Origin of the sequence: Paraburkholderia piptadeniae, assembly GCF_900007165.1 — a bacterium.
GTDB classification, from domain to species: domain Bacteria; phylum Pseudomonadota; class Gammaproteobacteria; order Burkholderiales; family Burkholderiaceae; genus Paraburkholderia; species Paraburkholderia piptadeniae.
This window is the reverse complement of sequence record NZ_CYGY02000095.1, coordinates 1-45,650: the sequence shown is the minus strand read 5'-3', so window position 1 is coordinate 45,650 and position 45,650 is coordinate 1. Positions and strand designations below refer to the sequence as shown.

Here is a 45,650-nt window from a genome sequence, read left to right as displayed (position 1 = left end):
ACTGGAACTTCGGGTTAGCGGCGCCGAGCCTTCGGCCTTGTTGTTCGCGGCGATCAGCACCGGCTGGCCGGCGATTGCGTAGCGGGCGGCGAGTTCGGCGAGCGCCATACGCGTTTGCGGGTCTTCGTCGACGAGCTTGTCGAACGGCTCGTATTTCGCTTTCGCCTGTTCGTACTTGAAGCCGCCATGCAGGCTCCAGCGCACGATTAGCGGACCCGACGGCGCTTCGTCGAGCATCGCGAGAGCCGCCGCCTGGCGCGAAGGATCGGGCATCCGCGCATGAATGCCGACGCAGTAGCGCACGCCCGTCGCCTTCAGCGCGCGGATGAGGCGCGGCGTCAAAAGGCACGCATCGCGGATCTCAACGGCATAGCAGGTGTCGCCTTCGAGCGAGGGCAGCGCCGACAGGAACGCCGTCAACCGTTCGACGAAGAGCGCGGGCTGCGCGAGCATTTCATTCGGCAGCGGCGAGAACTGGAACACGAGCGCGCCCGCCTTCTTGCCAAGTCCGTCGATGCAAGGTTGCGCGAATTCGTCGATGGCCAGTTGCGCGTTCAGAAAGCAGGGGTTCTCCGACACCGGCTCGCCGCGCTCGGCGCGCACGGTTGCATCGGTGACGAGCGCGGGTGCCTTCACGATGAAGCGGAAGTCGTCCGGCACCTGCTGCGCGTAGCGCAGATAGTCGGTGAGCGTGAGCGGCGCATAGAACGAGCGGTCGATGCTCACCGTGCGCAGCAGCGGATGCGCGCCGTATGCCGCGAGGCCATCGCGCGACAGCTTGCTGTTGCTGTAATCGTCGCCGTAGACGATGCCTTTCCAGCCCGGAAACGACCACGTCGACGTGCCCAGATGCACGTGCGGCGGCAACTGGCTCGCGAGTTCGACGATATCGGCGGACGGCTGCGCGGCGAGGACATCGCGGGCGCGGCGCTTTTTCGGCGGCGCGCCCGTCTGCGCGGAAGGTGTATCCGATGCGGTATCGGATGCCGCCGTGGGTGGCGAAGCGTCGGCGGCAGGGGTCTCGCCGACGGGGTTGCCGAACATGTCGAGTTGCGCGGAGTGCTCCGGCGTTTCTTCTTTCATCGATGCATTGCAAGAGAGAGTGCGCTGATGTGAACCGCGCCTGCTCCGGGCCGGACCAGCGGGATGCTGATGCCGCGCTAGCCGGTCCGAAGCGGTATTCTGCGCGCGATTCTACAGCGCCTTCTCGTACATATAGCGGCGCGACCACGGCAGCGTCTTCGCGCTGTGTCCCGCCCTGCGGCACACGACCTGAAAGATCGACACGTCGTCGTGCTCGAACGCGTACGCGCAGCCGGCGAGGTACACACGCCAGATACGGAACTTCTCGTCGTCGACGAGCTTCTTCGCTGCTTCCGCGTTTGCCTCGAAGTTTTCCGTCCAGATTTCGAGCGTGTGCGCATAGTGGCGGCGCAAGCTTTCGACGTCGATCGCTTCGAGCCCGCCGCGCTGCATCGATTCGAGCGCGAGGCTGATATGCGGCAGCTCGCCGTCGGGGAACACGTACCTGTCGATGAATTCGCCGCCGCCGAGAGCCGTTTCGCCGCTGTCGTAGTCGGTCGACGTGATGCCGTGATTCATCGCGATGCCGTCGTCCGTGAGCAGATCGTGAATCTTCTGGAAGTACGTCGGCAGATTCTTGCGGCCCACGTGCTCGAACATCCCGACGCTCGTGACGCGGTCGAATTGGCCTTCGATATCGCGATAGTCCTGCAGGCGGATTTCGATCTGGCCTTCGAGGCCCGCGGCTTTCACGCGCTGCGTCGCGAGATCGAACTGGTTCTGCGAGAGCGTCACGCCCACGCACTTCGCGCCGAACTTCTGCGCCGCGCGCAGCACGAGTGCGCCCCAGCCGCAGCCGATATCGAGCAGGCTCTGGCCGGGCTGCACCTGGATCTTCGTGAGGATGTGATCGATCTTCTTGATCTGCGCGGTGGCGAGATCTTCGTCGCCGCTTTCGAAGTACGCGCACGAGTACACCATGTTCTCGTCGAGCCACAGCTTGTAGAACTCGTTCGAGACGTCATAGTGATACTGGATCGCTTTCTTGTCCGACGTTTTCGTGTGATTGAAATAGCGCCGCACGCGGGCGAGCTTGCTGGCGCTCGTCACCGTGCTGCGCGCAAGCGAATAGCCGATGTTGATGATGTCCGACAGCTTGCCTTCGATGTCGATCTTGCCCTTCACGTAGGCCTCGCCCAGATTGTCGAGGCTCGGTTCGAGCAGGAGGGGCAGCGCGGAAGCGCTATTCACTTTCAGCGTGACCCGCGGCGCCGCGAACGTGCCGAAGTCGTGTTGCTGGCCATCCCACAGCACGAGGCGCGCCGGAATGTTGGCCTTCGTTTTTACTTCTTCTACCCACTGCGCCAGCTTCTTCTCCCAGAACATGTGATCTCTCCGTGTCCAATGAATCAAAGCAAAGCTTGTCGGATCGCAGTGCGCCGTGCGTGTCTCCCTGGTCCGCGTGAGTCGCGCATTCGAACGTCGGGCAGCGCGCGATCCAGCCGTCCACGCATTGCGCCGCCGTCGCGCATCGGATGCACGATGCGGCGCGCGGGCCGGCCTATCGACGAGTCAGGGCGACAGGCGGACGATAGTCCAGTCGGCGCTGCCGTCGCTGCGCGTGTAGAGCAGCCGGTCGTGCAGGCGTGATGGCCGTCCTTGCCAGAATTCGATCGCGTCGGGAATCAGCCGGTAGCCGCCCCAGTGCGGCGGACGCGGAGGACTCTCTCCGTATTGTGCGCTGAATTCACGTTCGCGCGCTTCCAGAAGCGCACGGCTTTCAATTACCTTGCTCTGGTCCGACGCCCATGCGCCGATGCGCGAGCCGAGCGGCCGCGACGCGTAGTACGCGTCGCTTTCCGCATCGCTCGTCTTGACGACGGTGCCCTCGATGCGCACCTGGCGTTCGAGTTCGATCCAGTAGAAGAGAAGGCTTGCGTGCGGGTTCTCCGCGAGTTCGCGGCCCTTGCGGCTTTCGTAGTTCGTGAAGAAGACGAAGCCGCGTTCGTCGACACCCTTGATCAGCACGATGCGTGCCGAAGGCCGGCCGCGCGCGTCGACCGTCGCGAGTGTCATCGTATTCGGCTCGGGCAGTTGCGCATCGACTGCCTGCTTGAACCACTTGTCGAACTGATGGAACGGATTGGGATCGACATCGGCGATGTCGAGAGAACCGAGCGAATAGTTTTTGCGGAGGTCGGCAAGAGTGCTCATATTTTTATGCAAGCGCTACAGTGGGGCCAGTATAGCGAAGGACGCGAATTTCTGTCTTGAGTCGTGTCGTACCGATGGCTCGAGCGCGAAGAGGCGACGGCGCACGTCGGGCGCTTGCGCGTGCGATCAGGCAAAATACGGGCTTGGATGCATGCGGATATCCGCACGATATCGGCACGCGCACGCCTGAATTCGCCAAGCCACACATCATGTCCACGCCTCTCGTCACCGAGCAATCCGATCTTACTACCGACCACACCACGCATGAAACGCACCATGCGGCCGACCGCGCGCGCCGCTTCGGAGGTGTCGCGCGTCTGTACGGCGCGGATGCGCTGGCGGCGTTCGAGCGCGCGCATGTCGCCGTGATCGGCATTGGCGGCGTCGGTTCGTGGGCGGCGGAAGCGCTTGCGCGCACGGCGATCGGCAAGATCACGCTGATCGATCTCGACAACGTGGCCGAGAGCAACACGAACCGGCAGATTCACGCGCTCGACGGCAACTACGGCAAGCCGAAAGTCGACGCGATGGCCGAGCGCATCCGGCTGATCGATCCGCAGTGCGATGTGCGCGTGATCGAAGATTTCATCGAGCCGGATAACTTCGACGCGGTGCTGGGCAGCGGCTTCGACTATGTGATCGATGCGATCGACAGCGTGCGCACGAAGACGACGCTGATCGCGTGGTGCGTCGAGCACAAGCAGCCTCTGATCACCGTCGGCGGCGCGGGCGGGCAGCTCGACCCGACGCGCATTCGCATCGACGATCTCGCGCTTACCATTCAGGACCCGCTGCTGTCGAAAGTGCGCGGCCAGTTGCGCAAGCAGCATGGCTTTCCGCGCGGGCCGAAAGCGAAGTTCAAGGTGAGCGCCGTGTATTCGGACGAGCCGCTGATCTACCCGGAAGCGGCCGTCTGCGATATCGACGAAGAGGCTGAGCACATCACGACGTCGCCCGGTCATCATGGGCCCGTGGGCTTGAACTGCGCGGGCTTCGGATCGAGTGTGTGCGTGACGGCGAGCTTCGGATTTGCCGCCGTGTCGCATGTATTGCGAGCGCTCGCGAAGCAGGCGGCCTGAAGCGAATCTCTTGCATCAACGAAAAACGCGGCCACGTGGCCGCGTTTTTCATGCTGCATCGGAAGCGAACGATAAGGACCGTCAGTTCAGCGCCGCGCTCAGCCTGCGCCGCCACTTCGACACCAGTTCCGGCTGATGCGCGGCAAGGTCGAACACCGACAGCATCGTCTTGCGGCCGATGTCGTCGCGGAACGTGCGGTCGCGCTGCACGATCGCGAGCAGATGCTCGAGCGCCGGGTCGTACTTGCGCCGCGCGATGAGCGCGCTCGCGAGATCGAAACGCGCTTCGAGGTCGTCGGGATTTTCGCCGACGCGCGCTTCGAGCGCATCCGTGGGCGGCAGGTCGGCGGCGGCATCGACGGCATCGAGCCGCGTCTTGATGGCGTTGTAGCGCGCGTCGATGCCCTGCGTCGTTTTCGGCGACAGCAGATCGTTTTCCTTCTGCGCTTCCTCGACGCGATGATCTTCGAGCAGCAACTCCATCAGATCGAGCCGCGCTTCGTCGTAGCCCGGATCGAATGCAAGCGCGGCCTTCAGCGCGTCGTACGCATCTTCGCGGCGGCCTTCGGAAATGGCCACGGCCGCTTCGGCGCGCGCCGCTTCCGCGCTGTCGGGCACGAGGCGGTCGAGAAACTGGCGCAACTGGCCTTCCGGCAGCACGCCGATGAACTGATCGACAGGCCGTCCGTCCGCGAAGGCGACGACGTGCGGAATGCTGCGCACCTGGAAGTGCGCGGCCAGTTCCTGGTTCTCGTCGACGTTCACCTTCACGAGACGCCATTTGCCTTCGTACTCGGCTTCGAGCTTTTCGAGCATCGGGCCGAGCGTCTTGCACGGTCCGCACCACGGCGCCCAGAAGTCGACCAGTACGGGCGTGAGCATCGATGCGCTGATGACGTCCTTTTCGAAGGTGGCGAGAGTGGTGTCCATTGCAATCTCTTCCTTGAATCTGTACTTGAAGTAAATGGGGGCGGCCGGCGCGATTTCAACGCGCGTCTTCGATTCGTCTGGTTTCAGTGCGCTTCCGGCGTCGCCCCTGCCGATGCCTGCGAGTCTAGCGCGGCTTGCGCTCCGGCAGCGGAATCCATTCCGTCTCGCCCGGCACCTTGCCCATTTCCTGACTCGTCCAGGCGGCCTTCGCGCGCTCGATCTTCTCGCGCGAACTCGAAACGAAATTCCATTCGATGAAGCGCTCGCCGTCGAGTTTCTCGCCGCCGAGCAGCATCACCGTCGCGCCTTTCGCGCTTGCGAGCGTGACGGTTTCGCTGGGCGCGAGCACGGCCATCTGCTCGGCTTCGAGCGGCTGGCCGTCGAGCGACAGATCGCCGTCGACGAGGTACACGCCGCGCTCGTCGTGCTCCGGTTCGAGCGCAAGTGCGCTGCCGGGCGAAAAATGCGCTGCAGCATACAGCGTGCCCGAGAACGTGCGCGTGGGCGCCGTCTGGCCGAACGACGTACCCGCGATGATCCGCAAGACGACGCCGTTTCGTTCGATCTCGGGCAGCGTCGAGCCGGGATGGTGCTCGAACGATGGCTCGGCGTCCTCGTCGGCGAGCGGCAGCGCGACCCACGTCTGGATGCCGTGCACCGTCGAGCCGTTCGCGCGTTCCGGTTCGGGCGTGCGCTCAGAATGCACGATGCCGCGGCCGGCCGTCATCCAGTTGACGTCGCCCGGGACGATCCTTTGTTCGGAACCGAGGCTGTCGCGATGCATGATCGCGCCTTCGAACAGATAGGTGACGGTTGCAAGGCCGATATGCGGATGCGGGCGCACGTCGAGTCCTGTTCCTGCTGGCAGCGTCGCGGGGCCCATGTGGTCGAAGAAGATGAACGGGCCGATGAGGCGCGCGGCCATCGCGGGCAGCACGCGCCGCACGGCCAGATTGCCGATGTCGCGGACGTGGGGCTTGAGAACCGCTTTGATCGATGAGGGCATGACTTGCTCGATGGGTGGGGACAGGGCAGGTCATTCTACTGCCCATGCCGGCAGGCTGCGCGCGAGGGATTGCGTGACGGGGAGCACGCGTCTGGCAAAGCGGAAGATGCCTTTGCCGCCGCTCCGCTACACTCTTTTCTTTCAGAACAAGTAGAAGAGGAGTCCAGATGTCGCCGAAAGACCTGCTGCTGGCGCTGGTCGTCGTTCTCGCGTGGGGCGTGAATTTTGTGGTGATCAAGGTCGGCCTGCACGGCGTGCCGCCGATGCTGCTCGGCGGGCTGCGCTTCACGCTCGCCGCGATTCCCGCTGTGTTCTTCATCAGGCGGCCGAAGATGCCCTGGCGCTGGCTCATCGCGTATGGCACGACGATCTCGCTCGGCCAGTTCGCGTTCCTGTTCTCGGCGATGTACGTCGGCATGCCCGCCGGTCTCGCGTCGCTCGTGTTGCAGGCACAGGCGTTCTTCACGCTCGGTTTTGCCGCGCTGTTCCTGCACGAGCGCTTTCGCGCGCAGAACGTGCTCGGCCTCGTGATCGCGGCGATCGGGCTCGCGCTGATCGGCATGCAGGGCGGCCACGCGATGACGCTCACCGGCTTCATTCTCACGCTGTGCGCCGCCGTGATGTGGGCGCTCGGCAATATCGTCACGAAGAAGGTCGGCAAGGTCGATCTGGTCGGGCTCGTCGTGTGGGGCAGTCTCGTTCCGCCCGTGCCCTTCTTCGTGCTGTCGTATCTGCTCGAAGGGCCGCAGCGCATCGAGGCGGTGTTGACGGGCATCGGCATGTCGTCGGTGTTCGCGATCGTCTATCTCGCGTTCGTCGCGACGCTGCTCGGCTACGTGCTGTGGAGCCGTCTGTTGTCTCGCTATCCGGCGGGGCAGGTCGCACCGTTCTCGCTTCTCGTGCCGATCATCGGGCTTGCGTCGGCATCGGTGCTGCTCGGCGAGTCGCTGTCGGCCGCGCAGGTCGGCGGCGCGGCGCTCGTGATGGCGGGCCTTGCCGTCAACGTGTTCGGCGGCTGGGTCGTGCAAAGGCTCGCGCCCGCGCGCTGATCCGCGTTGGTCCGCATTGATCCGCGTTGAGCGTTGGCGACGCGTAAAACGGCAACGGCCGCGCTTCGCAGTGCGGCCGTTTTGCTTTTTGATTGCAGCGCAGGTTTAGCGGAAAGCCTGGGCTTCAGGTCATCCGGCTCTTCGCAAGCGGCGGGTTCGCGGCAAAGTAGCGTTTGATGCCGCTGAGGATCGCGTTTGCCATCTTCTCTCGATACGCGTCGTCGTTCAGACGGCGCTCCTCGTCCGGGTTGCTGATAAATGCGGTCTCGACGAGGATCGACGGAATATCGGGTGCCTTCAGCACGGCGAAGCCCGCCTGTTCGACGCTGCCCTTGTGCAGCTTGTTGATCCCGCCGATTTCCTTCAGCACGAACGTGCCGTAGCGCATCGAGTCGCGGATCTGCGCCGTCGTCGACATATCGAACAGCGCGCGGTTCACGCTCGCGTCGGCGGACTTGATGTTGATGCCGCCGATCTGGTCCGACGAGTTTTCCTTGTTCGCCATCCAGCGCGCGGCCGCGCTCGACGCGCCATGCTCCGACAGCGCGAACACCGACGAGCCGCTCGCTTCGGGCGTCGTGAACGCATCCGCGTGAATCGACACGAACAGGTCCGCGCCGACGCGCCGCGCCTTCTGCACGCGCACGTTGAGCGGCACGAAGAAGTCGGCGTCGCGCGTCATCATCGCCCGCATGTTCGGCTGCGCGTCGATCTTCGCGCGCAGCTTCTTCGCGATGTCGAGCGCGACGTGCTTCTCGTACGTGCCGCTGCCGCCGATCGCGCCGGGGTCTTCGCCGCCGTGGCCCGGATCGATCGCGACCGTCAGCAGGCGCACCGTCGTGCTGCCCTTCTTCGGCGTGGTGAACTTGTAGGTGTCGTCGCCGTTGTCGCCTTCGTTGTCCGTATCGTTGTCGTTGTTGCGCGCGATGACGGGCGGCGCGGGCGCCGGCGTTGGCTTCGACGGCGTGTGCGGCGCCGGCGCCGCATGCGCCGGCGGACGCGGCGCGGGCGCAGGAGCGGAAGGCGAAGGCGCGTTGTTCTGCGCGTACTTCTCGAAGAAGGCGTCGCTGTTGTCGGCGGGCGGCGTGGTCGGGCCGCTCAGCGTCGCGGCGGGCGGCGATGACTCTTCGTTGAGCTTGTCGAGTTGCTGCTGCTTGCGCTCGGTCTGCGCGAGCAGGTCCATCAGCGGATCGGGCGCGACGGCGGGGTACAGGTCGAACACGAGACGATACTTGTACGTGCCGACGGGCGGCAGCGTGAACACCTGCGGCTTCACCGAGCCCTTCAGGTCGAACACCATCCGCACCACATGCGGCTGATACTGCCCGACGCGCACCGATTGAATCTGCGGATCGTTCGGCGCGATCTTCGAGACGAGATCCTTGAGCGCCTGGTCGAGATCGAGACCGTTCAGATCGACCACCAGCCGATCGGGGCCTTGCAGCATCTGCTGCGTGTTCTGCAGCGGCTGATCGGACTCGATGGTCACACGCGTGTAGTCGCGCGCGGGCCACACGCGCACGCCGAGCACCGACGACGCCCACGCGAAACGAGGAGCGGCAAGCCCGAGGACGAGGGTGGAAGCGCCCGCGCGAAGAATCTGCCGGCGACGCCAGTTATGCGTCGCTGTGGCCGCCGATTCGATCGAACGGAACGGTTTGATCAACATCTTTCGAGACATGCCTTTCCTGATTCGCTATACGCCCGGGCGACCAGCCTGCGGCCATCGCCGTCGACGTCGAGCGAGAACACGAGATCCGGCACGCCTAGCAGACTGCCCGCGCGTTGCGGCCATTCGACGAGGCAGATAGCGCCGCTGTCGAAGTACTCGCGAAAGCCTGCATCGGCCCATTCGGCCGGATCGTTGAAACGGTAAAGATCGAAGTGATAAAGCTCGAGTTCCCCATCCGGCCTTTCGACCGCATAAGGCTCGACAAGCGTATAGGTCGGGCTGCGCACGCGGCCCGTGTGTCCGAGGGCGCGCAACGTGGCGCGCACGAGTGTCGTCTTGCCGGCGCCCAGGTCGCCGAGGAGCTGCACCTGAAGGCCGTTGAATGCAAGGCTGCCCGACACGCTGCTTGCGTTGCGCACGCCGTCGATTGCACGCGCGAAGCGTTCGCCGAATGCCATCGTGGCGGCTTCGTCCGCGAGCGCGAAATGGCGCTCCAGCAGGACGGCAGCGGACGGTTGATTCGCGAGACCGGATTGATCGGGCATTCTCGTAAAATGGCGTTATGAACCAAAGCCAGCAGCACCCCAACGCCTTGTCGGAGCAACATCGGGAGCGACGTCCCGACGCGCATTCGCCGCCCCGTGCAGCGAACGACGAAGCACCTGCCACGCCTCATTACGATGAAGCGCAACTGGCGGCGCTTGCTTCGCGTATCCGGAGCTGGGCACGCGAACTGGGTTTCGGCGCGGTCGGCATCAGCGATATCGACCTGTCGAACGCCGAAGCGGGCCTTGCTGCATGGCTCGACGCGGGTTGCCACGGCGAGATGGATTATATGGCCAAACATGGGATGAAACGTGCGCGGCCAGCCGAGCTTGTGGCCGGAACGCGACGCGTGATTTCCGTGCGCATGGACTATTTGCCCGCGCATTTGCCTCGTTCTTCGGATGCGCGAAAGGATGATGAAAGTGCGCACAGCGACGTTCAGCACGACTGGCGACTGGAAGAACGCGCGCGTCTGAACGATCCGTCGGCGGCTGTCGTGTCGATCTACGCGCGCGGCCGCGACTATCACAAGGTGATGCGTAACCGTCTGCAGCAACTGGCCGATCGGATCGAAGCGGAAGTCGGCCCGTATGGCCATCGCGTGTTCACCGATTCGGCGCCCGTGCTCGAAGTCGAGCTTGCGCAGAAGGCGGGCACGGGCTGGCGCGGCAAGCATACGTTGCTGCTGCAACGCGATGCGGGGTCGCTCTTTTTCCTCGGCGAGCTCTTCGTCGATCTGCCGTTGCCGACGGATGCCGAGACGGCCCCCGAGCGAGCGCCCGAAACGCCGGGCGCGCATTGCGGCAGTTGCGCGCGCTGCATCGGCGCATGTCCGACGGGGGCGATCGTCGGGCCGTATCAGGTCGATGCGCGGCGCTGCATTTCCTATCTGACGATCGAACTGAAGGGCAGTATTCCCCAGGACTTGCGGCCGCTGATCGGCAATCGTGTGTATGGCTGCGACGATTGCCAGCTTGTATGTCCATGGAACAAGTTCGCGCAGGCCGCGCCCGTCGATGATTTCGATGTGCGTCATGGACTCGATCGCGCGTCGCTCGTCGAGCTGTTCGGCTGGAGCGCCGAGGACTTCGACACGCGCATGCAGGGCAGCGCGATCCGCCGCATCGGTTATGAATGCTGGCTGCGCAATCTCGCCGTCGGCATGGGCAATGCGCTGCGGGCCGCGCCGCAGAGTATTTCGGCAGGCGCGCGCGAAGCCATCGTCGATGCGCTGCGCAAGCGTGCCGACGATCCGTCGCCGCTCGTGCGCGAGCATGTCGAATGGGCGCTGGAAGCGGCATGGCAACGTTGAATGGACCTTCCGAAAGGGGTGAGCACATCATGTTCGATGCAGTGATCGATGCGCCGTTCGGCAAGATCGGCTTGCGGGTGCAGGGCGGGGCCGATGGCGAGACCGTGCGCGAAATCGTTTATCTGCCCGATTCGGTGGCGAATGTCGAGCCGCAGTCGCCGCTCGCGAAGCAGGCCGTCGAGCAGATCGAGCACTATTTGCGGCGCGCGTCCGCGACCTTCGATCTGCCGCTCGCCGATATCGGCACGCCTTTCCAGCGGCGCGTGTGGCAAGCGATCTGCGAGATTCCGCCGGGGGCGGTGCGGACCTACGGGCAGCTTGCGAAGAGCATCGGCAGCGTGCCGCGCGCCGTCGGCCAGGCGTGCGGGTCGAACTTCTTTCCGATCGTGATTCCGTGTCATCGCGTGGTGGCGTCGGGCGGCATCGGCGGCTTTGCGCATACGGGCGGCGACGGCTACTATCGCAACGTCAAACGATGGCTGCTGAAACACGAGGGCGTACCGTACGCATGACCGATGTGCTGACCGAAGACGCGCGGCCCGCGTCGCCTCTGTTGCTGACGAGCGGCGCGTCGATCGACGCGTTCTGCGACGCGCTGTGGCTCGAGCATGGCCTCGCGCGCAACACACTCGATGCGTACCGGCGTGACTTGCGGCTCTTCTCCGAATGGCTCGCGGATACGCGCGACGTTTCGCTGGATACGGCGACGGAAGCCGATCTGACGGCCTATAGCGCCGCGCGCGCGAAGGACAAGTCGACGTCGGCGAACCGGCGCCTGTCCGTGTTTCGCCGCTACTACGCGTGGGCCGTGCGCGAGCATCGCGCGGCGGCCGACCCGACGCTGCGCATCCGCTCGGCGAAGCAGCCGCCGCGTTTTCCATCGACGCTGACGGAAGCGCAGGTCGAAGCGCTGCTCGGCGCGCCGGATGTGACGACGCCTTTGGGCTTGCGCGATCGCACGATGCTCGAGCTGATGTACGCGAGCGGCTTGCGTGTCAGCGAACTCGTGACGCTGAAGACGGTGGAAGTTGGCCTCAACGAAGGCGTCGTGCGCGTGATGGGCAAGGGCTCGAAGGAGCGGCTGATTCCGTTCGGCGAGGAGGCGCATGAGTGGATCGAGCGCTATCTGCGCGAGTCGCGGCCCGCGCTGCTCGGCCAGCGTTCCGCCGATGCGCTGTTCGTCACCGCGCGCGCCGAAGGCATGACGCGCCAGCAGTTCTGGAACATCGTCAAGCGTCACGCAATGACGGCGCATATTCACGCGCCGCTGTCGCCGCATACGCTGCGTCATGCGTTCGCGACGCATCTGCTGAACCACGGCGCGGATCTGCGCGTCGTGCAGCTGTTGCTCGGCCACACCGATATCTCGACGACGCAAATCTACACGCACGTCGCGCGCGAGCGCCTCAAGACGCTGCACGCGGCGCATCATCCGCGCGGGTGATCGCTTTCTCGCTGCTGAACTTTATCGCGCTGCTGACCTTTATCGCTCGATTCACGCGACATCGCGCAGCCGATGCTTGAGAATCTTGCCCGTCGATGCGGCGGGCAGCGCGGCCAGCACCCTGATTTCGGCGGGACGCTTGTACGGCGCGAGCCGCGTTTCGCACCATTCGGCGAGGTCGGCGGGCGTCGTGGTGGCACCGCCGATCAGCTCGACGAACGCCACCACTTCCTCGTTGCCTTCCACCGCGCGCCCGATCACCGCGGACTGCACGACATCGGGATGCGCGTTCAGAGCCTGTTCGACTTCCACTGGATAGACGTTGAAGCCCGAGCGGATGATCAGCTCCTTGCTGCGCCCGGCGATATGCAGCGCGCCGTCCGCATCCTGGCGCGCGAGATCGCCCGTCCTGAGCCAACTGTCTTCGGTGACGGCGGCTTGCGTCTGCTGCGGATTGCGGTAGTAGCCGAGCATCACGTTCGGTCCGCGCACCCACAGTTCGCCGACTTCGCCTTGCGCGACATCCGCGCCATTCACGCCGACGAAGCGCACCTCGATGCCCGGGATCGGCTGGCCGACGGAGCAATCGACGCGCGGTGCGTCGATCATCGTTTGCGAGACGGTCGGGCTGCTCTCGGTCATTCCATAGCCGTTGTGAAGCGTGACGCCATACGTGGTTTCGACGCGCGCCTTCAACGCGGCGTCGAGCGGCGAGCCGCCCGAGTACGCAAAACGCAGTCGCGGCGCGGACCACGGCAGCTCGTTCGCTTGCAGGTATTCGAGCAGCTTCGCGTGCATCGCGGGCACGCCCTGGAAAATCGACACGCGTTCTTCTGCGAGCGCGCGGCGCACGGCTTCAGGCGAAAAGCGCGGTGCGAGCCTGAGCGTCGCGCCCGCAAACAGGCTGCCGAGACACACGGACGCAAGCCCGTACACATGCGAGATCGGCAGCACGGCGTAGACGACGTCATCCGAATTGACGCGCCTCAGCGTGCTCGACATCGCCGCGATGAACAGCAGGTTGCGATGCGACAGCATCACGCCCTTCGGCGCGCCCGTTGTGCCCGTGGTGTAGATCAGCGCGGCGCATTGACGGTCGGAGGCGGCTTCGACGGGTTCCGCTTGCGCTGCGTCGTCGATCGCGCAGGACCACGCGCCGATGTCGATATCGATGCCGCGCGCGGGCTTCGCGCCGTGGCGTTCGGCGTGTTGCCGCGCATCCGGCGATGCGTCGACGGCATACGCGACGACGCGCGGCTTCGCGTGCGCGCGGATCGCATCGAGTTCGGCCATCGACAGCCGCGCGTTCGACATCAGCGCCCACGCGTCGAGCTTTGCGGCCGCGAACAGCAGCACGATCTGCACGATGCTGTTTTCCGCGACGATCATCACGCGGTCGCCGGCGCGCACGCCTTGCTCGCCCAGCAGCGCGGCGACGGCCTCCACGGCTAGCGCGAGTTGCGCGCGCGTGAGACGCCGTTCGTCTTCGATCAGCGCGGCATGCTGCGGATCGCGCGCTGCAATCAGCGCCGGAATATCGGCGATGCGTGCGGGGAGCGAGGCGAGCAGGGCGGCGGCATCAACGGACTGCGCCACGTCTCCTGCGACGGCGGACGATTGCGGGGCTGGCTTCAATGATGTCTCCTTCATGGACGATCCGTGCGCCTGAATCTGCTGCATGCCGCTGCGCCGGGAGATTTTTGAACGAGCGTGCCATAATCCGCGGGCGCGCACAATTGGCCATCCGGCAAATGGTCGTTGCGTCGCGCGGACATTACAATGCGCCGATGAGCAAATCCAGACACGTCTCCGAAACCCCCGCCACGCAGTTCTTGCGCCGTCATCAGGTCGAGTTCGGCGAGCATCCGTACGACTACGTCGACCACGGCGGCACGGGCGAATCGTCGCGGCAGCTTGGCGTCGACGAACATCACGTCGTCAAGACGCTGGTGATGGAAGACGACCAGGCCAAACCGCTGATTGTCTTGATGCACGGCGATCGCACCGTGTCGACGAAGAACCTCGCGCGGCAGATCGGCGCGAAACGTGTCGAGCCGTGCAAGCCGGAAGTCGCGAGCCGGCATTCGGGTTATCTGATCGGCGGCACGTCGCCGTTCGGCACGAAGAAAGCGATGCCCGTGTACGTCGAATCGACCATACTCGAACTGGACAGGATCTTGATCAACGGTGGGCGGCGCGGCTTTCTCGTCAGTATCGCGCCGGGCGTGCTGACGTCCCTGCTGTCCGCGAAGCCGGTGCAGTGCGCAAGCGTCGATTGAAGCACGCATCCGTATCTGTAAAAGCGGGCGAAGGCTTCGGTAGAATGTGCGCCGTTGCGCCTGCGCCGCCAGGAGACCCGCGCCGCTTGCTGCGCTTTCCAATACTGACAAGAGTTTCAACATGGAAAACCTGATTGTCGCCGTCGTGGCTTATCTGATCGGCTCGGTGTCGTTTGCCGTGATCGTCAGCGCCGCGATGGGACTCGCCGATCCGCGCTCATACGGCTCGAAGAACCCCGGCGCGACGAACGTGCTGCGTAGCGGCAACAAGAAGGCCGCGATTATCACGCTGATCGGCGACGCGTTCAAAGGCTGGTTCGCCGTGTGGCTCACCGGGCATTTCTCGGCGCGTTTCGGACTCGACGATACGTCCGTCGCCATTGCCGCGATCGCCGTTTTTCTCGGCCACCTGTACCCCGTCTACTTTCGCTTCAAGGGCGGCAAGGGCGTCGCGACGGCGGCGGGCGTGCTGCTCGCGATCAATCCCGTGCTTGGCATCGCGACGCTGCTGACCTGGCTGATCGTCGCGTTCTTCACGCGCTACTCGTCGCTTGCTGCGCTGTGCTCGGCTATTTTCGCGCCGCTGTTCGACGGCTTTCTGTTCGGCGCGAACGTGATTGCGCTGGCTATCGTCGCGATGAGCGCGCTGCTGATATGGCGTCACCGCGCGAACATCGCGAAGCTGGTGGCAGGGCAGGAAAGCCGCATCGGCGACAAGAAGAAAGCGGAAGCGGCTACGCGGCCGGCGTCGAACAAGCACTGAATTCGCGAATGCGGCGACGCCGTATCGCCGCTTTTTGCTCGAGCCGCATATCAAGCGATCATCATGCGCCGTCCGGCGAACGGCACCTGTCGGCACACATCAGTCGCGGAAGTTGTTGAAGTCGAGCGGCGTATCCGTCACGTCCTTGCGCAGCAGTGCGATCACGCTTTGCAGATCGTCGCGCTTCGTGCCCGACACGCGCACCGCATCGCCCTGAATGCTCGCCTGAACCTTGATCTTGCTGTCCTTCACGAGCTTGACGATTTTCTTCGCGAGATCGCCGGACACGCCCTTCTTCACTGTGACGACCTGCTTGACCTTGTCGCCGCCGATCTTCTCGATCTTGCCGTAGTCGAGGAAGCGCACGTCCACGCTGCGCTTCGCCATTTTCGACACGAGCACGTCCTTCACCTGGCCGAGCTTGAACTCGTCGTCGGCATACGCGGTGAGCTCGCGTTCCTTCTGCTCGACGCGGGCGTCCGAGCCCTTGAAGTCGAAGCGCGTCGAGATTTCCTTGTTGGACTGCTCGACGGCGTTCTTCACCTCGATCATGTTGGCTTCGCAGACGACGTCAAACGATGGCATTGCATTCTCCCATTTGTATCGAGCGGCGGCGCGGCTGGACGGCTGCGCGCGACGTACTCGCTATAATCACGAACCGGTGTCATTTTACCGACCCCTTTCCCTTTTGCCCAAGGCTCGCGAACCGATTGCGCCGTACGGTTCGCGCGCGTCGCAGGGCGCTTGCCAGAACACCTGATGTCCGAGTCCGATCTGCTCCCGTTCGTCGCCGGCTTCCCGCTGAAGTCGCGCAACACCTTTGGCTTCGATGTGCGCGCGCGTCTCGCATGCCATATCGAAAGCGAGGCGCAGCTGCTTGCGGCCGTGCGCGATACGCGCGTGGCCGGCTTGCGGCGCCTCGTGCTGGGCGGCGGCAGCAACGTCGTGTTGACGGGCGATTTCGACGGCCTCGTGCTGCTGATCGGGCTGCGCGGACGCAAGCTGGTCCGCGAAGACGCCGATGCGTGGTACGTCGAAGCCGCCGCGGGCGAGAACTGGCACGACTTCGTTTCATGGACGCTCGCAGAGGGCGTGCCAGGCCTTGAAAATCTCGCGCTGATTCCGGGCACGGTCGGCGCGGCGCCGATCCAGAACATCGGCGCGTACGGGCTCGAAATGTGCGAGCGCTTTGCGTCGCTGCGCGCAATCGAGCTTGCGACGGGCAAGACGGTCGAGCTCGATGCCGACAATTGCCGCTTCGGCTATCGCGACAGCTTTTTCAAGCAGGAAGGGCGCGACCGTTTCGTGATCACGTCGGTGACGTTCAGATTGCCGAAAGCATGGACCCCGCGCGCCGGTTATGCCGATATCGCGCGCGAGCTTGCCGCCGTCGGCCTCGGCGATGCGACGCCGACGCCGCAGGCGATCTTCGATGCCGTCGTTGCCGTGCGCCGCGCGAAGCTGCCCGATCCGCTCGCACTCGGCAACGCGGGGAGCTTCTTCAAGAATCCCGTAATCGACGCCGCGCAGTTCGACGCATTGGTCGCAAAGGAGCCAGAGATCGTCTCGTATCGGCAGACGGACGGCCGCGTGAAGCTCGCGGCGGGCTGGCTGATCGACCGCTGTGGCTGGAAGGGGCGCGCGATGGGCGCGGCGGGCGTGCATGAGCGTCAGGCGCTCGTGCTCGTGAATCGCGGCGGCGCGAGCGGGGCGCAAGTGCTGGCGCTCGCGAAAGCGATCCAGCAGGACGTGGCGCAGCGTTTCGGCGTCGAGCTGGAGGCCGAGCCGGTTTGTCTCTGAGTTTGAACGGCTTCGCTCGGACAAGAGCCCGAGAGCGAGCCTGAAATAAAAAAGCGCCGGGTTCAAGCCCGGCGCTTTGTCTTTACGACAGCGTTTTATCGCTTAGCCGCGCTGGCGGCGTGCGTTCTCGGCGATACGCATACGAAGCGCGTTCAGCTTGATGAAGCCGCCGGCATCGGCCTGGTTGTAGGCGCCGCCGTCGTCGTCGAACGTTGCGATGGTCTTGTCGAACAGCGTCTCCTTCGAGTCGCGCGCGACGACCGACACGCTGCCCTTGTACAGCTTCACGCGCACCCAGCCGTTGACCTTCTCCTGCGTGTGGTCGATCAGCACCTGAATCGCGCGGCGCTCCGGGCTCCACCAGTAGCCGTTGTAGATCAGCGAAGCGTAGCGGGCCATCAGGTCGTCCTTCAGGTGCGCGACTTCGCGGTCGAGCGTGATCGATTCGATGCCGCGGTGCGCCTTCAGCATGATCGTGCCGCCCGGCGTTTCATAGCAGCCGCGCGACTTCATGCCGACGTAGCGGTTCTCGACCAGATCCAGACGGCCGATGCCGTGCTTGCCGCCGAGGCGGTTCAGCTCGGTCAGCACTTCGGCGGGCGACATGCGCTTGCCGTTGAGCGCGACGGGGTCGCCGTGCTCGTACTCGACGTCGAGGTATTCCGGCTGATCCGGCGCTTCTTCCGGCGACACCGTCCAGCGCCACATTTCCGGTTCGGCTTCCGCCTTCGGGTCTTCGAGGTGACGGCCTTCGAACGAGATGTGCAGCAGGTTCGCGTCCATCGAATACGGTGCGCCGCCTTGCTTGTGCTTCATTTCGATGGGAATGCCGGCTTTTTCTGCATATGCGAGCAGCTTTTCGCGCGACAGCAGATCCCATTCGCGCCACGGGGCGATCACCTTGATGCCCGGCTCCAGCGCGTAATAGCCGAGCTCGAAGCGCACCTGGTCGTTGCCCTTGCCCGTCGCGCCATGCGACACGGCCTGTGCGCCGGTCGCGCGCGCGATTTCGATCTGGCGCTTCGCGATCAGCGGACGCGCGATCGATGTGCCGAGCAGATACTCGCCTTCGTAGATCGTGTTCGCGCGGAACATCGGGAACACGAAGTCGCGCACGAACTCTTCGCGCAGGTCTTCGATATAGACGTTTTCCGGCTTGATGCCGAGTTGCAGCGCTTTCTTGCGAGCCGGTTCCAGTTCTTCGCCCTGGCCGATATCGGCCGTGAAGGTGACGACTTCGGCGTCGTAGTTGTCCTGCAACCACTTCAGGATGACGGAGGTGTCGAGACCGCCCGAATAGGCGAGCACGACTTTGTTGATATCGCTCATGGTGAACTCGTAGCTGGGAGAACTGAGCGCGTCGGCCGGTCCGGCGCGCGGAAAAACCATATTTTGACACTAAACCGCCACATGTCCCGCGATTTCGGGTGCGACGGCCAGTGAGCCGAGGCATTCGCGCTGGGCGATGCGCCCCGCTGGACGATGCGGCGGGGGACATGATCGATGCCCCGTTTCTGCTTGCCGCCTGTCTGCTGCCGGTTTGCTGCCCGGCTTTTTATCTGCGTATCGAATTGAACCGCGTGTTGCTGTGAACTGCGTGCTGCTTTGAACCGCTTGCCGCCAGATTGCTCCGGCGGCTTTTGCCGCGTTTGGCCGGATGCCTAGTGATTCAGCTTGCCGAGTAGCAGAAATTCCATCAGCGCCTTCTGCACGTGCAGACGGTTTTCCGCTTCGTCCCACACGACACTCTGCGGCCCGTCGATCACTTCCGCGCTCACTTCCTCGCCGCGGTGTGCGGGCAGGCAGTGCATGAAGAGGGCATCCTTGTTCGCGCGCGACATCATGTCGGCATCGACGCACCAGTCGGCGAACGCCTTCTTGCGCGCTTCGTTCTCGGCTTCGAAGCCCATGCTGGTCCAGACGTCCGTTGTGACGAGATCGGCGCCCTTGCAGGCTTCGTTCGGATCGTCGAATTCTTCGTAGAACGGCGCGCTTTCAGGCGCGACCAGCCCACGGTCGAGCTTGTAGCCCGGCGGCGTGGACAGGCGCAGCTTGAAACCGAGGATCTGCGCCGCTTCGATCCACGTATAGAGCATGTTGTTCGCGTCGCCGACCCAGGCGACAGTCTTGCCGCGAATCGGACCGCGATGCTCGTAGTACGTGAAGATATCGGCGAGCACCTGACACGGGTGATATTCGTTCGTCAGGCCGTTGATGACGGGCACGCGCGAATTTTCCGCGAAGCGCTGGATGATGTCCTGGCCAAACGTGCGGATCATGATGATGTCGACCATCCGCGAGATGACCTGCGCTGCGTCTTCGATCGGCTCGCCGCGGCCAAGCTGCGTGTCGCGCGTGCTCATGAAGACGGCGTGACCGCCCAGCTGGAAGATGCCCGCTTCGAACGACAGGCGCGTGCGCGTCGAGTTCTTCTCGAAGATCATCGCGAGCGTGCGGTCGTGCAGCGGATGATACGTCTCATAGTTCTTGAACTTGCGCTTCAGGATGCGGGCGCGTTCGAGCACGTACTCGTAGTCTTCCAACGAGAAATCGTTGAACTGCAGATAGTGGCGGATTGTCTTGGAGGTCATGAAACAAATACGGCGGATTCACCCGGGCGAAATTGCCGGACTGGGCCGCCGTCGTTTGTGGTAACTCAATGCAGCATAAAGGATTTTGAATGTTTTGACGAGTCGGCCAAAAGGCATGGGCAATGTGCCGGAACGTGCAAAGGACTGTTCCAGAGGGCTTGTGTGCAGTGCGGAAAAACCCTGGCTGCGCTATAATCTCGGAGTTTTCTCAAAGCCCGGCAGGCAGGCTTAGCGCTTGCAGGACACGGCTTTCGCACATCCGGTATGCGCCGTACCGTGCGCCATCTGATCGCTGCCCGAAGCGCCCTCGCTGGCTCGCTGCGGCGGCCGGACTCCAAAGCTCGATGCAGGATTCACTGTGGGTTCGGGTGGTCGCAAGACGTGTTCGAACAGCGTTTTCAGGCAGCCATCTTTCGCCGGCTCGTCACGGGCAGTTCACCGGGCAGTCACACAGGGTTCCGTACATGGCCGATACACCCCCAACCGAGTATTTCATTCAAGGCATCACATCGTCTGGGCGAAAGTTTCGTCCGAGCGACTGGTCGGAGCGACTGGCGGGCGTGATGTCGTGTTTCGGTCCGGGCGCGAAAGGGCCAAATGCCCGTCTTCAGTATTCCCACTACGTGCGTCCGACGATGATCGGCGACCTGAAGTGCGTGATTCTCGATTCGCGGCTGCGGGACATCGAGCCGATGGCTTTCGACTTCGTGATGAATTTCGCCAAGGACAACGATCTGATCGTCACCGAGGCGTGCGAGCTTCCGCCGGAGCATGAGGCGCAAAAAGCGTCGTCGCGTTGAGTCGGGCGCCGCGTCCGGGCGGCATCGGCGACAGGCTGGATGAACAATGGAACCCGCATCGGCGGGTTTTTTTGTGTCCGCGTTTGGATCGGCCTCGAGCGGTCATCGTTCGAAGCGCGACGTACGGCGCGATGCGCACCCGGGCGAAAAACAAAAAAGCCCGCGATGGCGGGCTTTGATGACGCAGCGGAAACAGGAAGCAGCTCGCGCGAGCGAGCTGCCGGATTCGATAATTTACTGCGCTGCGGGCGCTTGCAGACCCTTGATGGCTGCAGCGAGGCGGCTCTTATGGCGAGCTGCCTTGTTCTTGTGAACGATTTTCTTGTCGGCAATGATGTCCAGCGTCTTTGCCGATGCCTTGAAGATTTCAGCGGCTTGTGCTGCGTCGCCGGCTTCGATTGCCTTGCGGACAGCCTTGACAGCCGTGCGGTACTTCGAGCGCAGCGCCGAGTTGTGCGAGTTTGCCTTGGCGGCTTGACGGGCGCGCTTGCGTGCTTGTGCGGAGTTAGCCATGACGGTTCCTTATCCTGTTCCTGTTTCCAGTGCCTGCCTTTGACGGCGGCGGGCGCTGCTTTTAGATCGAACCCCTGAGAGCGATTGCCCAAGGGCGCAAATAGACAAACAAACTGAGAACTACGTGAAATCCCGCTCGTTCCGACTCCGATGGAGTAGGGCAGAAAGGTGAGCGAGCTTCGAAACGGGCGATTATAGCAACAAAATCAGACACGTGGCAACCGCGTGCAGTCTCGGCTTCACTGGCCCACGAGCGCGGGCCGGCGGCGCGTGCGCCATCGAAGGCCATCCCGTGTGTCATGTGTGACTGGCCTGGCGAGCGGCACGACGGCTCGAAAGACGCCAATCTCCCCACAAATTCGCCGTCGACTCGAACGTATTTCGCGCAAAGCGGTCCCATTCGGTCCCGATTACGAGGAATCTTGCCCTGACATGCTGACCGCCCTGGACGCACCCGTATAATAAGCGCCCCATGAATCTATTCCGAGCCCTGCTGACGGTCAGCGGCTTCACGCTGCTTTCGCGCGTGACCGGACTGGCCCGCGAGACCCTGATCGCCCGCGCATTCGGCGCGAGCCAGTACACCGACGCGTTCTACGTCGCTTTCCGAATCCCGAATCTGCTGCGCCGGATTTCCGCCGAGGGTGCGTTCTCGCAAGCCTTCGTGCCGATTCTCGCCGAGTTCAAGAACCAGAAGGGCCACGACGCGACGAAGGCGCTCGTCGATGCGACCTCGACGGTGCTCGCGTGGGCGCTGGCGATTCTCTCGCTGCTCGGCGTAGTGGGCGCGACGTGGGTCGTGTTCGTGGTGGCGTCCGGCCTGCGCAGCGATGGTCAGGCGTTCACGCTGGCCGTGTCGATGACGCGGATCATGTTCCCTTACATCGTGTTCATTTCGCTGACGTCGCTGGCGTCGGGCGTGCTGAACACGTACAAGAACTTCTCGCTGCCCGCGTTCGCGCCCGTGCTGCTGAACGTGGCGTTCATCGTCGCGGCCGTGTTCGTCGCGCCGCACATGAAGGTTCCCGTTTTCGCGCTCGCGTGGGCGGTGATCGCGGGCGGCGTCGCGCAGTTCGTCGTGCAGCTGCCGGGCCTGAAGAAGATCGACATGATCCCGCGCATCGGGCTCGATCCGTTGAAGGCGATCGCGCATCGCGGCGTGAAGCGCGTGCTCGCGAAGATGGTGCCGGCGATGTTCGCGGTGTCGGTTGCGCAGATCAGCCTCATCATCAACACGAACATCGCGTCGCACATCGGGCCTGGCGCCGTGTCGTGGATCAACTACGCGGACCGCCTGATGGAGTTCCCGACAGCGCTGCTCGGTGTCGCGCTCGGTACGATCCTGCTGCCGAGCCTGTCGAAGGCGCACGTCGATGCCGACGCGCACGAGTACTCGTCGCTGCTCGACTGGGGCTTGCGCGTGACGTTCCTGCTCGCCGCGCCGAGCGCGATCGCGCTGTTCTTCTTCGCCGAGCCGCTCACGGCGACGCTCTTCCACTACGGCAAATTCGACGGCAACGCGGTCGTGATGGTGGGGCGCGCGCTGGCTGCGTACGGCATCGGCCTGATCGGTCTCATTCTGATCAAGATCCTCGCGCCCGGCTTCTATGCGAAGCAGGACATCAAGACGCCCGTGAAGATCGGCGTCTTCGTGCTGGTCATCACGCAGCTGAGCAACTACGTGTTCGTGCCGATCTTCGCGCATGCGGGGCTGACGCTGTCGGTCGGGCTTGGCGCTTGCGTCAACGCGCTGTGCCTTTTCATCGGCTTGCGGCGGCGCGGCATCTATATGCCGTCGTCGGGCTGGACGGCGTTCTTCGTGCAGATGATCGGCGCGTGTCTCGTGCTGGCGGGCGTCATGCACTGGTTCGCGATCAGCTTCGACTGGATCGGCATGCATGCCGATCCCGTGCGGCGCATGGTGCTGCTCGCGGCGTGCCTGGTGCTGTTCGCCGCGCTATATTTCGGTATGCTGTGGCTGATGGGCTTCAAGTACGCGTATTTCAAAAGGCGAGTGAAGTGATCACGATGACGCGGGTTCTCGATTATTTCAGCGCGCTCGTCGCCGAAGACGATGGGTTTCCGCTCACGGAAGTGGCGCTGTCGCTTGCGCAGGACGCCTATCCCGACCTCGATTTGCAAGCGGTGCTCGCGGAGATAGACGAACTCGCGCTGCGCATCAAACGCCGCATTCCCGACGACGCCGACATCCAGCAGCGCGTCGGCATTCTCAATCGCTACTTCTTCCGCGAGCTGGGCTTCGCGGCGAACGTCAACGACTACTACGATCCCGACAACAGCCACCTGAACATGGTGCTCAAGCGCCGGCGCGGCATTCCGATCTCGCTCGCGGTGCTGTATCTGGAGATGGCGTCGCAGGTCGACATTCCCGTACGCGGCGTGTCGTTTCCCGGACATTTCCTGCTGCGCGTCACGCTGCCCGAAGGCGACGCGATGATCGACCCGACCACGGGCCATCCGCTGACGGAACACGAGATGGTCGAGATGCTCGAGCCTTATGTCGCGAAGGCGGGCGAGTCGGTGAGCCGCGCGCTGCGCATGCTGCTGCAACCGGCGACGCGCCGCGAGATCGTCGCGCGCATGCTGCGCAACCTGAAGGCGACGTATCTGCAGACGGAACGCTGGCAGCGGCTGCTCGCCGTGCAGCAGCGTCTCGTGATCCTGTTGCCGGAGAACATCGAGGAAGTCCGCGATCGCGGCTTCGCGTATGCGCGGCTGGATTACCTGCGGCCGGCGCTCGAAGACCTCGAACGCTATCTCGACGACAGGCCGGATGCCGAAGACGCAACGGTCGTCGAATCGCAGCTGAGCGAATTGCGGCAGCGCACGCAGCACAACGATCGCGATTGATCGACTGACGCGCCGCTCCGTTCCAAACGAAAACGCCTGCACAGAATACGCGCAGGCGTTTTTCATTGCAGCGGTCGCCGTTCGTGTACGGCGCGCGCTGCGCTCACTTGGGCTGCATGCGGATCGCGCCGTCCAGGCGGATCACTTCGCCGTTCAACATCGGGTTGTCGAAGATCTGCTTGACGAGCATCGCGTACTCGTTCGGCTTGCCGAGGCGCGGCGGGAAGGGCACCATCGCGCCGAGCGCGTCCTGCACTTCCTGCGGCATGCCGAGCAGCATCGGCGTTTCGAAGATGCCGGGCGCGATCGTCATCACGCGGATCGCGTTGCGCGACAGATCGCGCGCGACCGGCAGCGTCATGCCCGCGACGCCCGCCTTCGACGCCGCATACGCAGCCTGTCCGATCTGTCCGTCGAACGCGGCCACGGATGCCGTGTTGACGATCACGCCCCGTTCGCCGAGCGCGTTCGGCGCGTGCTTCGACATTTCGGCGGCCGCGAGGCGAATCATGTTGAAGGTGCCGACGAGATTGATCGAGATCGTGCGCGCGAACGAGTGCAGCGGATGCGGGCCGTCCTTGCCGACCGTCTTCATCGCGGGCGCGACACCCGCGCAGTTGACGAGACCGCGCAATGTGCCGAGCTTCGTCGCCGCTTCGACGGCCTGCACGGCGTCGTCTTCGCGGCTCACGTCGCACTTGACGAAGACACCGCCCAGTTCCTGCGCGAGCGTCTCACCCGCTTCGTGATTCAGGTCCGCGAGCACGACCTTGCCGCCGTTTTCCGCGATCATGCGCGCCGTCGCGGCGCCGAGCCCCGACGCGCCGCCCGTGATCAGAAACACGTTGTCCTTGATGTCCATGTCTTCTCCTTGATTGGATGCGTTGATCGCGTGATTCGAATATTTATCGCTGAACGATTTTAACGGCTCGTCCCGACGCGTCAAACCGCGCAAAACGGCAACGGCTGTCACGCTTGCGTCGATATTTCCGGCGCCTGCGCTCAGTGCTCCGAATGAGCAGCGACTTCGCGAAGCAATGCGCAACGCGTCAAACAAAAAACCCGCCGTGAGAGGCGGGTTCTTCGTATCTTGCGTGGCGAAGCGTGGTGCTTACTTCAGCGCGTCGAACACGCGTGCGCGGATTTCATCGACGGAGCCGAGGCCCGAGATGCGGCGGTATTGCGGCGCCTTCAGCGAGGTCGACGCGTCGCCTTTCTGCGCCCAGTCGTTGTAGTAGTCGATCAGCGGCTTCGTCTGCGCGACATACACGTCGAGACGCTTCTTCACCGTCTCTTCCTTGTCGTCGTCGCGCTGGATCAGCGGCTCGCCCGTCACGTCGTCGATGCCTTCGACCTTCGGCGGATTGAACTTCACGTGATACGTGCGGCCCGACGCCGGGTGTGTGCGGCGGCCGCTCATGCGCGTGATGATCTCGCCGAACGGGACATCGATTTCGAGCACGTAGTCGATGGGCACGCCCGCCTGCTTCATCGCTTCCGCTTGCGGGATCGTGCGCGGGAAGCCGTCGAACAGATAGCCGTTCGCGCAGTCTGGCTGTTGCAGACGTTCCTTGACGAGGTTGATGATGAGTTCGTCGGTGACGAGCTCACCCGCATCCATATAGCGCTTCGCTTCGATGCCGAGCGGCGTGCCCGCTTTGACCGCGGCGCGCAGCATATCGCCCGTCGAGATTTGCGGAATGCCGAACTTCTCCTTGATGAAGTTCGCCTGGGTGCCCTTGCCCGCGCCAGGAGCGCCCAACAGGATCAAACGCATTTGATTATCTCCAGATCTATGTCAATTCTGTGTGGCGCGCTGCGCGCCATGTGCGGCAGCCTGCGCTCTTGATTCTTGGTGGCACGCTGGTTTCGTCGGGCAGGTCTTCGCTGCGGGCTTCGCGCAGCACGTCATAGACGGCGCTGCGAAACAAACGACAGAACAAGCGGCTTATAACTACGGGCGAATGGCGATATCGATTGATGCGCACCGATATCGGAGTGAATCGCATGAACGACCGATTATGCCATGGCTTTTTACACAGACGACCCAAAAAACGCCTGTACGCGGGCAAGATCTTCCGGTGTATCGACGCCTGGCAGCGGCGCGTCCTGCGTAACGAGCACGGCGATCCGCTCGCCGTGCCACATCGCGCGCAACTGTTCGAGGGCTTCCGCCTGCTCGATCGGTGAAATCGACAAGCTCGGGTAAGTACGGAGGAACTTCGCGCGATACGCATACAAGCCGATATGCCGATACACGGTGGCGGGCGCGGGCGGCGCGGGCATCTGCGCGACGTTCGGCCAGTGCGGCTGGTACGCGTCGCGGACCCATGGAATCGGCGCGCGCGAGAAATACAGCGCGACGCCGCGCGCGTCCAGCACCACTTTGACCACGTTCGGATTGAACACGTCCGCCGGCTCGTGGATCGGATGCGCGGCCGTTGCGATCGCGCAGCCGTCCGTGGACGCGAGATGCGAAGCCACGCCACGCACCAGCGCGGGATCGATCAGCGGCTCGTCGCCCTGCACGTTGACGACGATCGTGTCGTCGCTCCAGCCGTAGTACGACGCGACTTCCGCGAGACGGTCCGTGCCCGACGGATGATCAGCGCGCGTCATCATCGCGTCGATGCCGTGCGCGCGCGCAACGTCGAACACCGACTGCGCATCGGTGGCGACGAGCACTCGCTGCGCGCCCGATTCGAGCGCGCGCTCCGCGACACGCACGACCATCGGCTTGCCCCCGATATCGGCAAGCGGCTTGTTCGGCAGACGCGTGGACGCCAGCCGGGCCGGAACGACGGCGATGAAGGGCGGAGTGTGCTGGGTATCGGTCATCGGTGGAGCGGCCCTATGTTGGGCTCGACTTGAAGGAGGCTCGGAACGGGTCAGCGTAAATGGGCCAGCGGAAAAGAGCCAGCGTAAAGGGCCAACATAAGGCCCGAAGCGCCGAGAAAAAAGCGCCGCCATGATCGGCGGCGCGTTTGGGAAAGGTGCTTGCGCTTGCCGTCAGCGGACAACGGTGTGTCCGTTGCGCAACTCATCGCGCGTCGTCATCGGCGCGAAGTTAGCACGCGACTCACGCAACCGAGCCGGGATTCAGATCGACGGGCGTGCCTTCGACCGTCTGACGCGCTTCGTCGACGAGCATCACGGGAATGCCGTCGCGGATCGGATAGGCGAGTTTGTCTGCGTTGCAGATCAACTCTTGCGCGGCGCGATCGTAGCTGAGCGGGCCCTTGCAGATCGGGCAGACGAGGATTTCAAGCAGGCGAGCGTCCACGGACTTTCTCCACAACAAGTGCAATGAGGCGATGATCGAGCGTGGCTTCGACGGGAACGACCCACAGCCGCGCGTCATGCCAGGACGCCAATTTTACCGCATCCTTTTCGGTGATCAGGATGGCGTCGGCGTCCACGTCGACGAACGGATTCGCGCTGAACGCGTAGTGATCGGGCAGCGCGCGCGTCTCGGGCGCGAGGCCCGCCGCGCGCAGCGTCGCAAAGAAGCGCTCCGGAGCGCCGATGCCCGCGGCGGCCAGCACGCGCTCGCCCGCGAACTGCGCAAGCGGACGGCGCAGGCGCGGATTGTCGAGATGCCATGCATCGCCGGGCGCAAGCTCCAGCGAGAACGTGTTTGGCCACGGCGGCAGCGCGCGGTCGTACGGATTGTTGATCAGCGTTGCGTCGCGCTTGCGCGACAGCGGCTCGCGCAACGGGCCGGCGGGCAGTAGAAAGCCGTTGCCGCCGAGCCGGTGATCGAACACGACAATCTCCGCGTCGCGCTCGAGCCGGTAGTGCTGAAGGCCGTCGTCGCTGACGATCACATCGACATCGCGATGCGCGAGGCACAACGCCTCGGCGGCGGCGGCGCGGTCGGGACATACGAAGACGGGCGCGCCCGTACGGCGCGCGATCAGCAGCGGCTCGTCGCCCGCTTGCGTCGCATTCGAAGTCGGCGTGACGAGCGTCGGCAGCGTGATCTTCGCGCCATAGCCGCGCGACACGACGCCCGGCGTGAAGCCCGCGCTGCGCAATGCCTGCACGAGCGCGATCACCGTCGGCGTCTTGCCCGTGCCGCCGACCGTCACGTTGCCCACCACGACGACGGGCACGCGAACGCGCACCGACTTCAGCCAGCCGAGCGAGTACGCGGCGCGCCGCGCGAGCGCGATCGCGCCGAAGACGCACGCGAACGGCGTCATCGCCCACGCGAGCGGGCCGCGCTGCTGCCACTCGCGCGCGATTCGCGCTTCGATGCGGGACGCGAGTTCGCTCATCGGAAGCAAGCCGGCCGGCGCGGCGCGTCAGAAAGGACGGTCAGTGCGGACATCAACGGGCATCTCCGGGCGGTCGGTTGCACCGACGGTTGAAAGACAAGGACGAAGGGAACCACGAAACGCGGACGACAAAAGTGGCAACAGCAATGTGGCAACAGCGAAGCGGCAACGGCGTATCAGCCACCGGACGACGCAAGCACCAGAAAAGAAAAGCACGGGACGAACCACCCCGACAGGGCGCACATCATGTCGACCAGATTCCGCCGGAACCCGGCACTCTAGCGCGCGAGCGGCGTCGGCCGCAAGTCGGGACGGCCTTCGCGCGCCGGACAGGCACCGCTCATGCTCAATCCATAACCTGTGGATAACTTTGTGGAGAACGTGCCTTGCAAACTGTTGGGAAGGCCGTCGCGCAAGCCTCGGATCGGCGAACGAGAACCCTTGTCAACTAAAAAATGGTTAAAAATCATGAGGTTGGATGGTATTAAGTGGGCATCTGAGCACTTTCACGCCGCCAAACCAAGGCCCTCCCGACATGTGGACACTTTTAACAATCCGGCTAAAGGGACTTACGAGGTGCTGGACCTGACTGGCCGATCGGTCTATCGTCTGTCCGGCCTGTTCACACGATTCCTCGCATGAATTCCGAAAGTCCTTTCTCGTCTGTCGCCGGAGCGGGCGGCGATGCTGTCGTTCCCGTCTCGGTGCTCAACCGTGCAATCGGGACGATGCTCGAACGCACGTTTCCCCTCGTCTGGGTATCCGGCGAAGTGTCGAACTTCACGCGTGCCGCCAGCGGACACTGGTACTTCTCGATCAAGGACGCGCAGGCGCAGATGCGCTGCGTGATGTTCCGCGGCCGCGCGCAGTACGCCGAGTTCACGCCGCGCGAAGGCGACAAGATCGAAGTGCGCGCGCTCGTCACGATGTATGAGCCGCGCGGCGAGCTTCAACTGAATGTCGAAGCCGTGCGCCGTACGGGCCAGGGGCGGCTGTACGAAGCGTTTCTGCGTCTGAAGGCGCAACTCGAAGCCGAAGGCCTGTTCGACGCGCAACGCAAGCGCGCGTTGCCCGCGCATCCGCGCTCGATTGGCATCGTCACGTCGCTGCAGGCGGCCGCGTTGCGCGACGTGCTGACGACGCTCGCACGCCGCGCCCCGCATATTCCCGTGATCGTCTATCCGGCGCCCGTGCAGGGCACGGGCGTGGGCGCGAAGCTGGCCACGATGGTCGAGACGGCGAGCCGGCGGCGCGAAGTGGATGTGCTGATCGTCTGTCGAGGCGGCGGCTCGATCGAGGACCTGTGGGCCTTCAACGAAGAAGTGCTCGCGCGTGCGATTGCGGCGAGCGAGGTGCCTGTCGTGAGCGGCGTCGGTCACGAAACCGACTTCACGATCGCCGACTTCGCCGCTGACGTTCGCGCGCCGACACCGACGGGCGCCGCCGAACTCGTCAGTCCGCAGCGCGTGCTGTTGCTGCGCGATCTCGATCATCGGCATGCATCGCTTGCGCGTGGCTTCGGCCGCATGATGGAGCGCCGCGCGCAACAGCTCGACTGGCTCGCTCGCCGTCTCGTGTCGCCCGCTGAAAGGCTCGCGCGGCAACGCACGCATCTTCAGCAACTGTGTCTGCGGCTTGCGTCGGCGGGCGCGCGGCCTGTGCGCGATGCGCGCGCGCATTTCTCACTCGTGCAAATGCGCTGGCAGCGCTGGCGTCCCGATCTCTCGCAGCATCGAGCAACCGTGAACGGGCTTGACGAACGCCTCGAGCGCGCATTGTTGCGTCAGCATGAAAGACACGTTGCCCGAGTGGAAACACTTGCTGCGCGGCTCGAAGTATTGAGTCCGCGGCGCACGCTCGAGCGCGGTTACGCGGCGCTGCTCGATGCGCAAAGCGGACGCGCGGTGCGTGCACCATCGGCATTGAAGCCCGGCCGGCGCATGACGCTTCATCTCGCGGAAGGCTCTGCGGACATCGCGCTTTCGGATGTGCAGCCGCGTCTTACGGATGGCTTTTGATGTGCCTTGAGCACAGTACTTTTGACCTTCGTATGACGTGTGAAAACGTGCGGCGCGAGCATTAATTACGCTGGCCGCGCAGCGCGTTTTCGCAATGAATGCCATAAAGGGCTTGTGTTTGCGGGGTTATTCCAAGTCGCCTACAATCGAGTGCTCTACAGCGTTATCCGCAGACTCCCCATAAACAGATACAAAGGAATAGCACCATGGAACATACGCTCCCGCCGCTGCCTTTCGCAAAGAACGCGCTCGCTCCGCACATGTCGGAAGAGACGCTCGAATTTCACTATGGCAAGCATCACCAGACCTATGTGACGAACCTGAACAATCTGATCAAGGGCACCGAGTTCGAGAAGCTGTCGCTGGAAGAGATCGTCAAGAAGTCGTCGGGCGGTGTCTTCAACAACTCCGCACAAGTGTGGAACCACACGTTCTTCTGGAACAGCCTGTCGCCGCAAGGCGGTGGCGCGCCGAAGGGCAAGCTGGCGGACGCAATCAACGCGAAGTGGGGCTCCTTCGACAAGTTCAAGGAAGAATTCACGAAGACGGCAGTCGGCACATTCGGCTCGGGCTGGGCCTGGCTGGTGAAGAAGGCTGACGGAACGCTCGACCTGGTGTCGACCAGCAATGCCGCCACGCCGCTGACCACCGACGCGAAGCCGCTGCTGACGATCGACGTGTGGGAACACGCGTACTACATCGACTATCGCAACGCACGTCCGAAGTTCGTCGAAGCGTACTGGAACATCGTGAACTGGGATTTCGCTGAAAAGAACTTTGCGTAAGCTCTGCTGCTTTTGCTTAACCTGAAGTTCAGGATTCGCACGGAAAAAAGCCCTCGTTCGAGGGCTTTTTTGTTTCTGATGCACCAAACGTGCGGCGCATTTAATTAGCCATCCGAATCAGATGCGGACCGCGAGCGATGACAACAACACCGCTCAACTGGCATCGCTGGTCGGCTCGGTTTTGCGCGGACGGCGGCTTCGCGTCGTCGATTTGCGGGGCGTCTTTTTGGCGGCGGGCGCCTCGGATGCATGATGTTCAGCGCCGGGCGTCGAGGCTTGTGGCTCTCTTGTTGCAACGTGTTCGGCAACGGGTGGCGCATCGGCGGGAAGGGCTGAGCCGTCATCCGTATCGACGGCTTCTGTTCGCTCAGTCTTCGCCTTGCTCGCTTTCTTGGCCTTCTTTGCCGCAGGCTTGCGTGTACCCCGGCCCTTGCGCCGTGCGCCGTTCCTTTCGCTGTCCGCGTGTTCGTGCTGCGTCATGGATGCCTGCCCGATTTCCGCGACGTCTTCGCCAGGCACGTTATCCGTTTCGGGCGTTTCAACCGCGTCATCCGTTTCAGCCATTGCAGCGGTTGTGGGCATCGCGGTCCATTCGTCACCCGTGTCGCGCGAACTCGCGATGTCGCCCGTGCTCACGACGGCGCCCGCGCTGCGATACACGAACGTGCCCGACTTCTCGTCTCGGCCCACTTCCAGCAGCCCGCGCGATTGCGCTTCTTCGAGCAGATTGCCGAATGCGCGAAAGCCATAGTACGTCTCGTTGAAACCGGGCTTGCGGCGCTTGATCGCATCCTTCAGCACCGACGCCCAGATCTTCCCGCTATCGCCGCGCTCCGATGCGAGCGCATCGAAAGTCTGCACGGCGAACTCGATGGCCTTCGTCTTGCGCGCTTCCAGATCTTCCTTGCGCTTCTCGCCCTCGGACGCGCGCTTCATCGCCTGTTGTGCGGCCTGTTGCGCGGCCTTCGCGCTCTCGCGCTTCGCGGTGGCGCGCTGGCTCTCGCGCACCAGATCGTCGTAGAAGATGAACTCGTCGCAATTGGCGGTGAGCAGATCCGACGTCGAGCGCTGAACGCCGACGCCGATCACCTGCTTCGCGTTCTCGCGCAGCTTCGACACGAGCGGCGAGAAATCCGAGTCGCCGCTGATGATGACAAACGTGTTGACGTGCGACTTCGTATAGCAGAGGTCGAGCGCATCGACGACAAGCCGGATATCCGCCGAGTTCTTGCCGGACTGCCGCACGTGCGGAATTTCGATCAGCTCGAAGTTCGCTTCGTGCATCGCGGCCTTGAAGCCCTTGTAGCGGTCCCAGTCGCAGTACGCCTTCTTCACGACGATGCTGCCCTTCAGCAGCAGCCGTTCGAGAACCAGCTTGATGTCGAATTTCTCGTATTTCGCGTCGCGCACGCCGAGCGCGACGTTTTCGAAATCGCAGAACAGCGCCATGCTGACGGTATCCTGGGATGACGCCATGTATCTCTCCAATGAAGTGCAGGCACGATCGTCTCACACAACGCGGCGTCGATCGAGCACTTGCACGATGACGGGCCTGCGCACAATGCGTTCAGGCGCCGCCGAACGTGCCCGTCTCTGCGACCGCGTCAATGAATTCCTCTGTCGAGCGCACGAAGCCCATGCGCGGAAAGATATGCTCGACGGGAAAGCGATGCACGTCGCCCGAGAAGCTCGACATCGCGTCTTCGATGAAGACCAGCTCGTAGCCGCGATCGAAGGCCGCGCGCGCGGTCGATTCGACGCCGAAGTTCGTCGCAATGCCTGTCAGCACAATCGTGCGAATGCCACGGCGACGCAATTGCTGTTCCAGATCGGTGCCATAGAACGCGCCCCATTGGCGCTTCGTCACGATCACGTCGCCAGATTGCACGTTGCATTCGGGCACAAGCTCCGACGCTTGCGGCGGCGGCGCGGGCGCGTCGCGCGGACGCAGCGGCGCGTCGGCGGGCAGCGACAGCAGTTGCGGGATATCGACGCGCACGAACACGACGGTGCCGCCCGCCGCGCGCAATGCATCGGCGGCGCGCAGGGAACGCGTGACCACGTCGGCGGCCGAGTGCGGCTCCAGTTGCCGTCCGACGTTGCTGTGCTGCAGGTCGATTAGCACGATCGCCGTGCTGCGTGGGTCGATGGAAAGCGCTTGCGCCATGTGTCACCTATATGTGAGGATGTGCTCATATCATGATACGACAGATATATGAGTCTGGCCTCAGATAATCCGAAAGTGCGGCGCGTGCCGCAGCAGGAGCGCGCCGCGAGGCGCGTCGATGCGCTGCTCGACGCGGCGGGTGAAGTGATCGCGGAACGCGGCTTCGAGGCCGCGACGATGACGGCCATCGCCGAGCGTGCGGGCACGTCGATCGGCGCGGTCTATCAGTACTTCCCGAACAAGCACGCGCTCGTTCTTGCGCTGCGCACGCGCTACGGCAACGAAATGGATGCGCAATGGAGCGCGCTCGGCGAAGCGGCTCAGGAATGGAGCGTCGATGAACTCGTCGAGCGGCTGTTCGCGCTGATGGTCGAGTTCATGGCGGCGCGGCCCGCCTATCTGCCGCTGCTGTCGGTGTCGCTGAATTTCCGGCGCGATGCCGCCGCGCGTAACCGCTTGCGCGGCAAGTTCGCCGAACTGTTTCAACGCTACAGTTCGGCGCTCCCGGACGACGACGCATTTTGCGTCGCCGAAGTCACATTGCAGGTCGTGAAGAGCCTGAGCCCCCTGTACGCGGCCGCGAAGCCTAAAGAGCGCAAGCCGCTCGTCGACGAATACAAGACGGTCGTTTCATCATACCTGGCCGCGCGGCTGCGCTAGGGATCGTCACATCGACGCGTCACATCGCGCGATGCGCGGCGTCGATCACGCTCGCTTCACGCGTCGCGAGCACGTCGTCGATCAGGCCATACGTCTTCGCCGCATCCGCCGACATGAAATTGTCACGGTCGGTGTCCTTCTCGATCTGCGCGACGCTCTGGCCCGTGCGCTGCGCGAGCACGGCGTTCAGGCGCTCGCGCAAGTACAGCACTTCCTTCGCCTGGATCTCGATGTCCGACGCGGTGCCCTGGCCGCCGCCCGAAGGCTGATGAATCATGATGCGCGCATTGGGCAGCGCAAAGCGCTTGCCGGGCGCGCCCGCCGCAAGCAGGAACGTGCCCATGCTTGCCGCGAAGCCGGTGCATAGCGTTGAGACATCGGGCTTGATGAACTGCATCGTGTCGAAGATCGCGAGGCCGTCATAGACCGAGCCGCCCGGCGAGTTGATGTAAAAAGAAATATCCTTGTCAGGATTCTCCGATTCGAGGAACAGCAGCTGCGCGACGATCAGGCTCGCCGACTGTTCGTTGACCGGGCCGACCAGAAATACGATCCGCTCGCGCAACAGGCGGGAATAGATGTCGTAGGCGCGCTCGCCGCGGCTCGACTGCTCGATGACGGTCGGCACGAGATTGAATCCGGAGTAAGTCGGTGAAGTGAAATGACGGTGCATGCGTTCCTCGCTGATTGGCTCGTGTATGCGAAAAGACCGCGCAGTTGTGCGGCTCCCATCGCAAGACGCGAAAGCGCGGGGGCGCGTGACAGAAGCATTTTCGCGCTCGCGTGTCACATCGCAGGCGGTTTGTCCGTCTAGCTGATGGAAATTGATGCGAACTGACGGGAACGCAAGAGGAGTGGCATGCATGGACCAGACAGCACAAGACAAGCCGGCGCAGTTCGAAGCGGTGCGCGCGAAGCTCTTCGCGCTCGCGTACCGGATGCTCGGTAGCCGCGCCGAAGCGGAAGACATCGTGCAGGACGCCTGGCTCAAGTGGCACGCCGCCGACGCCAGCGAACTGCGCTCTTCCGCTGCATGGCTCACGACGGTGACGACGCGCCTCGCGATCGATCGCCTGCGTCATCTGCAGACGGAGCGCGCGACGCATTCGGGCGGCTGGCTGCCGGACCCGTGGCTCGATGGGCTTGCGCCGTCGGCGGAAGATCTCGCGTTGCGGGCCGTGCAGATGTCGTACGGCGTGATGCTGCTGCTCGAGCGCCTGAAGCCCGAGGAGCGCGCCGCGTTCGTGCTGCATGAGGCCTTCGATTGCGACTATGCGGAGATCGCGAAGATTCTCGCGAAGACGCCTGCCCATTGCCGGCAGATCGTGCATCGCGCGAAAACGCGCTTGCGGCGCGAGGGCGTCCCGGCGAAGCACGCCGATCCCGCCGCGCATGCGCGGATCGTCGAGCGCTTGCGGGCGGCGATAGAAGCGCAGGACCGCGTAGCGCTCGTGCGGCTCTTCTGCGACGTGCCGAGCGTGGTCAGCGATGCGCCCGAACTGGTCGATGCCGTCGCGTCGGCGGAGCAAGTGGCGGCCACGCTCGCGATGCGCGGCAACGGCGATCAGATGGAGACGGTGTCGATGAACGGTGCGAGCGCGGTGGCGCTGATGCGCGACGGCGAGATCGACACGTTGCTCGATATTTCGATCGGCGAGGACGAGCGCATCGTGGCGTTGCGCATCGTGACGGGCGCGCTGCGGCTCGCGCCCGCTGCGCGCGTGTTCGGACGCGCGGCGATATTGCGGCTCTTGCAACCGATCAGCAGCCAGGCCGCGTCAGTTACGATGCGCGGCCACTTCCCAGTTGATATCCACGCATAGCACCTGCATGCCGCGCGCGGTCTCCGCCGCGATCGACGCCGTCACGCACAGGTGCGCCTCGTTGATCGACAGATAAGGCGGCGTCAGATGCACCTGACCCGGTGCTCGCACGGCTTCGATGAAATACGGACGGCGTTCCCAACTCGCGCCTTCGGAGTGCATGAGCGGCCGGAACCGCTTCGCGCGTTGCGATGAGCGGCCCGGCGGCAAGACATTGTCGCCGATCTGGCGGCCCGAGCCGTCGAGCAGGAAGCAGCGCGCCGTCTCGCGCAACGCGAGCAGCGGCGCCGTCGCATCGGCCATCGTTTCGCCTTCGACGAGTTGCGTGCTCGCCGCTTCCAGTGCAGTGACGAACGGTGCGAGCCGCTCGGCCTGCGTGCGCTCGCGCTCGGCCACGCGCTGGCGCAGCGCCGCCGACAGCTCGTCCATGAGCTTCACCGTCGCCTGGCGCGCGAAGGGCTCGACGCTCGGCGCCGCGAAGAACGTGCCCTGCACGAAATCGACGTTGCATTCGAGTGCGATCAGCGCATCGCGCTCGGTGGAGAGGCCGCCCATCAGCACCAGTTGTCCCGACTCATGCAGCATCGACACGATGCCGGGCAGCACGCGCTCGATATGCGAATGCTCGGTGGCCTGCGCGAGGATGCAGCGGTCGAGCGTGACGATATCGGGTCGCAGATTCCACACACGGTCGATGTTCGAATGCTTCGCGCCGAAGCCGTCGAGCGCGATCAGAAAACCGGATTTGCGCAGCGCGTCGCTGATTTCGGCGAAGCGGGTCGTCTCGCCACCCGAATGCTCGGAGACTTCGAGTACCACGCGCTGCGGCGGCAGGCCGAGCGCCTTCAGGCCCGCGAGCAGCGCGTCGCCGTAGCTCGTGTCCATCAGCGCGGCGGGATGCAGGCTCAGGAAAAGCCATTCGTCGTGGCTGTCGAATGCATTGAAGTTGCCCAGATGCAGCGATTCCGCGAGACGCCCGAGCTCGAGCAGATCGCCACGGCGTGCTGCCTGCGTGAACACTTCCGCCGACGGCACCTGCTTGCCGTTTTCATCGTGTGCGCGCAGCGACGCGTGATAGCCGATCGCACGGCGATGCGAAACCGAAAAAACAGGCTGAAACACGCTGAAAACAGTGTAGCCGCCATACCGGACGGTGCGGCGCGAGCCTTCGTCGCCCGCCACGGGGCGCATCTGGAAGCCGGGAGGATCGAGTTCGATCATGCTCATCGTGTCGGTCATCGGTAGAGAAGCGAGGCTAGCCGCGCGTGTTGCGCGAACAGTCCGAGTTTACAGGATAGGTGAGCAAGAAACATGCGCAGAACGAAATGCCGCGGCCATTTGCGGCTGGATCGCGGTGATCGCGCTCGTGCGTCGCGCGTTCCTGCGGGGCGTGCGTGGGTTCGTGCTTTGGGTCTTGCTTCGGGTGTTGCTTCGCGTTGCTTCGATTGTGCGCCGGGAACGCGCCCACTGTCATGCGCGCGGCGCGCAAAGCGCACATCGATGGTGCGGCACGCGCCCCGTAAAGGTTCCGATGGTTGCGCCGAATCATGCGCGTCCCGTTCGGGACCGGGCCGCAATCACGTGCGTTCCTGCGGATCGGCGCGCTTCGCGGGCTGCCGGATGTCGGCCGACAACTGCGCGAAGATCCACGACGTCGCGGCCGTGATCAGGCCGACGCACAGGAACGTCGCGTGAAAGGCGGGCAGCGAGTTCGCGGCCGTCACGCGCGGGATGAGGCCCGTGAACGTCGTGAGCAGCGCGCCCGCGACGGTGACGCCGAGACTCATCGCGAGCATCTGCACGAGCGAGAAGAGACTGTTGCCGCTGCTCGCGCCGCCCGTGCCGAGGTCTTTCAGTGTCAGCGTGTTCATCGCGGTGAACTGCATCGAGTTGACGCCACCGAAGAGTGCGAGCTGCACGAGGCGCAGCCACAGCGGCTGATGCACGCTCGTCAGCGAGAAGCTCGCCATCGCGAGGCCGACGAGCACAGTGTTCGACACGAGCACGCGCCGGTAGCCGTACTTCATGATGAGGTTCGTGACGAGGCGCTTCGACGACATGCCGACGGCAGCGACGGGCAGCATCATCAGGCCCGCTTCGAATGCGCTATAGCCGAGGCTCACCTGCAACAGCAGCGGAATCAGATACGGCATTGCGCCGCTGCCGATCCGCGCGAACAGATTGCCGAGCAGGCCGACGCTGAACGTATGGATCTTGAAGAGATCGAGGGAGAAGATCGGGTTCGCTGCACGCACCGCATGCAATCCGTAGGCGACGAAACAGCCGAGCGAAAGAATCAGTAGCATCAGCACCGTTGCATGCTGAATGGAAAACTCGGTGCGCCCGTCGAGCGCCATCGAGATCGACACCATGCCGACGATCAGCAGCACATAGCCTTTGATGTCGAACGGCGCGGTGTCGGGATTGCGGCTGTCGGGCATGAAGATGAACGTCGCGATCACGCCCGCGATGCCGACAGGTATGTTGATCAGAAAGATCCAGTGCCACGAAGCGATCTTGACGAGCCAGCCGCCGAGTGTCGGTCCGATCAGCGGGCCGATCAGGCCCGGAATCGCGACGAACGACAGCGCGGGCAGATAGCGTTCGGCGGGGAACACGCGCAGCACGGCGAGGCGTCCGACAGGCAGCAGCATCGCGCCGCCGACGCCTTGCAGCACGCGATAGATCACCAGTTGCGTGAGCGTATGCGCGTTCGCGCACAGCAGCGAGCCGACGGTGAAGATCAGGATCGCGCTCATGAACACGCGCCGCGTGCCGAGCTTGTCCGCGAGCCAGCCGGAGACGGGAATCATCAAGGCCATCGTCAGCGAATACGCGATCACGACTGATTGCATGCGCAACGGCAGCTCGCCGAGACTCGTCGCCATCGCGGGCAACGCGGTGTTGACGATCGTCGAATCGAGCGTTTGCATGAAGAAGCCCGTCGCGACGATCCACAACATCACCGACAGCGAGCGGGCAGTGGGCGCGGTCTGAGCAGTGCGATGGGCTGCGGATGATCTCGATTCGGTCGACTCGGACATGAACGCTAGGAAGGACGGCTGGGCGGGGGCAGCCCACATTCTAAGGAAAAAGCGCAGTGCCCGTATGACGGGGCCGCACGAGCAGAACGCGCGCAGGCGGTGAGCAAAAGGCACGCGGGCAGAGGAAGCAAGCCGCGCGCCTCGCCGTTCGTCATGGCTTCAGTTGCGCCGCTGCCTCGAAGAATGCCCGCGCGCGCGGATCGTTCGCGAACGCGGCGTTGATGCGTATCCACGGGCTCGTTTCCGCGTTCGGGCGGAAGTAGCTGCCGGGCGCGACCGTCACGCCGAGCGGCGTGCCGCAGTCCACCAGCCGCTGCGCATCGTCGACGTGCGGCACGCGCGCCCACACGAACTTGCCGCCCAGCGGATTTTCGAACACCTGCCAGCCGCTCATCTCCAGCGTCTGCACCGTCGCACCGAGCGCATCGCGCATGCGCCGGCGCAATCTTTCCAGATGCTTGCGATACATCCCGCGTTCGAGCAACGCGACAGTCACCGCTTCCGCGAAACGCGATCCGCCGATGCTCGTCAGCATCTTGATGTCGGCGAGATCCTTGATGGTTGCATGGTCCGCGATCACATAGCCAATGCGCAGCGACGACGACAGCGTCTTCGACAGGCCGCCGATGTAGATCACGTGTTCGAGCTGATCGAGTGTTGCGAGGCGATCGGTCGGCTCCGCCTGGAAGTCCGCGTAGATGTCGTCTTCGAGAATCTTGAAGCCGTGCTCGCGCGCCAGTTGCAGCAGACGGAACGCGACGGGCGGAGCGATCGTCGTGCCCGTTGGGTTGTGAAACACCGAGTTGATGAAGAAGAGCTTCGGCCGATGCTTCTCCAACTGTGCCTGCAATACATCGAGATCGGGACCTGTGCGCGTGCGGGGAATGCCGACGAGATTCACGCCATGCAGCTTCAGCAGGCCGTTGAAATTGTAGTAGCCGGGGTCTTCGACAAGGATCGTGTCGCCGGGCTTCAGCATGTAGCGCATCAGCAGATCCATCGCCTGGCTCGCGCCGAACGTGATGAGGATCTGCGACGCGTCCGCTTCGATGCCGAGCTGCGCGACGCGCCCCTGCAGATGCTCGCGCAGCGCCGCGTTGCCGAGCGGCGTCGCGTAATCGATCATGCTCGCACCGTCGGTGCGCGACACGTAGCGGATCGCCTGCGCGAGGCTGTCCATGTCGCGCCACGCTTCGGGGATGAAGCCGCTGCCGAGCTTCAGCGATTCGCCGGGATGATTGAACTGCTGAAGAATGTGCACCGATTCTTCCTCGGCACGGCGCGGATCGGATGCGCCCTGGCATGCCATCGACGCGCGATGCCGCTCCGCCACGTAAAAACCCGAGCCGGGACGCGAATCCAGATAGCCGAGCGACACGAGCCGGTCATACGCCTCAATCACGGGAAAGCGGCTGATGTCGTTAGCGGCGGCGAACTGGCGGATCGACGGCAGCCGCGCGCCCGGATGCGCGGTGCGCGAGCGTATCCATTCCTGCACGCCGCTCACGATCTGCTCGGTGAGCGGCACGCCGTTGTCGCGGTTCAGTTCGATGTCGAGCTTCATGGCGTGTATTCCTTCGCGCTTCGTCCTTCGTCTGTGACGTGCATGTGTCACGGTCGAAGCGCCGACAACTGTCAGGTTTTCTGGCTGTACAGTTCTTTGGAAACTGTTCAGCACTGTGCATGTGTTAGCCATCATCGCACGCCAATAATGGATGCAAGCGAAAAAGCTTTTCAAGGAGCACTGCGATGCGTGAAATCCGTACTTTCGAACTTGAACACGGCGAGCCGGCGAGCGCCTGGCGGGTCGCGCAGCCGCTCGCGGTGAACGTGCTGGCCGGCGAACTGTGGCTGACGGTCGAAGGCGATGCAGAGGACTATTGGTTCGCGCCGGGCGAGTCGTTCGAACTGAAGCGCGGCGCCGTCGCGTGGCTGAGCGCGGGAAGCGAAGGCGCGCGGCTGTCGCTGACGGTTGCAGGCGGCGGGCGCGAGATGGGCGACACGCTGCGCGTTCAGCGGCAGCGCGCGGCGCGCTGGACGTGGATGCCGCGCTGGCTGCTTGCGGCCTGACGCGCGGTTTCAGATAGCGACGTGGCCCAATCCGCCGTCAGGCCGCTTCATACGCACCGATGTATCTTGCGCGCGGACGGATCAGGCGGCCGTCGCTGGTCTGCTCGATCGCATGCGCGATCCAGCCCGTCACGCGGCCCACTGCGAACAGCGTGAAGGCCGCGCCGGCAGGCAGGCCGAGCACCCGCTCGACGGCCGCGAGCGCGTAATCGACGGTCGGCTCGGCGCCCGTCGTGTCGCGCACGGCGCGCGCAAGCCTTTGCACTTCGGCCAGCGACGAGCGCGCCAGCGCGCATTGTCCGAGCAGATCGAGTAGCAGACGCGCACGCGGATCGCCGTCCGGATACAGCGGATGACCGAAGCCCGATAGCGCCGGACCAGCCGCCCCATGCTCCGAATGCGCGAGCCGCGTCGCGAGATAGCGGTCGAGATCGGCGGCTCGCGCGGCTTCGTCGAACAACGCGGCGATGCGTGCCGTTTCCCCGCCGTGCCGAGGCCCAGACAGCGCGGCGAGTCCGCCCGCGACGGCACCAAACAGATGCGTGCCCGTCGACGTGATGCAGCGCACTGTGAACGTCGACGCGTTCAGTTCGTGATCCGCGCAGGCGACGAGCGCCGCGCGCAGCAGGTTGGTCTGCGCGCGATTGCGCACGCCCCACGCGCTCGCGAGCTGCTTGTGAAGCGGATCGTTCGATGGCGCAGCGGAGATCATCGCGCCCGCCAGCAGCCGGATCAGCGCGCACGCATTGTCGAGTTGCGCATCGCGGCCGAGTGCCCAGACGCGCGGCATCTGTGCGGCGGCCGCGGGCAGCAGCACCAGAGCGCGGTCGAGCGGCGCGCTGTCGCTCCACAGCTTCAGCCACGCCGACCATTGCGCGGCCGCGAGCGGCGCGGCGGGCGCGTCGGCGATGCGCCGCGCGCTGCATTCCCACAGCAGCGCCGCCACTTCCTCCAGCGTGGCCATGCGCGCCAGTTCGATCGCGTCGCGGCCCCGGTACAGCAGCTTGCCGTCCGCGATCAGCGTGATCGACGATTCGAGCACGGGCACGCCCCAATCCAATACTTTCTGCGCGACCTTGCCCGCGCGCTTGCCGTCTTCCTTGCGGCGCGCAAGACGCCGCACTTCGTCGGCATCGTAGAGACGCCGCTTGCTGTCCGCATCGGGCGTCGAGCGCAACATGCCCCGGCTGACGTACGCATAGAGCGTCGTGACGCTGATGCCGAGCATCGCGGCGGCTTCGTCGGCGGACAGGTAGCGCGGAGCGGGCGTCGCTTGGGTCCTCATTTGTGTGATATCGGAGCGCGAAAGCCAAAGAAAACAATATATGTTGATTATATGAATCAAGATTGATCATGGCGAGCTGCAATTCTAGACTGAGTCACGCCTTTTTTCCGGATGCGCGCTCATCATGACGCCCCAGCTCGCTCTCGATCATCTGTGGTCCGTTGCCGGTTGCGATCCGGCCTTGCTCGCTTACGCGGCCATCGACGGCAATGACCCGGCGCTGCCTTCCGTGTTCCGCGTCGGGACGCTCGCGAGCGCATCGATTGCCGCGATGGGGCTGGCCGCCGCCGAATGCTTCAGGCTGCGCACGGGCCGCATGCAGCGCGTCGATGTGAGCGTGCGGCGCGCGCTCGTTGCGTTTCGCAGCGAGCGTTATCTACGCGTCAACGATGGCCTGCCGCCCGAGTTGCGCCATCCCGTCACGGGCTTTTACTCGACGCGCGATGGCCGCTGGGTCCAGTTGCACACGAACTTTCGGCATCATCTGCAAGGCGTGCTGAAAGTGCTCGGCTGCGACGGCGACCCGGGCGCAGTGGCCGAAGCGATACGCGGCTGGGAAGGCGCGAAGCTCGATCAGACGCTCGCCGACGCCGGCCTGTGCGCCGCGCTGATCCGCTCGCCGCGCGAGTGGGCGGCGCTCGACCAGGCGAAGGCGATTGCGGATCTGCCGCTCTTCGAAATCGAACGGATCGGCGACGCGCCGCCGGAAGCACCGGGGCGGGACGCAGCGCAGCGGCCGCTGACGGGGACGCGCGTGCTCGATCTGTCGCGGATCATCGCGGGACCCGTGGCAGGGCGCGCGCTCGCGCAGCATGGCGCGGACGTATTGGTGATCAACGGGCCGCATCTGCCGAACATCGCGCCGCTCGTCATCGACAATGGCCGCGGCAAGCGCTCGGCGACGCTCGATCTGCGCGAGTCCGCCGCGCGCGAGCAGTTGCACGCGCTCGCCGCCGACGCCGATGTGTTCCTTCAGGCGTACCGGCCCGGCTCGCTCGCGGCGCGCGGCTTCGCGCCCGAGGCGCTCGCGCGGATCAGGCCAGGCATCGTCTGCGTGTCGATTTCGGCGTATGGGCATGCGGGTCCGTGGGCGACGCGGCGCGGCTTCGACAGCCTCGTGCAGTCGGCGAGCGGCATCGCGTACACGGAAAGCCACGCGGCGGGCGTCGAAGGGCCGAAGCATCTGCCGTGTCAGGCGCTCGATCATGCGACGGGCTATCTGGCGGCTTTCGGCGCGATGGTCGCGCTCGCGCGCCGCGCGCAGGAGGGCGGCAGCTGGCACGTGCGGCTGTCGCTTGCGCAGACGGGGCGCTGGCTGCAATCGATGGGACAGATCGAGGGCGGCTGGCGCGTGCCCGACGTGACCTACGACGACGTGCAGGACTGTCTGCACGAAGTCGACTCGCCGTTCGGCCGCGTGCGTGCGGCGGCGCCTGCCGAGCAGATGTCGGAGACACCCGCGTTTTATGCGCGGCCGCCTGTGCCGATCGGCACCGATGCGGCGCGCTGGGAAGACTGAGCCTTCGCGATCGGCCGGAGCCGACGCGCGCTACTTGCGCAGCTCGGCGACGAAGTCGTAGTAGTCGTTGCGGCAGTAGGTGTCGGTGAGCTCGATCGCGCGCTGGTCTGCCGTGTAGCCGACGCGCGTGATCAGCAGCAGCGCTTCGTTCGGCGCGATGCTCATCTGCTGCGCGATCTCGTCGCTCGCGTTGACCGCGCGGAAGTGCTGCAACGCGCGCACGATCGTCAGCCCACGCTGTTCGAGATACGTGTACAGCGAATCGCCGATGGCCTGCGGATCGGGAATGATCGAAGCGGGGAACGTCGAGTTCTCGACGGCCATCACGATGCCGTCCGCGAGACGCAAGCGGCGCAAGCGCGTGACGGCGGCAGCGGGCGACAGCCCGAGCTGGATCACTTCATCGCGGTTGGCAGGCACGATCTCGCGCGAAAGCCACTGCGAGCTCGGCGTGAAGCCGCGCCGGCGCAGCATTTCGCTGAAGCTCGACAGGCGCGACAGCGGGTCTTCATAGCGCGGCGTGATGAAGCTGCCCGCGCCTTGCGAACGACGGATCAGCCCTTGTTCGACGAGCAGCGCGATCGCCTTGCGCGCGGTGATCCGCGATACGCCGAGCGCTTCCGACAACACGCGCTCCGACGGCAGCGCTTCGCCTGCGTTCCAGCGGTTCTCGTGGATCGCATTGCCGAGCTTGCGGGCGAGCTGAAGATACAGCGGAGTGTCGTTTTCCGGGTCCGGGCGCAGGTCGCGCCAGCGGTCTTCCGAGGCTGGATTCATGAGACGGACGCAAGAAGGGCAAGCGGCAATTCTATGACATTGGCGCGCTGCGTTATAGCGGGGTTTTGCCGGGACGCCGATGCGTTTCGCGATCAGGCGCTACACTCGTTGCGCCAGCCGATGCGTGACATGCAGTGACGCGCGCATCGACATCACATCATCTGCGAGGAATCGAACATGACGAACGACATCGCCAGCGTGACGCTGCCCGACGGCGAGCGCATTCCGAAGCTGGGGCAGGGCACGTGGGAGATGGGCGAGCATCCGTCGCGCCGCAAGGCCGAAATCGAGGCGCTGCGTGGCGGCATCGAACTGGGCATGACGTTGATCGATACGGCTGAAATGTACGGCGAAGGCGCGACGGAATCGCTATTGGGCGAGGCGTTGCACGGTCTGCGCGACGATGTGTTTCTCGTCAGCAAGGTCTATCCGCACAACGCGAGCAAACGCGGCGTGCAGCATGCGTGCGAGCAGTCGTTGAAGCGCCTGAAGACGGATAGCATCGATCTGTATCTGCTGCACTGGCGCGGATCGGTGCCGCTCGAGGAGACGGTCGCCGGCTTCGAAGCGCTGCGTCGCGACGGCAAGATACGTCACTGGGGCGTGAGCAACTTCGACGTCGACGATATGAAAGAGCTCGTCGCCGTTCCACATGGCGACGCGTGCGCGACCAATCAGATTCTCTACAACGTCGCGCGGCGCGGGCCGGAGTTCGATCTGTTCCCCTGGCTCGCGGAACGCAAGATGCCCGCGATGGCGTATAGCCCCGTCGATCACGCGCGGCTGCCGAAGCGCTCGCCACTCGACGATATCGCCGATGCGCACAGCGTTTCTGTGTTTCAGGTCGCGCTTGCGTGGGTGCTGCGGCAGCCTGAGGTATTTGCGATTCCGAAGTCCGGACGCATCGAGCATGTGCGCGACAACGCACGCGCGCTCGAGCTTCGTCTTTCCACCGATGACCTTGCCGCCATCGACGCACACTTTCGTCCGCCGAAAAGCAAGCGGCCACTCGAGATGCTTTGAGCTCGAGATGCGTTGGGTTTGAGTGAGTTGAACTGGGTGATCTGCGGCCGTCGTGAGTTTGATGTTTTGGCTGGCGCACCGCTTAGGCGGTGACGTTCGTTCGGGGAATCGGAACGTCACCGCCAATGCGGGCCGGGAAGCGTCTGCGCGTTGCGTGATTGTTGTTCGGGGGGAACGGCGCGGGGCGTCGTCCGTTGGTTCCTAGTGTCCGCTGCCACCGCCGTGACCGCCGCCTGATCCAGAGCCGCCACCGTAGCCGCCGCCTTTACCGAAACCACCCGCGCCAAAGCCGCCGCCGAAACCGCCG

The 45,650-nt window shown here is 64.3% G+C and carries 43 protein-coding genes; 18 read left to right on the top strand and 25 right to left on the bottom strand.

The features are described 5' to 3' along the window. The 3 genes from BN2476_RS38700 to pdxH all read right to left on the bottom strand — a co-directional run. On the bottom strand, positions 1 to 1,083 hold a 1,083-nt coding region (locus BN2476_RS38700), incomplete at its 3' end, for a DUF72 domain-containing protein (protein WP_087739456.1). A gap of 111 nt (positions 1,084 to 1,194) precedes the next feature. Next, entirely contained in the window at positions 1,195 to 2,409 is a 1,215-nt protein-coding gene (locus BN2476_RS38695) for a class I SAM-dependent methyltransferase (protein WP_087739455.1), read from the bottom strand. Positions 2,410 to 2,595: 186 nt separating this feature from the next. Continuing rightward, positions 2,596 to 3,237, bottom strand: coding sequence for a pyridoxamine 5'-phosphate oxidase (pdxH, locus tag BN2476_RS38690; RefSeq protein WP_087739454.1), 642 nt, complete (start codon positions 3,235 to 3,237; stop codon positions 2,596 to 2,598). Positions 3,238 to 3,446: 209 nt separating this feature from the next. Between pdxH and tcdA the strand changes: the two genes are divergently transcribed. After that, positions 3,447 to 4,316: a tRNA cyclic N6-threonylcarbamoyladenosine(37) synthase TcdA gene (gene tcdA, locus BN2476_RS38685; protein WP_087739464.1), complete on the top strand. Its 870-nt coding sequence runs from the start codon at positions 3,447 to 3,449 to the stop codon at positions 4,314 to 4,316. Positions 4,317 to 4,397: 81 nt separating this feature from the next. On the opposite strand, the gene trxA is transcribed toward tcdA, so the two are convergent. Then, on the bottom strand, positions 4,398 to 5,246 hold the full coding sequence (gene trxA, locus BN2476_RS38680) for a thioredoxin (protein ID WP_087739453.1): 849 nt from the start codon (positions 5,244 to 5,246) through the stop codon (positions 4,398 to 4,400). Positions 5,247 to 5,370: 124 nt separating this feature from the next. Continuing rightward, complete coding sequence (locus BN2476_RS38675) at positions 5,371 to 6,252, bottom strand: pirin family protein (RefSeq protein WP_087739452.1); 882 nt, start codon at positions 6,250 to 6,252, stop codon at positions 5,371 to 5,373. A 167-nt stretch (positions 6,253 to 6,419) separates the two neighbouring features. Here BN2476_RS38675 and BN2476_RS38670 point away from each other — a divergent pair, with 167 nt between their 5' ends. Continuing rightward, positions 6,420 to 7,301, top strand: coding sequence for an EamA family transporter (locus BN2476_RS38670; RefSeq protein ID WP_087739451.1), 882 nt, complete (start codon positions 6,420 to 6,422; stop codon positions 7,299 to 7,301). A 124-nt stretch (positions 7,302 to 7,425) separates the two neighbouring features. Here BN2476_RS38670 and BN2476_RS38665 read toward each other — a convergent pair whose 3' ends face one another. Both BN2476_RS38665 and tsaE read right to left on the bottom strand, forming a co-directional pair. Beyond that, positions 7,426 to 8,982, bottom strand: a complete 1,557-nt coding sequence (locus tag BN2476_RS38665; protein ID WP_087739450.1) for an N-acetylmuramoyl-L-alanine amidase — start codon at positions 8,980 to 8,982, stop codon at positions 7,426 to 7,428. After that, on the bottom strand, positions 8,964 to 9,518 hold the full coding sequence (gene tsaE / locus BN2476_RS38660) for a tRNA (adenosine(37)-N6)-threonylcarbamoyltransferase complex ATPase subunit type 1 TsaE (RefSeq protein WP_087739449.1): 555 nt from the start codon (positions 9,516 to 9,518) through the stop codon (positions 8,964 to 8,966). Before tsaE ends, BN2476_RS38665 begins: the two co-directional genes overlap by 19 nt. A gap of 17 nt (positions 9,519 to 9,535) precedes the next feature. Here tsaE and queG point away from each other — a divergent pair, with 17 nt between their 5' ends. Genes queG through xerD form a run of 3 tightly spaced genes read left to right on the top strand, consistent with a single transcriptional unit; the run spans position 9,536 to position 12,275 of the window. Then, positions 9,536 to 10,831, top strand: a complete 1,296-nt coding sequence (gene queG, locus BN2476_RS38655; protein ID WP_235851150.1) for a tRNA epoxyqueuosine(34) reductase QueG — start codon at positions 9,536 to 9,538, stop codon at positions 10,829 to 10,831. Positions 10,832 to 10,860: 29 nt separating this feature from the next. Beyond that, entirely contained in the window at positions 10,861 to 11,343 is a 483-nt protein-coding gene (locus BN2476_RS38650; RefSeq protein WP_087739448.1) for a methylated-DNA--[protein]-cysteine S-methyltransferase, read from the top strand. Beyond that, positions 11,340 to 12,275, top strand: a complete 936-nt coding sequence (gene xerD / locus BN2476_RS38645) for a site-specific tyrosine recombinase XerD (RefSeq protein ID WP_087739447.1) — start codon at positions 11,340 to 11,342, stop codon at positions 12,273 to 12,275. The genes BN2476_RS38650 and xerD overlap by 4 nt, the downstream gene beginning before the upstream one ends. A 51-nt stretch (positions 12,276 to 12,326) precedes the next feature. On the opposite strand, the gene BN2476_RS38640 is transcribed toward xerD, so the two are convergent. Beyond that, positions 12,327 to 13,925, bottom strand: a complete 1,599-nt coding sequence (locus tag BN2476_RS38640; RefSeq protein ID WP_087739462.1) for a class I adenylate-forming enzyme family protein — start codon at positions 13,923 to 13,925, stop codon at positions 12,327 to 12,329. 137 nt (positions 13,926 to 14,062) lie between these two features. On the opposite strand from BN2476_RS38640, the gene ybaK reads away from it, so the two are divergent. Both ybaK and plsY read left to right on the top strand, forming a co-directional pair. Beyond that, positions 14,063 to 14,554, top strand: a complete 492-nt coding sequence (ybaK, locus tag BN2476_RS38635; protein ID WP_087739461.1) for a Cys-tRNA(Pro) deacylase — start codon at positions 14,063 to 14,065, stop codon at positions 14,552 to 14,554. Positions 14,555 to 14,675: 121 nt separating this feature from the next. After that, positions 14,676 to 15,317: a glycerol-3-phosphate 1-O-acyltransferase PlsY gene (plsY, locus tag BN2476_RS38630; RefSeq protein ID WP_087739446.1), complete on the top strand. Its 642-nt coding sequence runs from the start codon at positions 14,676 to 14,678 to the stop codon at positions 15,315 to 15,317. A 99-nt stretch (positions 15,318 to 15,416) separates the two neighbouring features. On the opposite strand, the gene BN2476_RS38625 is transcribed toward plsY, so the two are convergent. Further along, complete coding sequence (locus BN2476_RS38625) at positions 15,417 to 15,902, bottom strand: YajQ family cyclic di-GMP-binding protein (RefSeq protein WP_087739445.1); 486 nt, start codon at positions 15,900 to 15,902, stop codon at positions 15,417 to 15,419. Between the two features lie 174 nt (positions 15,903 to 16,076). Here BN2476_RS38625 and murB point away from each other — a divergent pair, with 174 nt between their 5' ends. After that, the gene (gene murB, locus BN2476_RS38620) at positions 16,077 to 17,117 is read left to right on the top strand and encodes a UDP-N-acetylmuramate dehydrogenase (RefSeq protein WP_087739444.1); all 1,041 of its coding nucleotides are present in this window, start codon (positions 16,077 to 16,079) and stop codon (positions 17,115 to 17,117) included. 102 nt (positions 17,118 to 17,219) lie between these two features. Here the strand turns inward: murB and BN2476_RS38615 are convergent, their stop codons facing one another. Both BN2476_RS38615 and argF read right to left on the bottom strand, forming a co-directional pair. Beyond that, entirely contained in the window at positions 17,220 to 18,446 is a 1,227-nt protein-coding gene (locus tag BN2476_RS38615; RefSeq protein ID WP_087739460.1) for an argininosuccinate synthase, read from the bottom strand. 332 nt (positions 18,447 to 18,778) lie between these two features. Continuing rightward, positions 18,779 to 19,708 carry an ornithine carbamoyltransferase gene (gene argF / locus BN2476_RS38610; RefSeq protein WP_087739443.1) on the bottom strand — a complete coding sequence of 310 codons (930 nt, stop codon included), beginning with the start codon at positions 19,706 to 19,708 and terminating at the stop codon, positions 18,779 to 18,781. A 464-nt stretch (positions 19,709 to 20,172) separates the two neighbouring features. On the opposite strand from argF, the gene BN2476_RS38605 reads away from it, so the two are divergent. Beyond that, complete coding sequence (locus BN2476_RS38605) at positions 20,173 to 20,508, top strand: DUF3579 domain-containing protein (protein WP_087739442.1); 336 nt, start codon at positions 20,173 to 20,175, stop codon at positions 20,506 to 20,508. 234 nt (positions 20,509 to 20,742) lie between these two features. Here the strand turns inward: BN2476_RS38605 and rpsT are convergent, their stop codons facing one another. Then, positions 20,743 to 21,021 carry a 30S ribosomal protein S20 gene (gene rpsT / locus BN2476_RS38600; RefSeq protein WP_054916931.1) on the bottom strand — a complete coding sequence of 93 codons (279 nt, stop codon included), beginning with the start codon at positions 21,019 to 21,021 and terminating at the stop codon, positions 20,743 to 20,745. A gap of 472 nt (positions 21,022 to 21,493) precedes the next feature. Between rpsT and murJ the strand changes: the two genes are divergently transcribed. Both murJ and BN2476_RS38590 read left to right on the top strand, forming a co-directional pair. Then, positions 21,494 to 23,044, top strand: coding sequence for a murein biosynthesis integral membrane protein MurJ (murJ, locus tag BN2476_RS38595; RefSeq protein ID WP_087739441.1), 1,551 nt, complete (start codon positions 21,494 to 21,496; stop codon positions 23,042 to 23,044). A gap of 5 nt (positions 23,045 to 23,049) precedes the next feature. Next, a complete protein-coding gene (locus tag BN2476_RS38590) occupies positions 23,050 to 23,892 on the top strand; it encodes a SirB1 family protein (RefSeq protein WP_087739459.1) in 843 nt (280 codons plus the stop codon). Positions 23,893 to 23,995: 103 nt separating this feature from the next. On the opposite strand, the gene BN2476_RS38585 is transcribed toward BN2476_RS38590, so the two are convergent. The 5 genes from BN2476_RS38585 to lpxK form a co-directional block, all read right to left on the bottom strand. Continuing rightward, complete coding sequence (locus tag BN2476_RS38585; RefSeq protein ID WP_087739458.1) at positions 23,996 to 24,754, bottom strand: 3-hydroxyacyl-CoA dehydrogenase; 759 nt, start codon at positions 24,752 to 24,754, stop codon at positions 23,996 to 23,998. A 249-nt stretch (positions 24,755 to 25,003) separates the two neighbouring features. Beyond that, entirely contained in the window at positions 25,004 to 25,669 is a 666-nt protein-coding gene (gene adk / locus BN2476_RS38580; protein WP_087739440.1) for an adenylate kinase, read from the bottom strand. Between the two features lie 257 nt (positions 25,670 to 25,926). Next, a complete protein-coding gene (gene kdsB / locus BN2476_RS38575; RefSeq protein WP_087739439.1) occupies positions 25,927 to 26,730 on the bottom strand; it encodes a 3-deoxy-manno-octulosonate cytidylyltransferase in 804 nt (267 codons plus the stop codon). A 241-nt stretch (positions 26,731 to 26,971) separates the two neighbouring features. Then, on the bottom strand, positions 26,972 to 27,175 hold the full coding sequence (locus BN2476_RS38570) for a Trm112 family protein (protein WP_007180583.1): 204 nt from the start codon (positions 27,173 to 27,175) through the stop codon (positions 26,972 to 26,974). Then, the gene (lpxK, locus tag BN2476_RS38565; RefSeq protein WP_087739438.1) at positions 27,156 to 28,172 is read right to left on the bottom strand and encodes a tetraacyldisaccharide 4'-kinase; all 1,017 of its coding nucleotides are present in this window, start codon (positions 28,170 to 28,172) and stop codon (positions 27,156 to 27,158) included. The genes BN2476_RS38570 and lpxK overlap by 20 nt, the downstream gene beginning before the upstream one ends. 638 nt (positions 28,173 to 28,810) lie before the next feature. Here lpxK and xseA point away from each other — a divergent pair. Both xseA and sodB read left to right on the top strand, forming a co-directional pair. Continuing rightward, positions 28,811 to 30,190, top strand: a complete 1,380-nt coding sequence (gene xseA, locus BN2476_RS38560; RefSeq protein ID WP_087739437.1) for an exodeoxyribonuclease VII large subunit — start codon at positions 28,811 to 28,813, stop codon at positions 30,188 to 30,190. Positions 30,191 to 30,396: 206 nt separating this feature from the next. Further along, the gene (sodB, locus tag BN2476_RS38555) at positions 30,397 to 30,975 is read left to right on the top strand and encodes a superoxide dismutase [Fe] (RefSeq protein WP_087739436.1); all 579 of its coding nucleotides are present in this window, start codon (positions 30,397 to 30,399) and stop codon (positions 30,973 to 30,975) included. A gap of 153 nt (positions 30,976 to 31,128) precedes the next feature. On the opposite strand, the gene BN2476_RS38550 is transcribed toward sodB, so the two are convergent. Beyond that, positions 31,129 to 32,451, bottom strand: a complete 1,323-nt coding sequence (locus tag BN2476_RS38550) for an NYN domain-containing protein (RefSeq protein ID WP_087739435.1) — start codon at positions 32,449 to 32,451, stop codon at positions 31,129 to 31,131. Positions 32,452 to 32,542: 91 nt separating this feature from the next. Beyond that, complete coding sequence (locus tag BN2476_RS38545; protein WP_087739434.1) at positions 32,543 to 33,142, bottom strand: isochorismatase family protein; 600 nt, start codon at positions 33,140 to 33,142, stop codon at positions 32,543 to 32,545. A 48-nt stretch (positions 33,143 to 33,190) separates the two neighbouring features. On the opposite strand from BN2476_RS38545, the gene BN2476_RS38540 reads away from it, so the two are divergent. Beyond that, positions 33,191 to 33,802 carry a TetR/AcrR family transcriptional regulator gene (locus tag BN2476_RS38540; protein WP_087739433.1) on the top strand — a complete coding sequence of 204 codons (612 nt, stop codon included), beginning with the start codon at positions 33,191 to 33,193 and terminating at the stop codon, positions 33,800 to 33,802. 19 nt (positions 33,803 to 33,821) lie between these two features. On the opposite strand, the gene clpP is transcribed toward BN2476_RS38540, so the two are convergent. Continuing rightward, positions 33,822 to 34,475, bottom strand: coding sequence for an ATP-dependent Clp endopeptidase proteolytic subunit ClpP (gene clpP / locus BN2476_RS38535; protein WP_087739432.1), 654 nt, complete (start codon positions 34,473 to 34,475; stop codon positions 33,822 to 33,824). Between the two features lie 190 nt (positions 34,476 to 34,665). On the opposite strand from clpP, the gene BN2476_RS38530 reads away from it, so the two are divergent. After that, positions 34,666 to 35,625 carry a sigma-70 family RNA polymerase sigma factor gene (locus BN2476_RS38530; RefSeq protein ID WP_087739431.1) on the top strand — a complete coding sequence of 320 codons (960 nt, stop codon included), beginning with the start codon at positions 34,666 to 34,668 and terminating at the stop codon, positions 35,623 to 35,625. Here BN2476_RS38530 and BN2476_RS38525 read toward each other — a convergent pair. The 3 genes from BN2476_RS38525 to BN2476_RS38510 all read right to left on the bottom strand — a co-directional run bounded on the left by BN2476_RS38525 (position 35,581) and on the right by BN2476_RS38510 (position 40,233). Then, positions 35,581 to 36,852, bottom strand: a complete 1,272-nt coding sequence (locus BN2476_RS38525) for an EAL domain-containing protein (protein ID WP_087739457.1) — start codon at positions 36,850 to 36,852, stop codon at positions 35,581 to 35,583. The genes BN2476_RS38530 and BN2476_RS38525 overlap by 45 nt on opposite strands. Before the next feature lie 350 nt (positions 36,853 to 37,202). Further along, positions 37,203 to 38,669: a multidrug transporter subunit MdtD gene (gene mdtD, locus BN2476_RS38515; RefSeq protein ID WP_087739429.1), complete on the bottom strand. Its 1,467-nt coding sequence runs from the start codon at positions 38,667 to 38,669 to the stop codon at positions 37,203 to 37,205. Positions 38,670 to 38,820: 151 nt separating this feature from the next. Further along, on the bottom strand, positions 38,821 to 40,233 hold the full coding sequence (locus tag BN2476_RS38510; RefSeq protein ID WP_087739428.1) for an aminotransferase-like domain-containing protein: 1,413 nt from the start codon (positions 40,231 to 40,233) through the stop codon (positions 38,821 to 38,823). Positions 40,234 to 40,418: 185 nt separating this feature from the next. On the opposite strand from BN2476_RS38510, the gene BN2476_RS38505 reads away from it, so the two are divergent. Beyond that, on the top strand, positions 40,419 to 40,739 hold the full coding sequence (locus BN2476_RS38505; RefSeq protein ID WP_087739427.1) for a DUF2917 domain-containing protein: 321 nt from the start codon (positions 40,419 to 40,421) through the stop codon (positions 40,737 to 40,739). A gap of 37 nt (positions 40,740 to 40,776) precedes the next feature. Here BN2476_RS38505 and BN2476_RS38500 read toward each other — a convergent pair whose 3' ends face one another. Continuing rightward, the gene (locus BN2476_RS38500; RefSeq protein ID WP_087739426.1) at positions 40,777 to 42,024 is read right to left on the bottom strand and encodes a citrate/2-methylcitrate synthase; all 1,248 of its coding nucleotides are present in this window, start codon (positions 42,022 to 42,024) and stop codon (positions 40,777 to 40,779) included. Between the two features lie 124 nt (positions 42,025 to 42,148). Between BN2476_RS38500 and BN2476_RS38495 the strand changes: the two genes are divergently transcribed. After that, positions 42,149 to 43,543 (top strand): CoA transferase, encoded by a 1,395-nt coding sequence (locus tag BN2476_RS38495; protein WP_087739425.1) that lies wholly within the window; start codon positions 42,149 to 42,151, stop codon positions 43,541 to 43,543. 30 nt (positions 43,544 to 43,573) lie between these two features. Here the strand turns inward: BN2476_RS38495 and BN2476_RS38490 are convergent, their stop codons facing one another. After that, positions 43,574 to 44,320 carry a GntR family transcriptional regulator gene (locus BN2476_RS38490; protein WP_087739424.1) on the bottom strand — a complete coding sequence of 249 codons (747 nt, stop codon included), beginning with the start codon at positions 44,318 to 44,320 and terminating at the stop codon, positions 43,574 to 43,576. A 177-nt stretch (positions 44,321 to 44,497) separates the two neighbouring features. On the opposite strand from BN2476_RS38490, the gene BN2476_RS38485 reads away from it, so the two are divergent. Next, positions 44,498 to 45,343, top strand: coding sequence for an aldo/keto reductase (locus BN2476_RS38485; protein ID WP_087739423.1), 846 nt, complete (start codon positions 44,498 to 44,500; stop codon positions 45,341 to 45,343). The last annotated feature ends 307 nt before the right edge of the window (positions 45,344 to 45,650 follow it).

Bases quoted from the DNA above. Each gene is read 5' to 3' on its own strand.
- BN2476_RS38695 (WP_087739455.1), bottom strand. From the start codon at position 2,409: ATGTTCTGGGAGAAGAAGCTGGCGCAGTGGGTAGAAGAAGTAAAAACG.
- pdxH (WP_087739454.1), bottom strand. From the start codon at position 3,237: ATGAGCACTCTTGCCGACCTCCGCAAAAACTATTCGCTCGGTTCTCTC.
- tcdA (WP_087739464.1), top strand. From the start codon at position 3,447: ATGTCCACGCCTCTCGTCACCGAGCAATCCGATCTTACTACCGACCAC.
- trxA (WP_087739453.1), bottom strand. From the start codon at position 5,246: ATGGACACCACTCTCGCCACCTTCGAAAAGGACGTCATCAGCGCATCG.
- BN2476_RS38675 (WP_087739452.1), bottom strand. From the start codon at position 6,252: ATGCCCTCATCGATCAAAGCGGTTCTCAAGCCCCACGTCCGCGACATC.
- BN2476_RS38670 (WP_087739451.1), top strand. From the start codon at position 6,420: ATGTCGCCGAAAGACCTGCTGCTGGCGCTGGTCGTCGTTCTCGCGTGG.
- BN2476_RS38665 (WP_087739450.1), bottom strand. From the start codon at position 8,982: ATGTCTCGAAAGATGTTGATCAAACCGTTCCGTTCGATCGAATCGGCG.
- tsaE (WP_087739449.1), bottom strand. From the start codon at position 9,518: ATGCCCGATCAATCCGGTCTCGCGAATCAACCGTCCGCTGCCGTCCTG.
- queG (WP_235851150.1), top strand. From the start codon at position 9,536: ATGAACCAAAGCCAGCAGCACCCCAACGCCTTGTCGGAGCAACATCGG.
- BN2476_RS38650 (WP_087739448.1), top strand. From the start codon at position 10,861: ATGTTCGATGCAGTGATCGATGCGCCGTTCGGCAAGATCGGCTTGCGG.
- xerD (WP_087739447.1), top strand. From the start codon at position 11,340: ATGACCGATGTGCTGACCGAAGACGCGCGGCCCGCGTCGCCTCTGTTG.
- BN2476_RS38640 (WP_087739462.1), bottom strand. From the start codon at position 13,925: ATGAAGGAGACATCATTGAAGCCAGCCCCGCAATCGTCCGCCGTCGCA.
- ybaK (WP_087739461.1), top strand. From the start codon at position 14,063: ATGAGCAAATCCAGACACGTCTCCGAAACCCCCGCCACGCAGTTCTTG.
- plsY (WP_087739446.1), top strand. From the start codon at position 14,676: ATGGAAAACCTGATTGTCGCCGTCGTGGCTTATCTGATCGGCTCGGTG.
- BN2476_RS38625 (WP_087739445.1), bottom strand. From the start codon at position 15,902: ATGCCATCGTTTGACGTCGTCTGCGAAGCCAACATGATCGAGGTGAAG.
- murB (WP_087739444.1), top strand. From the start codon at position 16,077: ATGTCCGAGTCCGATCTGCTCCCGTTCGTCGCCGGCTTCCCGCTGAAG.
- BN2476_RS38615 (WP_087739460.1), bottom strand. From the start codon at position 18,446: ATGAGCGATATCAACAAAGTCGTGCTCGCCTATTCGGGCGGTCTCGAC.
- argF (WP_087739443.1), bottom strand. From the start codon at position 19,708: ATGACCTCCAAGACAATCCGCCACTATCTGCAGTTCAACGATTTCTCG.
- BN2476_RS38605 (WP_087739442.1), top strand. From the start codon at position 20,173: ATGGCCGATACACCCCCAACCGAGTATTTCATTCAAGGCATCACATCG.
- rpsT (WP_054916931.1), bottom strand. From the start codon at position 21,021: ATGGCTAACTCCGCACAAGCACGCAAGCGCGCCCGTCAAGCCGCCAAG.
- murJ (WP_087739441.1), top strand. From the start codon at position 21,494: ATGAATCTATTCCGAGCCCTGCTGACGGTCAGCGGCTTCACGCTGCTT.
- BN2476_RS38590 (WP_087739459.1), top strand. From the start codon at position 23,050: ATGACGCGGGTTCTCGATTATTTCAGCGCGCTCGTCGCCGAAGACGAT.
- BN2476_RS38585 (WP_087739458.1), bottom strand. From the start codon at position 24,754: ATGGACATCAAGGACAACGTGTTTCTGATCACGGGCGGCGCGTCGGGG.
- adk (WP_087739440.1), bottom strand. From the start codon at position 25,669: ATGCGTTTGATCCTGTTGGGCGCTCCTGGCGCGGGCAAGGGCACCCAG.
- kdsB (WP_087739439.1), bottom strand. From the start codon at position 26,730: ATGACCGATACCCAGCACACTCCGCCCTTCATCGCCGTCGTTCCGGCC.
- lpxK (WP_087739438.1), bottom strand. From the start codon at position 28,172: ATGAGCGAACTCGCGTCCCGCATCGAAGCGCGAATCGCGCGCGAGTGG.
- xseA (WP_087739437.1), top strand. From the start codon at position 28,811: ATGAATTCCGAAAGTCCTTTCTCGTCTGTCGCCGGAGCGGGCGGCGAT.
- sodB (WP_087739436.1), top strand. From the start codon at position 30,397: ATGGAACATACGCTCCCGCCGCTGCCTTTCGCAAAGAACGCGCTCGCT.
- BN2476_RS38550 (WP_087739435.1), bottom strand. From the start codon at position 32,451: ATGGCGTCATCCCAGGATACCGTCAGCATGGCGCTGTTCTGCGATTTC.
- BN2476_RS38545 (WP_087739434.1), bottom strand. From the start codon at position 33,142: ATGGCGCAAGCGCTTTCCATCGACCCACGCAGCACGGCGATCGTGCTA.
- BN2476_RS38540 (WP_087739433.1), top strand. From the start codon at position 33,191: ATGAGTCTGGCCTCAGATAATCCGAAAGTGCGGCGCGTGCCGCAGCAG.
- clpP (WP_087739432.1), bottom strand. From the start codon at position 34,475: ATGCACCGTCATTTCACTTCACCGACTTACTCCGGATTCAATCTCGTG.
- BN2476_RS38530 (WP_087739431.1), top strand. From the start codon at position 34,666: ATGGACCAGACAGCACAAGACAAGCCGGCGCAGTTCGAAGCGGTGCGC.
- BN2476_RS38525 (WP_087739457.1), bottom strand. From the start codon at position 36,852: ATGAGCATGATCGAACTCGATCCTCCCGGCTTCCAGATGCGCCCCGTG.
- mdtD (WP_087739429.1), bottom strand. From the start codon at position 38,669: ATGTCCGAGTCGACCGAATCGAGATCATCCGCAGCCCATCGCACTGCT.
- BN2476_RS38510 (WP_087739428.1), bottom strand. From the start codon at position 40,233: ATGAAGCTCGACATCGAACTGAACCGCGACAACGGCGTGCCGCTCACC.
- BN2476_RS38505 (WP_087739427.1), top strand. From the start codon at position 40,419: ATGCGTGAAATCCGTACTTTCGAACTTGAACACGGCGAGCCGGCGAGC.
- BN2476_RS38500 (WP_087739426.1), bottom strand. From the start codon at position 42,024: ATGAGGACCCAAGCGACGCCCGCTCCGCGCTACCTGTCCGCCGACGAA.
- BN2476_RS38495 (WP_087739425.1), top strand. From the start codon at position 42,149: ATGACGCCCCAGCTCGCTCTCGATCATCTGTGGTCCGTTGCCGGTTGC.
- BN2476_RS38490 (WP_087739424.1), bottom strand. From the start codon at position 44,320: ATGAATCCAGCCTCGGAAGACCGCTGGCGCGACCTGCGCCCGGACCCG.
- BN2476_RS38485 (WP_087739423.1), top strand. From the start codon at position 44,498: ATGACGAACGACATCGCCAGCGTGACGCTGCCCGACGGCGAGCGCATT.